General features: G+C 64.1%; 50 protein-coding genes, 1 other RNA gene and 2 pseudogenes (1 of these 53 only partly in view). 28 read left to right on the forward strand and 25 right to left on the reverse strand.

What is annotated here, in order from left to right:
* Nucleotides 1-145, forward strand: a pseudogene (locus tag ABS769_RS00005) (IS5-like element ISCARN85 family transposase); the annotation flags it as partial.
* 68 nt (nucleotides 146-213) lie between these two features.
* Here the strand turns inward: ABS769_RS00005 and ABS769_RS00010 are convergent.
* A complete protein-coding gene (locus ABS769_RS00010; protein ID WP_317059738.1) occupies nucleotides 214-2301 on the reverse strand; it encodes a bifunctional DedA family/phosphatase PAP2 family protein in 2088 nt (695 codons plus the stop codon).
* 162 nt (nucleotides 2302-2463) lie between these two features.
* Here ABS769_RS00010 and ABS769_RS00015 point away from each other — a divergent pair, with 162 nt between their 5' ends.
* The 4 genes from ABS769_RS00015 (at nucleotide 2464) to ABS769_RS00030 (ending at nucleotide 6394) form a co-directional block, all read left to right on the forward strand.
* Complete coding sequence (locus tag ABS769_RS00015) at nucleotides 2464-3123, forward strand: serine/threonine-protein kinase (protein WP_006448836.1); 660 nt, start codon at nucleotides 2464-2466, stop codon at nucleotides 3121-3123.
* A 206-nt stretch (nucleotides 3124-3329) separates the two neighbouring features.
* Nucleotides 3330-4145 (forward strand): SDR family oxidoreductase, encoded by an 816-nt coding sequence (locus tag ABS769_RS00020; RefSeq protein WP_317059739.1) that lies wholly within the window; start codon nucleotides 3330-3332, stop codon nucleotides 4143-4145.
* A 217-nt stretch (nucleotides 4146-4362) separates the two neighbouring features.
* Nucleotides 4363-5343, forward strand: coding sequence for a YiiG family protein (locus ABS769_RS00025; RefSeq protein WP_317059740.1), 981 nt, complete (start codon nucleotides 4363-4365; stop codon nucleotides 5341-5343).
* 109 nt (nucleotides 5344-5452) lie between these two features.
* Nucleotides 5453-6394: a YiiG family protein gene (locus ABS769_RS00030; RefSeq protein WP_317059741.1), complete on the forward strand. Its 942-nt coding sequence runs from the start codon at nucleotides 5453-5455 to the stop codon at nucleotides 6392-6394.
* A 578-nt stretch (nucleotides 6395-6972) separates the two neighbouring features.
* On the opposite strand, the gene ABS769_RS00035 is transcribed toward ABS769_RS00030, so the two are convergent.
* On the reverse strand, nucleotides 6973-7845 hold the full coding sequence (locus tag ABS769_RS00035) for an ion transporter (protein WP_317059742.1): 873 nt from the start codon (nucleotides 7843-7845) through the stop codon (nucleotides 6973-6975).
* Nucleotides 7846-7917: 72 nt separating this feature from the next.
* On the opposite strand from ABS769_RS00035, the gene ABS769_RS00040 reads away from it, so the two are divergent.
* Nucleotides 7918-9138, forward strand: a complete 1221-nt coding sequence (locus ABS769_RS00040; RefSeq protein WP_317059743.1) for an acetylornithine transaminase — start codon at nucleotides 7918-7920, stop codon at nucleotides 9136-9138.
* Nucleotides 9139-9203: 65 nt separating this feature from the next.
* Here the strand turns inward: ABS769_RS00040 and ABS769_RS00045 are convergent.
* A pseudogene (locus ABS769_RS00045) lies at nucleotides 9204-9612 on the reverse strand (hydrolase); the annotation flags it as partial.
* A 278-nt stretch (nucleotides 9613-9890) separates the two neighbouring features.
* Here ABS769_RS00045 and ABS769_RS00050 point away from each other — a divergent pair.
* Together ABS769_RS00050 and ABS769_RS00055 are read left to right on the forward strand one after the other, a co-directional pair.
* A complete protein-coding gene (locus ABS769_RS00050) occupies nucleotides 9891-11501 on the forward strand; it encodes a flavin monoamine oxidase family protein (protein ID WP_317059745.1) in 1611 nt (536 codons plus the stop codon).
* Nucleotides 11498-11926 (forward strand): c-type cytochrome, encoded by a 429-nt coding sequence (locus ABS769_RS00055; protein WP_317059747.1) that lies wholly within the window; start codon nucleotides 11498-11500, stop codon nucleotides 11924-11926. Before ABS769_RS00050 ends, ABS769_RS00055 begins: the two co-directional genes overlap by 4 nt.
* 116 nt (nucleotides 11927-12042) lie before the next feature.
* On the opposite strand, the gene ABS769_RS00060 is transcribed toward ABS769_RS00055, so the two are convergent.
* A complete protein-coding gene (locus ABS769_RS00060) occupies nucleotides 12043-12660 on the reverse strand; it encodes an HAD-IA family hydrolase (RefSeq protein WP_317059749.1) in 618 nt (205 codons plus the stop codon).
* 284 nt (nucleotides 12661-12944) lie between these two features.
* Between ABS769_RS00060 and ABS769_RS00065 the strand changes: the two genes are divergently transcribed.
* The 6 genes from ABS769_RS00065 (at nucleotide 12945) to azu (ending at nucleotide 19668) form a co-directional block, all read left to right on the forward strand.
* Entirely contained in the window at nucleotides 12945-15239 is a 2295-nt protein-coding gene (locus ABS769_RS00065) for a TonB-dependent receptor (protein WP_317059750.1), read from the forward strand.
* An 87-nt stretch (nucleotides 15240-15326) separates the two neighbouring features.
* A complete protein-coding gene (locus tag ABS769_RS00070; RefSeq protein WP_317059751.1) occupies nucleotides 15327-16934 on the forward strand; it encodes a flavin monoamine oxidase family protein in 1608 nt (535 codons plus the stop codon).
* Nucleotides 16931-17356 carry a c-type cytochrome gene (locus ABS769_RS00075; RefSeq protein ID WP_115040897.1) on the forward strand — a complete coding sequence of 142 codons (426 nt, stop codon included), beginning with the start codon at nucleotides 16931-16933 and terminating at the stop codon, nucleotides 17354-17356. Before ABS769_RS00070 ends, ABS769_RS00075 begins: the two co-directional genes overlap by 4 nt.
* A gap of 34 nt (nucleotides 17357-17390) precedes the next feature.
* Nucleotides 17391-17894 (forward strand): RidA family protein, encoded by a 504-nt coding sequence (locus ABS769_RS00080; protein WP_023904987.1) that lies wholly within the window; start codon nucleotides 17391-17393, stop codon nucleotides 17892-17894.
* A 30-nt stretch (nucleotides 17895-17924) separates the two neighbouring features.
* Entirely contained in the window at nucleotides 17925-19127 is a 1203-nt protein-coding gene (locus tag ABS769_RS00085) for a pyridoxal phosphate-dependent aminotransferase (RefSeq protein WP_317059752.1), read from the forward strand.
* Between the two features lie 91 nt (nucleotides 19128-19218).
* Nucleotides 19219-19668 (forward strand): azurin, encoded by a 450-nt coding sequence (azu, locus tag ABS769_RS00090; protein ID WP_317059753.1) that lies wholly within the window; start codon nucleotides 19219-19221, stop codon nucleotides 19666-19668.
* An 84-nt stretch (nucleotides 19669-19752) separates the two neighbouring features.
* On the opposite strand, the gene ABS769_RS00095 is transcribed toward azu, so the two are convergent.
* Together ABS769_RS00095 and hemL are read right to left on the reverse strand one after the other, a co-directional pair.
* On the reverse strand, nucleotides 19753-22524 hold the full coding sequence (locus ABS769_RS00095) for a LuxR C-terminal-related transcriptional regulator (RefSeq protein ID WP_350498039.1): 2772 nt from the start codon (nucleotides 22522-22524) through the stop codon (nucleotides 19753-19755).
* Between the two features lie 249 nt (nucleotides 22525-22773).
* Nucleotides 22774-24063: a glutamate-1-semialdehyde 2,1-aminomutase gene (gene hemL, locus ABS769_RS00100; RefSeq protein ID WP_317059756.1), complete on the reverse strand. Its 1290-nt coding sequence runs from the start codon at nucleotides 24061-24063 to the stop codon at nucleotides 22774-22776.
* 307 nt (nucleotides 24064-24370) lie between these two features.
* Between hemL and ABS769_RS00105 the strand changes: the two genes are divergently transcribed.
* On the forward strand, nucleotides 24371-27550 hold the full coding sequence (locus tag ABS769_RS00105; RefSeq protein ID WP_317059757.1) for a TonB-dependent receptor domain-containing protein: 3180 nt from the start codon (nucleotides 24371-24373) through the stop codon (nucleotides 27548-27550).
* 792 nt (nucleotides 27551-28342) lie between these two features.
* On the opposite strand, the gene thiE is transcribed toward ABS769_RS00105, so the two are convergent.
* On the reverse strand, nucleotides 28343-28966 hold the full coding sequence (thiE, locus tag ABS769_RS00110) for a thiamine phosphate synthase (protein WP_317059758.1): 624 nt from the start codon (nucleotides 28964-28966) through the stop codon (nucleotides 28343-28345).
* Nucleotides 28967-28989: 23 nt separating this feature from the next.
* Here thiE and ABS769_RS00115 point away from each other — a divergent pair, with 23 nt between their 5' ends.
* Together ABS769_RS00115 and ABS769_RS00120 are read left to right on the forward strand one after the other, a co-directional pair.
* Nucleotides 28990-29229 (forward strand): rubredoxin, encoded by a 240-nt coding sequence (locus tag ABS769_RS00115; protein ID WP_317059759.1) that lies wholly within the window; start codon nucleotides 28990-28992, stop codon nucleotides 29227-29229.
* 81 nt (nucleotides 29230-29310) lie between these two features.
* Nucleotides 29311-29901, forward strand: coding sequence for a hypothetical protein (locus ABS769_RS00120; protein ID WP_317059760.1), 591 nt, complete (start codon nucleotides 29311-29313; stop codon nucleotides 29899-29901).
* 28 nt (nucleotides 29902-29929) lie between these two features.
* Here ABS769_RS00120 and ABS769_RS00125 read toward each other — a convergent pair whose 3' ends face one another.
* The 8 genes from ABS769_RS00125 to ABS769_RS00160 all read right to left on the reverse strand — a co-directional run bounded on the left by ABS769_RS00125 (nucleotide 29930) and on the right by ABS769_RS00160 (nucleotide 34151).
* Nucleotides 29930-30811 (reverse strand): SirB1 family protein, encoded by an 882-nt coding sequence (locus ABS769_RS00125; protein ID WP_317059761.1) that lies wholly within the window; start codon nucleotides 30809-30811, stop codon nucleotides 29930-29932.
* Nucleotides 30812-30851: 40 nt separating this feature from the next.
* Entirely contained in the window at nucleotides 30852-31301 is a 450-nt protein-coding gene (locus ABS769_RS00130; protein WP_024938108.1) for a DUF192 domain-containing protein, read from the reverse strand.
* A gap of 163 nt (nucleotides 31302-31464) precedes the next feature.
* Nucleotides 31465-32112, reverse strand: a complete 648-nt coding sequence (gene rpiA, locus ABS769_RS00135; RefSeq protein WP_115040887.1) for a ribose-5-phosphate isomerase RpiA — start codon at nucleotides 32110-32112, stop codon at nucleotides 31465-31467.
* 101 nt (nucleotides 32113-32213) lie between these two features.
* The gene (locus tag ABS769_RS00140) at nucleotides 32214-32684 is read right to left on the reverse strand and encodes an EVE domain-containing protein (RefSeq protein ID WP_317059762.1); all 471 of its coding nucleotides are present in this window, start codon (nucleotides 32682-32684) and stop codon (nucleotides 32214-32216) included.
* Nucleotides 32681-33271: a 5-formyltetrahydrofolate cyclo-ligase gene (locus tag ABS769_RS00145; RefSeq protein WP_317059763.1), complete on the reverse strand. Its 591-nt coding sequence runs from the start codon at nucleotides 33269-33271 to the stop codon at nucleotides 32681-32683. The genes ABS769_RS00140 and ABS769_RS00145 overlap by 4 nt, the downstream gene beginning before the upstream one ends.
* Before the next feature lie 81 nt (nucleotides 33272-33352).
* Nucleotides 33353-33537, reverse strand: a non-coding RNA gene (ssrS, locus tag ABS769_RS00150) — 6S RNA.
* Between the two features lie 96 nt (nucleotides 33538-33633).
* Complete coding sequence (locus ABS769_RS00155; RefSeq protein ID WP_006451377.1) at nucleotides 33634-33933, reverse strand: cell division protein ZapA; 300 nt, start codon at nucleotides 33931-33933, stop codon at nucleotides 33634-33636.
* Complete coding sequence (locus tag ABS769_RS00160) at nucleotides 33930-34151, reverse strand: TIGR02449 family protein (protein WP_011038363.1); 222 nt, start codon at nucleotides 34149-34151, stop codon at nucleotides 33930-33932. Before ABS769_RS00160 ends, ABS769_RS00155 begins: the two co-directional genes overlap by 4 nt.
* 237 nt (nucleotides 34152-34388) lie before the next feature.
* Here ABS769_RS00160 and ABS769_RS00165 point away from each other — a divergent pair, with 237 nt between their 5' ends.
* Together ABS769_RS00165 and ABS769_RS00170 are read left to right on the forward strand one after the other, a co-directional pair.
* Nucleotides 34389-34931, forward strand: a complete 543-nt coding sequence (locus ABS769_RS00165; RefSeq protein ID WP_317059764.1) for a YecA family protein — start codon at nucleotides 34389-34391, stop codon at nucleotides 34929-34931.
* Nucleotides 34932-34944: 13 nt separating this feature from the next.
* Entirely contained in the window at nucleotides 34945-36264 is a 1320-nt protein-coding gene (locus ABS769_RS00170) for an aminopeptidase P N-terminal domain-containing protein (protein WP_317059765.1), read from the forward strand.
* 78 nt (nucleotides 36265-36342) lie between these two features.
* On the opposite strand, the gene ABS769_RS00175 is transcribed toward ABS769_RS00170, so the two are convergent.
* The 8 genes from ABS769_RS00175 to rph form a co-directional block, all read right to left on the reverse strand.
* Nucleotides 36343-37416: a serine hydrolase domain-containing protein gene (locus tag ABS769_RS00175; RefSeq protein WP_317059766.1), complete on the reverse strand. Its 1074-nt coding sequence runs from the start codon at nucleotides 37414-37416 to the stop codon at nucleotides 36343-36345.
* Between the two features lie 237 nt (nucleotides 37417-37653).
* The gene (gene pepQ / locus ABS769_RS00180) at nucleotides 37654-38985 is read right to left on the reverse strand and encodes a Xaa-Pro dipeptidase (RefSeq protein WP_317059767.1); all 1332 of its coding nucleotides are present in this window, start codon (nucleotides 38983-38985) and stop codon (nucleotides 37654-37656) included.
* 69 nt (nucleotides 38986-39054) lie between these two features.
* Nucleotides 39055-39402: a PilZ domain-containing protein gene (locus ABS769_RS00185; protein ID WP_317059769.1), complete on the reverse strand. Its 348-nt coding sequence runs from the start codon at nucleotides 39400-39402 to the stop codon at nucleotides 39055-39057.
* Nucleotides 39399-41831 carry a DUF1631 domain-containing protein gene (locus ABS769_RS00190; protein ID WP_317059931.1) on the reverse strand — a complete coding sequence of 811 codons (2433 nt, stop codon included), beginning with the start codon at nucleotides 41829-41831 and terminating at the stop codon, nucleotides 39399-39401. The genes ABS769_RS00185 and ABS769_RS00190 overlap by 4 nt, the downstream gene beginning before the upstream one ends.
* A gap of 179 nt (nucleotides 41832-42010) precedes the next feature.
* Nucleotides 42011-43168, reverse strand: a complete 1158-nt coding sequence (hemW, locus tag ABS769_RS00195) for a radical SAM family heme chaperone HemW (RefSeq protein WP_317059770.1) — start codon at nucleotides 43166-43168, stop codon at nucleotides 42011-42013.
* Nucleotides 43169-43184: 16 nt separating this feature from the next.
* A complete protein-coding gene (gene rdgB, locus ABS769_RS00200) occupies nucleotides 43185-43784 on the reverse strand; it encodes an RdgB/HAM1 family non-canonical purine NTP pyrophosphatase (protein ID WP_317059771.1) in 600 nt (199 codons plus the stop codon).
* On the reverse strand, nucleotides 43781-44173 hold the full coding sequence (locus ABS769_RS00205) for a VOC family protein (protein WP_317059772.1): 393 nt from the start codon (nucleotides 44171-44173) through the stop codon (nucleotides 43781-43783). Before ABS769_RS00205 ends, rdgB begins: the two co-directional genes overlap by 4 nt.
* Entirely contained in the window at nucleotides 44170-44895 is a 726-nt protein-coding gene (gene rph, locus ABS769_RS00210; protein ID WP_005996762.1) for a ribonuclease PH, read from the reverse strand. Before rph ends, ABS769_RS00205 begins: the two co-directional genes overlap by 4 nt.
* A gap of 109 nt (nucleotides 44896-45004) precedes the next feature.
* Between rph and ABS769_RS00215 the strand changes: the two genes are divergently transcribed.
* The 9 genes from ABS769_RS00215 to ABS769_RS00255 all read left to right on the forward strand — a co-directional run bounded on the left by ABS769_RS00215 (nucleotide 45005) and on the right by ABS769_RS00255 (nucleotide 55072).
* Nucleotides 45005-45865, forward strand: a complete 861-nt coding sequence (locus tag ABS769_RS00215) for a YicC/YloC family endoribonuclease (RefSeq protein WP_317059773.1) — start codon at nucleotides 45005-45007, stop codon at nucleotides 45863-45865.
* Nucleotides 45866-46016: 151 nt separating this feature from the next.
* Nucleotides 46017-46628: a guanylate kinase gene (gmk, locus tag ABS769_RS00220; protein WP_043888920.1), complete on the forward strand. Its 612-nt coding sequence runs from the start codon at nucleotides 46017-46019 to the stop codon at nucleotides 46626-46628.
* 292 nt (nucleotides 46629-46920) lie between these two features.
* Nucleotides 46921-47220, forward strand: coding sequence for a DNA-directed RNA polymerase subunit omega (rpoZ, locus tag ABS769_RS00225; protein WP_002812428.1), 300 nt, complete (start codon nucleotides 46921-46923; stop codon nucleotides 47218-47220).
* 136 nt (nucleotides 47221-47356) lie between these two features.
* Nucleotides 47357-49528: a RelA/SpoT family protein gene (locus tag ABS769_RS00230; protein ID WP_006451365.1), complete on the forward strand. Its 2172-nt coding sequence runs from the start codon at nucleotides 47357-47359 to the stop codon at nucleotides 49526-49528.
* A 72-nt stretch (nucleotides 49529-49600) separates the two neighbouring features.
* Entirely contained in the window at nucleotides 49601-49981 is a 381-nt protein-coding gene (locus tag ABS769_RS00235; RefSeq protein ID WP_006451364.1) for a RidA family protein, read from the forward strand.
* A gap of 30 nt (nucleotides 49982-50011) precedes the next feature.
* On the forward strand, nucleotides 50012-52156 hold the full coding sequence (recG, locus tag ABS769_RS00240; RefSeq protein WP_168958751.1) for an ATP-dependent DNA helicase RecG: 2145 nt from the start codon (nucleotides 50012-50014) through the stop codon (nucleotides 52154-52156).
* A 142-nt stretch (nucleotides 52157-52298) separates the two neighbouring features.
* Nucleotides 52299-53237, forward strand: a complete 939-nt coding sequence (locus ABS769_RS00245) for a nucleoside hydrolase (RefSeq protein ID WP_317059775.1) — start codon at nucleotides 52299-52301, stop codon at nucleotides 53235-53237.
* A gap of 72 nt (nucleotides 53238-53309) precedes the next feature.
* Entirely contained in the window at nucleotides 53310-53552 is a 243-nt protein-coding gene (locus tag ABS769_RS00250) for a type B 50S ribosomal protein L31 (protein WP_317059776.1), read from the forward strand.
* A 230-nt stretch (nucleotides 53553-53782) separates the two neighbouring features.
* On the forward strand, nucleotides 53783-55072 hold the full coding sequence (locus tag ABS769_RS00255; RefSeq protein WP_168958753.1) for a citrate synthase: 1290 nt from the start codon (nucleotides 53783-53785) through the stop codon (nucleotides 55070-55072).
* Nucleotides 55073-55175: 103 nt separating this feature from the next.
* Here the strand turns inward: ABS769_RS00255 and ABS769_RS00260 are convergent, their stop codons facing one another.
* Together ABS769_RS00260 and ABS769_RS00265 are read right to left on the reverse strand one after the other, a co-directional pair.
* Nucleotides 55176-55826, reverse strand: a complete 651-nt coding sequence (locus ABS769_RS00260) for a hypothetical protein (protein ID WP_268214283.1) — start codon at nucleotides 55824-55826, stop codon at nucleotides 55176-55178.
* A gap of 215 nt (nucleotides 55827-56041) precedes the next feature.
* Nucleotides 56042-57513, reverse strand: the 3' portion of a protein-coding gene (locus ABS769_RS00265) for a penicillin-binding protein 1A (RefSeq protein ID WP_317059777.1). It continues 955 nt past the right edge of the window; 1472 of the gene's 2427 nt are visible here — the last part of the coding sequence; its start codon lies beyond the right edge, outside the window — the gene reads right to left on this strand; it ends in the stop codon at nucleotides 56042-56044.

Below are 57513 nucleotides of genomic sequence, written 5' to 3' on the forward strand. Positions count from 1 at the left end.
GTACAAGCGGCGCAACGAAGTAGAGAGACTGTTCCGTCGCTTGAAAGGCTACCGCCGGATTTTCTCGCGCTTCGACAAGCTGGATGTCATGTTCCTTGGATTCCTCAGCTTCGTCCTAGTCGTTGATGGGCTTCGGATGTGTTAACAGGCCCTAGCAGCTCTTATCTACAGGACTGCGCGTTTTCCAGCCGATCGCTGCTGTTACCCGATCGATCAACGACGCTGTTGTGACGGATCCGATGCAGTCGAATCGGACCCTGTGGTTTCCGTCTGCGGTGCGGCATTGTCTTTGTCCTCTCGCCGCACCGCATTTCCGGAAGTGCTGTCGATCAAGATCACTGGTACCTGCGAGCGCCGACGCTGTTCGACGCGATGCGGCAATGGGCCGAGTGCTTCACGCAATGCGCTTAGCGCCGGGTCCACGCCACGCAGCGGATACCACAGCCCGATCAGGCTGAAATGGCGGCTGTAGCGCAGCGTCTGGGTGCTGCCCACCCACAGTGGTTGCGCGTCTGGTTGCAGGCGAGCCGCTGCAGGCCACAGGCGCAGCACATGCACATGGCCGGGCGCGGCATGACGCACCATCAGCAGCGCTTCGACCTGTGTATCCAGCGTGGCCGGCAGGATCGGCACCTCGTCCGGGCGGCCGCTGACATCGAGCAGATGCAGCGCTTGCTCCCAACCGGCCTGCGGTTGCACCCGCCAGCCGCGCGCTTCGAGTTGGCGCTGCAGCGGTGCGAGCGGGCCGGCCAGTTGCACGTCCAGCGGCCAGCGCTGGTCGTCGTCGAATTCGTTGCGGCGTGCCGGCAGCAGGCGCCACTGGCCGTCCCACCAGTCGCTGGCGGGCAACTCCATCAGCAGCGGCGGCGGCGGTTCGAACTTGGCCAGTTTGGTTTCCAGATTGCGCGGGGCAAACACGATCGCACAGGTCAGGAATACGCCGTAGAACATCCACGACACCGGCTTGACCCAGAACGCGCGCGTGGCGCGGCGTCGGTAAGCGATGCCCAGCACCAGCAGCCAGAAGATGCCGAACAACATGCCGCCGACCACGTCGCTCAGCCAATGCGCGCCCAGGTACAACCGTGCAAATCCAATGAGCGAGACGATTGCGCCGCTGACCAGATACGGCCACACCCGTCGCCGGCCCGGCAGCTCGCGCGCGATCAGCAATGCGAAGAAGCCGAAGCCAATCGTGGCCATGGTGACGGCCACCGACGGAAACCCGAATCCGCTGCTGGCTGCCGGCGGGCGCACCACCTGCACGGTGGCGCCCAGCAACTGGGTCAACGCCAGGCCAAAGGCCAGCGCGATCACCCAATGCGCCACCGCCATCCAGCGTTGGCGCCAGGCCAGGTAGCCCATCGCTGCGGCGATCGCCGGCAGCAGCACCTGCCAGTCGCCCAGCGAGGCCAGCGCCACCATCGGGTAGTCGGCCAGCGGGTTGCGCAACGCCAGCATCAGATCGTGCACGGCCAGGTCCACGCGCAGCGGCTCGCCATGCGCCAGCACCACCATCAGTAGCACGAACCAGCCCCAGCCCAGCAACAGCAGCATCAACGCCATCATCGCCAGCGGCACCGACTCGCGACGGCGCGGGTCGAACACGCCCACCGACCAGTTGCCCAGCACCGGATGCCGATGCGACCACTCCAGCAGCCGCGCAAGCAGCGCATCCAGATGGCCGGCCGACCAGCGATACGAGTACAGCACCACCGCCCAGGCCAGCCCGATCACCGCGACCAATAGCGTAACCACCACGAACAAACGCCCCGCCACCGCCGCCACGGCATCGTAGGCGGTGCCCAGCACCCAGCCCGGCACCAGAAACAGCAGCGCCCACGAGATGCAGGCCAGGCCGCTGGCAAACAGATAGCGCTTGAACGGCATGTGCGACATGCCGGCGATGGCCGGCACGAACGGCCGCACCGCGCCCACGTAGCGGGCGATCAGAATGCTCTTGAAGGCATTGCGCCGGAACAGCAGCTCGCCGCGTTCCAGCAATTGCGGATAGCGGCGAAACGGCCAATAGGTGTGCAGCTGGTGACCCCAGCGATGGCCTACCCAGAAGCTCAACGCATCGCCGACGAACGCGCCCAAGGCCGCGCACACCATTGCATACGGGCCGTTGATCTGGCCGAGCCCGATCAGCACGCCGATGGCAAACAGCAACGGCAGCGCCGGCACGATGGCGCCGAGCACGATCACCGCATCGCAAAATGCGATGGCAAAGATCACCACGCCAGCCAAGGTGGGGTGGTGTCCGATCCACTCCAGCGTGGCGTCGATCCATGAGTTCATTGCCGAATTATAGGTGGGCGTGGCGACGAGGGGACTTGCGCCGTCATCACATCGGCCTGCCTGCTTCACCTCAGGTTGCGAGCGGGCAACGTTGCACGCTTGTGTGACACGCAGGCAACGCGCGCTGTGTGGCGAGGCGGACGGCCCGCCTACAATGCAGGGATGAGTGACGATCCCGCCGGCCATCTGCCGCTGAAGTCCGATACCTTCGGGCGCATCCTGTTGATCCGCGAAGGCGATCGCGTGTTCGTGCGACGCGACCTGAGCGTAGCGCCGTGGTTGTTGCGCGGCGTGGCCTGGTGGTTGGCGCGACGCGAAGCCCTGGCCTTGCGTCAGCTGGATGGATTGCCGCGGACGCCACGGCTGCTGCGCTGGGATGGACGCCAGCTGGATCGCAGCTATCTGGCCGGCGATGCGATGTACCAGCGCCCGCCGCGCGGCGATCTTGCTTACTTCCGTACCGCACGCAAGTTGCTGCAGCAGCTGCACCGCTGCGGGGTGGCGCACAACGACCTGGCTAAAGAGGCCAACTGGCTGGTGCAGGACGACGGCAGCCCGGCGGTGATCGATTTCCAGCTCGCGGTGCGCGGCAATCCCCGCGCGCGCTGGATGCGTCTGCTTGCCCGCGAGGATCTGCGCCATCTGCTCAAGCACAAGCGCATGTATTGCCCGGCCGCCATCACCCCGGTGGAACGCCGCGTGCTCAAGCGCACCTCGTGGGTCCGCGAGCTGTGGTTCGCCACCGGCAAACCAGTCTATCGTTTCGTGACCCGCCGCGTGTTGCATTGGGAAGACAACGAGGGGCAGGGGCCGAAGCCTTGAAGTGCCGGGATTAGGGAGTTGGGATTGGGGATTCGTAACGGCGCATGGCTTGGTTTGTGGCGTTGGTCGAGCGGAGGGGCGAAGGCGATAAGCTTTTGCGAATCCCGAATCCCGAATCCCGAATCCCGAATCCCGAATCCCGTGCCGTTATTGCTCGAGCTGTAAGCTCACAAATCCCCAATCCCCAATCCCCAATCCCCAATCCCATGACCTTAAACGGCAAAACCCTGTTCATCACCGGTGCTTCGCGCGGGATTGGCCTGGCGATTGCGCTGCGGGCGGCGCGCGATGGCGCCAATGTGGCGATTGCGGCCAAATCGGCGGTGGCCAACCCCAAGTTGCCGGGCACCATCCATAGCGCGGCCGAGGCGGTGACTGCGGCCGGTGGGCAGGCGCTGGCGCTCAAGTGCGATATCCGCGAAGAAGAGCAGGTGCGTGCGGCGGTGGCCGCGACTGTCGAGGCGTTCGGCGGTATCGACATCCTGATAAATAACGCCAGCGCGATCTGGTTGCGCGGCACGCTGGACACGCCGATGAAGCGCTTCGATCTGATGCAGCAGGTCAATGCGCGGGGGAGCTTTTTGTGCGCACAAGCGTGCCTGCCGCATCTGTTGCAGGCGGCCAATCCGCACATCCTCACCCTGGCGCCGCCACCGTCCTTGAACCCGGCGTGGTGGGGCGCGCATACCGGTTACACCTTGGCCAAAATGGGCATGAGTCTGGTGACCCTGGGGCTGGCCGCCGAGTTCGGCCCGCAAGGGGTGGCGGTCAACGCGCTATGGCCACGCACCGTGATCGCCACCGATGCGATCAATATGATCGATGGCGTGGATGCCGCGGCGTGTCGCCGGCCGGAGATCATGGCCGACGCCGCACATGCAGTGCTCACGCGCGAGGCGGCAGGATTTCATGGCCAGTTCCTGATCGACGACGAGGTGCTGGCCCAGGCCGGCATCACCGACCTGAGCGGCTATGCGGTCGACCCGTCGCGTGCCTTGCTGCCGGATCTGTTTCTCGACTGAGTGCGGCGAACATCGCAGCGCGCTTGGCTGGATACGGAGGGCGGCCGGGAATCGGCGTGCGGGGGTTCCGCGATTCTGAGGATCGATGTGGCAGACCAGCGGTCGCGCTTTCGAGGTGCAGCTGTCTTACGCCCGTCCTGCAGTGAGCACAAAAAGTTCACAGTAGGGTTTGTTATCGTGCGCGGCTGAAAACGTTTCCAACAGGGATGTACCGCGCGTGTCTCCGAAGTTCCGTGTGCTTTTCCTGGTGGCCTGCGTGTCCGTGCTGGCGACCGCCTGTGGCGGCAAGTCTCAGCAGCCTGCAACAGGTGCCGATACCAAGACGAATGAAGAGCAGCTGGATTCCTTGCAGGGCATCAACGCCAAGCTCGGCGCCTACATCGACTGCTTCAACCGCGTCAACGCGAAAGTGCACGCCGGCGCCAGGTACTACACCGGCTGGATGCAGGACCCGTTCGTCGGCCCGACCGGTCGCGAATCCGGCATGACCGGTCCGTACGATATCGACCACGACGACATGAAGCAGTGCGATGCGCCGGTCAGTGCGGCCGCTGCGGCGAAACCATCGCTGTCTGCATTGGATAAGGCGGCACGCGACTACCGCGCGGCATTGAAGGCGCTGCAGCCGATCAGTCACGCGGTGGCCGATTACTACACGCGGCAGGACTACGAAGACGACCAGTTCGCCAAGGGCAAACAGCTGCATCCGGAGTTGATGGATGCGCTGGCGACCTACGCCGATGCCAGTACCACCTTCAGCGCCGAACTGGACATACAAAACGACGCGGCGCAACGCGAAAAACTCAAGATGCTGGAGCGGGGCGAGGGCCGCAAGCGCGAGTACTACCGGCTGGCGATGATGCTCGACGCCAAGAAGATCGCCGATGCGCTGGAAGAGGATCAGTTCGACGTGCCACGTGTCACCGCGCTGCTGGACGGCTTCAACCGTCTCTCCGATGAGGCGCATGCCAAGGTGGCCGACCAAGAGCCGGGCAAGCTGACCTGGAACAGCTTCGAAACCGCTGCAGAAACCTTCCGCAGACAAGCCAAGGCGCGGGTGAAACGCGTGGTCGAAAAAACGCCCTATAGCAAGCTGGAACAGGGCTGGTTGAATAGCCCCACGCTGGCGCCCGAAGGCTCGTCGCGCAAGTTGCTCAACACTTACAACGCACTGGTGTCCGAAAGCAATCGTGAGTAAGCACTGCTGTCCTCAGCCATCGTTCGTGTGCCGGGCGATCGGCTGCGCCAGATGTCATTCGGCCGCACGCTGCGGCGCCACCTTCTTCAACCCATCAATGGAACGCAAGATGACCCATCAACTTCGTTATGCGCCGCTCGCCGCGGCGATGGCTTTCGCTGCGCTGCTTGCCGGCTGCCAGAAAAACGCACCCGCCGCCGCGGTGGAAGGCGCCGACAAGATCAACGCCTACATCACCTGCTTCAACGGCGTCGAGCAGCCGATCCATGAGAGCTATCAGCAATATATCGGCTGGATGCAGGACCCCGAGGCTGGTCCGACCGGCAAGGAAAGCGGTATCCATGCACCGGGCACGGTGCTCTCGCATCACGTGGACGAATGTGGCGCGCCGATGACTGCGGCGTTGGCGCAAACGCCGGCCAACCCCGAGCTCGACCCGGTGGCCAAGACCTATCAGGAACGTTTCACCACGCTCAACGAACGTATCGGGGAAGCGGTGCGCTACTACGACCGCGAGGATTATCTACGCGACGACGGCAAGGGCATGAAGGCGCTGCACGCGCCGCTGATGCAGGCCTATCAGGCATTCTTCGAAGCTGGCGAAGCCATGAATACCGCGCTTGAACATAATGAAGACACGCGTCGCCAGGCGCAGATCGATGCGATCGAAAAGGAAGAAGGCCGCAGCGCTTCCTGGTATCACCTGAAGATCATCGGCGAAGGCAAGCAACTGGTGCAGGTGCTCGACAACGACACGCCGGACCTTGCCGCAGCGCAGTCCCAGCTCGCGCGTTACCAAGGCATTCTGGAAGAGGCGCAGAAAGCCAAGGTCGGCCAGGGCGATGCGATGTGGGGCCACATGGAACGCTCCGCCGACAAGCTGGCGCGCGAGTCCGGGCGACTGGTCGAGCGTATCCGCACCAAGACACCATTGAACAAGAGCGAGCAGATGCTGCTGGAAAGCGGCTCGATGCCGCCGGGTGGCACACGCCAGGCAGTGCTGGCCAGCTACAACGATCTGATCGACATGAGCAACCGCATGTCGCATTGATGCTGTGCACGCGTCTCTGTCGCGTTGTGGAAGCGCATCGAACAGGTGATTGTGCAAGTTCCGAAGGTACCGCTATTTCGAGTAGTAGCTGACTTTAGATGTAGTCAAAAGTCCAGTCGGTCGAGGGCGCGGTGTCCTCACCGCTCGCGGGACACGCCGCAAGTACCTCCATGTAGGCTCGGTGGCGGCATCCATGCCGCCACACGGTCCCGCAATCGGTGAGGAAACCGCACCAGGACATTGGTCGGTAGCTGCGTAAAAAGCTGGCCGTCTCGCGAGTTGCATTGGCCTGCTGATGCGGGTCGCAGAATTACATGTGAGCCAGCAAAGTAGAAGCACGCCATGCATTGCTTGCACCACACACACCGACCATCTCGACGGGTCCTTGCCCGCTCACCGGCGCGGGACCTTACGCGGCATGGATGCCGCGTAAGAGCCTACATGGACGTACTTGCGGCGTGTCCCGCGATGGTGAGCGGGCAAGGACCCTGCAGCCAACCTACAGATCAGCCGCTCCACACCTGATCCACCCGCACTGCCCAACCACTCCAAACCACTCCAAACCACTCCAAGACAATTTAGCCGTTGGAGAGTTCCGGCAGCGGCTCTGCACATTGCCGGCAATACCGCGCATCCGGCGCATGGCCTTCCAGCCCGCAACGCGGGCAATTGCGGACATCGCGCTTGCCGGCGTGGCCGCCTTCGCGCAGCGTGCTGGCCAGTTCGGCGGTGTAGATGCCGGTGGGCACCGCGATGATGCTGTAGCCGATCAGGATCAAGGCCGAAGTAACGAAGCGGCCCAGCGTGGTCTGCGGCACCAGATCGCCGAAGCCCACCGTGGCCATGGTCACGATGGCCCAGTACATGCTGGTTGGGATGCTGGTGAACCCATGTTGCGGGCCTTCGATCACGTACATCGTGGCGCCGGCGATCACGGTGATGGTGAGCACAGTGAACAGGAACACCAGCACCTTGCGCCGGCTGCGCCAGAGCGCATCCACCAGTTGCCCGCTTTCCTCGATGTAGCGGGTGAGCTTGAGGATGCGGAACAGCCGCAGGATGCGCAGCACGCGGACCACCAGCACCGTCTGCGCACCGGGCACGAAGAACGACAGATAGCTGGGCAGGATCGACAACAGATCGATCAGCCCCCACACGCTGAGCGCATAGCGCAGCGGGCGCCGCACCACCGCCAGCCGCAATGCGTATTCGACGGTGAAAAGCACGGTGAACGCCCATTCCAGCGGCACCAGCCAGTGCGCCGAATGCGAATGGATGCGCGGCACGCTGTCGATCATGATCACCACCACGCTGGTGAGGATCGCCACCATCAGCATCAGGTCGAAGTTGCGCGAGGGGCGGGTGTCGTGCCGGTAGATGATGTCGAACCATTGCCGGCGCCAGCCGTCGTCGGTGGCAGGGGTAAGCTGAGGATCGGAGAAAGGGCGCATGCGCGCATTGTGCCGCAGGCCGGCGAATGCGCGAGAATGCAGGTTCTCCCTCCGCTTCTGCGACCCACCATCATGAGCACCGCTGCCGATTCGCCCCTGTCTCTCGCGCATTACTACCTGCCGGTCTACCGCCCGCGCCAGGTGGTGCTGGAGCGTGGACAGGGCAGTCGCGTGTGGGACGACCAGGGCCGCGAATATGTCGATCTGTCCGCCGGCATCGCGGTCAGCGGGCTGGGCCATAACGATCCGGATCTGATGGCTGCGCTCACCGAGCAGGCCGGCAAGCTGTGGCACACCAGCAACGTGTTCTTCAGCGCACCGCCGCTGAAGCTGGCCGAGGAACTGGTCACTGCTTCGCGTTTTGCGCAGAAGGTGTTTCTCTGCAACTCGGGCACCGAGGCCAACGAGGCGGCGATCAAGCTGGTACGCAAGTGGGCCAGCAGTCAGGGCCGCCCGGTCGACAAGCGCGTCATCGTGACCTTCCGCGGCAGCTTCCATGGGCGCACCCTGGCCTCGGTCACTGCGACCGCACAGCCCAAGTATCAGGAAGGCTACGAGCCGCTGCCCGGCGGCTTTCGCTATGTGGATTTCAACGATGTGGCGGCACTGGAAACAGCCATGGCGGCGGGCGATGTCGCTGCGGTGATGCTGGAGCCGATTCAGGGCGAGGGCGGAGTGATGCCGGCCGCGCCGGGCTTTCTGAGCCGCGTGCGCGCGCTGTGCGATCAGCACGGTGCACTGCTGGTGCTGGACGAGATCCAGTGCGGCATGGGCCGCACCGGCACGCTGTTTGCGCACTGGCAGGAGCAGGTGACGCCGGACATCGTGACGCTGGCCAAGGCGCTGGGTGGCGGCTTCCCGATCGGCGCGATGCTGGCCGGCCCCAAGGTGGCCGAGACCATGCAGTTCGGCGCGCATGGCACCACCTTCGGCGGCAATCCGTTGGCCGCCGCGGTGGCGCGCGTGGCGCTGCGCAAGCTGGCCTCGCCGCAGATCGCCGAGAACGTGGCGCGGCAGTCGGCTGCGTTGCGCGCCGGTCTGGAGGCGCTCAACGCCGAGTTCGGCGTGTTCGCGCAGATTCGTGGGCGCGGCCTGATGCTGGGCGCAGTGCTGGCGCCTGCGCATGCCGGGCAGGCCGGTGCGATTCTGGATTTTGCGGCCACCCATGGCCTGCTGTTGCTGCAGGCGGGGCCGGATGTGTTGCGTATCGTGCCGGCGCTGAATCTGACCGATGCCGAGCTGGCCGATGGGTTGGCACGTTTGCGCTTGGCGATTGCCGACTACACGGCGTAGTAGGGATGGCGTCCTGCGTCTTCTGCGCCATCGTGGCCGGCACTGCGCCGGCCAGCGCGCCTCTCCAGCAGGTGCCCCTGTAATAGCGGGAACGACGCCGGCAAGATCCGTTCGATCGCCTCGGCCATTAACCGGTCATTGTTGGTGAGCACTGCCACTGCCGTCTTGGCCGACACCGCCAGCACCTGTGCCATTACTGCTGGGTCCGCGCGGCATGCCGCCACGCGCGTGTCGATCCAGGTGGCGCGATCGATCACGCAGCCAAGTCCCTCGCAGAGTTGCGCCAGATAGGCCGGCGTGTCGATGACGCCGGCATCTCAGGCGCTCCAGGCCCTGCTCTAGCAACACCTGGCGCACCCGTTGCGGCGTGCATGCCGCTGCCGCAGCAAGTGCGGCCACACGGCGCGGCTGCGAGTAGCTGGCCAGAACGCCATTGAAGTCGAGCATTAGCAGGGATAGTGGTGCGGGCGGTATGTGCGCGCTCGTGATGTGGTCCGGCAGCGTCGACTGAGAGGCTGGCTGGCAAGCGTCTTTGTGACTATGACCAATCGGCGCAGGATGAGGAAGATCTTGTCCGCTCGCTTCGTTTACGTGGATGAGATCTACCGTTTGAGCGACCCATGCCCTCCGCGCGACGCATAAGGTCTGGGAACACTAATTATGTTGGGTCGATACCGCACTCAGGTATCGAGACCGATTTTGGGCCGCCGCCCGTTGTTTGGCAGGCCAGACTCATTGCACGGATAGAATGTATGCATAATAACCATGTTGGCGCGATGACGCGGCGGCAATTGCTGGCACGTATCGGCATGACCGCCGGTAGCTCACTGATGTACCAGGCGATGAGTGGCCTTGGTATGGCAGCCGAATCCAAGTTCACCGGGCCAATGAAGCTGGACGGCGACCCGAAAGGCACCTCGGTATTGATCCTGGGGGCAGGGCTGGCTGGCATGACCGCCGCCTTCGAGCTCCGCAAGGCCGGATATCGCGTACAGCTGCTGGAATATAATGACCGCCCAGGGGGGCGCAACTGGACGCTGCGTGGTGGCGACCGCTACACCGAACTTGGCGGTGCCACTCAACACTGTAATTTCGATAAAGACGAGTATTTCGATCCTGGACCCTGGCGCATTCCCTCGCACCACAAGGCGGTATTGAGTTACTGCAAGCAGTTCGGGGTAAAGCTTGAGGCATTTAATCAGGTCAACTTCAGCGCCCTGCTGCACAGCGAAATAGCCTTCGGCGGCAAGCCACAGCGCTTTCGCGCCATTGATGCGGATTACAGGGGGCACGTTTCCGAGTTGCTGGCCAAGTGCACCCAGCAACAGGCATTGGACAAGACCGTCAGCCGCGAAGATCAGGAACTGCTGCTCGAATCGTTGCGTGAATGGGGGGCGCTCGATAAGAATTTTGGTTATCTCAAGGGCATGCCGAGCAGCGAGCGGCGCGGCTTCGCGCATGATCCTGGTGGCGGTTTAGGCGGAAAGCCGGATTTCTCTGAGCCTTTTAGTGTGGAAGACGTCCTGCGGTCTCGTCTGTGGACCACGCTGGCAGCCGGCAGCACCAACTACGAAATGCAGACCACCATGTTCCAGGTGGTGGGCGGCATGGATCATATCGGCAAGGCATTCGCACGCCAGCTTGGCGATGTCATTACCTATAACGCCAAGGTCACCAGGATCGATCAGAACGGCAGCGGCGTACGCGTGTCCTGGCAGGACGCCGCGCGCGGCGGCGAAGAACGCACGGGCAGCGCCGACTGGTGCATCTGCACGATTCCGTTGTCGGTGCTCAGCCGTATCCCGGTCACCGCCAGCGACGCGATGACCACGGCGATCAGCAGCGTGCCATACGGGGCATCGGTGAAAGTTGCGCTGCAATTCAAACGCCGCTTCTGGGAAGAAGACGAGGCGATCTATGGAGGCATCAGCTATACCGACCTACCGATCTCGATGATAGGTTACCCCAGCCACGGGTATCACCGGTCGGGTAAGGGCGTGTTACTGGGAGCATATATCTGGAATATCAATGCTTACGACTTTACCTCGATGACGCCAGATCAGCGCGTACGCAAGGCGCTGGAGTACGGGGCACAGCTGCATCCGCAGTATCCGCGCGAATTTGAAAACGGCCTCGCCGTCTGTTGGAACCGGGTGCCGTTTACACATGGTTGCTACGGTATGTGGAATGATCAAACGCGTGCCGAGCATTACATCCCACTGTGCCAGATCGATGGGCGCCTGGTTTTGGCCGGCGAGCACGTTTCGTATCTACCGGCTTGGCAAGAGGGCGCGATTCTGTCGGCCCTCGATGTCGTGGACCGTTTGCACCGTAAAGTAATTTCTGGAGCAACACACGCATGACACTATTTCCACGCTTGGTAGCTGGCGCGTGCATGATCGCCTGGGGCTCGCTGTTAATGCTGTCGGATCTACCTCATGCGCAGGCGCAGGGCCCGGCGGGCGCACTGCGTCGGTCGGCTGTGCAGGGTCTTGCCAAGGCGTCTGGCAAGGAGGTCTATCAAGTGATCTGTCAAGGCTGCCACATGCCGGCCGGGCAGGGCGCACGGGGAGCGGGCGAGTATCCCGCACTTGCCGGAAATTCCAAATTGGCCGCTGCTCCCTACGTGACCATGATGGTACTCAAAGGGCATGGCGGAATGCCCGGTTTCGGCAGTACGCTCAATGACCGCCAGGTGGCCGAAGTGGTGAGTTATGTGCGCACCCACTTCGGCAATGATTATGGCGAAGTCGTGACCATCGACGACGTCAAGTCGCTGCGTCACTGATTTTCTCTCACGCAAGAATGTGCCATGTTCCGTCCAGTCACTGCAGTGCCAACCGCCGCATCGCTGGATGGTGATCAGTGTTTCGCGATGCTCACCGATTCCCGATTCCCGGCCGCTCACGCCACGCCATACCGCTTCAACACCCGCCGCAATGCACGCGCATCGCGCACCGTATCGGCATGCAGGCCGGCAGCACGGGCGCCGCGCACGTTGACGAACAGGTCGTCGACAAACAGCGTCCGCTCCGCGCATTCGCCGAGTTGCGCAAGCGCGCGCTGATACGCCTGCAGGTCCGGTTTACGGCCGCCCAGCGCGCCGCTGCACAGCACGCGCCCCTGCAAGAGCGGGAACAACGCCGGCACGATCCGTTCGATCGCCTCGGCCATCAACGGGCCATTGTTGGTGAGCACTGCCACCGCCGTCTTGGCCGACACCGCCAGCACCTGTGCCACCACCGATGGATCCGCGCGGCAGGCGGCGGCGCGCGCGTCGATCCAGGCGGCGCGATCGATCGAGTGCCCGAGCCCCTCACTCAATTGCGCCAGATAGGTGCGTGTGTCGATGACTCCGGCATCGTAGGCGCGCTCCAGGCCCTGCTCGAACAACACCTGGTGCACCCGTTGCGGCGTGCATGCCGCTGCCGCAGCAAGTGCGGCCACACGGCGCGGCCGCGAGTAGCTGGCCAGCACGCCATCGAAATCGAGCAGTAACAGGGAGGGTGCTGCAGGCGGCATGCGCGTGCTCGTGCGGCGGCTGCGCAGCGTTGTCGATCTGCGACGTCATGGCAAGCATGCGAGAGCTGGTATGACCGGATGCATGCAGGTGGGTGGGGACATTACGTATTCAGATCGTTGAATTCGGCAGCAACCTACCCACCCGCGCTGCCCCTACCCTCCGCGCGCGGCTTGCGGCGGAACTGCGCTGGTTATGGTCGATGCATGCCGCATTTGCGGTGTCAGCCGGTCTGGGGGAGCGGCCCGGTCACTCAGCACGCTACACGCATCCAGGGGTCGATTGCATGCCTAAGCGCTTCAAAACCGATCAGCTGGCGGTCTCGGTCGCCGCCATTCTCACCACCGCCACGCGTCGCCACACGCTTGCCTCGATGACCTTGTTGCTGGCCGGCGCACACAGCCTGCCCGCACTGGCACAGGAAGCGCGCACGCTCGATGCGGTCAGCGTGGTCGGCACCGGCTCCACTCGCACGACCGCGTCGATCTCGGTGGCCGAAATCCAGGCCCAGGTGCCCGGCGTGGCGCCACAGCAGTTACTGGCGAGCCTGCCCGGGGTGAATGTGCAGACCACCGATCCGTTCGGGCTGTACGAGTTCGGCGACTCGATGACCATCCGCGGCTTCTCTGCCAACCAGATCGGCGTGACCCTGGACGGCATCCCGATCGAAACCTTCGACACCCGCGAAGGCGGGCCGATCACCCGTTACGTGTCCAGCGAGAACCTGCTCGACGTCACCGTGTCGGCAGGCTCCGGCGATGTCACCCAGCCCTCGTATCACGCACTCGGCGGTGCGATCCGCTACACCAGCCTGCCACCGAAGGGGGGCGACAGCTGGAGCGGCAATCTCACCCAGACCATTGGCTCGGACGATCTGGTGCGCAGCTTCGTGCGCCTGGATACGCCGGATTGGTGGGAAGGCGGCCCCAGCGCGTACCTCTCCGCATCGCGCACGCAGGGCGGGGTGTGGGACATGGAACCGGCCACGCAAAAAAGCGACCACTTCGAAGCCAAGATCCGGCAGGCCTGGGATGCGGGCAGCCTGACGCTGGGCTGGATCTACAACAACCGAAAGGACTACGACGTGCAGTCGTACAACTCCGACGGCTCGGTGTCGTGGGATCTGCACGAACGCATCACCGGCAATCCGGAAGTGGATGCAGAGCACTACAGCGAATGGCAGAACGGCCGACGCGATTCGCTGCTCAGCCTGCACGGCGATTTTCTGTTCAACGATGCGATCGGCTTCACTTTCACCGGTTACTACGAAAACAAGCATGGTTACGGCGTCGGCGGCACCCCGCCAAGCACCGCCACCGGTTTATACAACGATGCCATCGCCGGCACGCCGGGGCGTACCGATATCGCCATCAACGACCCCCAGATCGTGGATGCCAACGGCAACGTTACCAGCGTCGGTGCGATGACCCGGCGCGAAGAAATCATGGGCGGCGATCGTTATGGTGTGACCACCGCAGTGTCGTGGGAGACCGAGCACAACAAGCTCGAAGTTGGCGCCTGGTACGAGAATTACGACTTCGACCAGGTGCGCCCGCTGTACAACCTGGACCCTGCCACCGGCGCGCTGCTGAAGGGCTCGCTGCCGATCGTCATCTACTACGACAACCACTTCTCCACCGAGGTGAAGCAGCTCTACATCAAGGACACGCTGCGCCTGCTCGATGACCGGCTCACGATGGAATTCGGCGCCAAGGGCCTGGATGTCAAGCGCGATTACAACGGCATCGCCAATCTGGACGATTTCAATGTCGGCGTGCGCCGCGATGTCACCATCAAGAACAGCGACTGGTTCCAGCCGCAGGTCGGCGCCAGCTTCCAGCTTGCCGAAGGCGTGCAATTGTTCGCCAACTACGCAGAGAACTTCAGCTCCGCCCCGCGGCTGGCGTTGACCTCCGGTGCGTTCAATCCGGATATCGCACCGGAAGAATCCACCAACATCGACATCGGCATCCGTGCCGAATCCAGCCAGTGGAGCGGCTATATCGCCGCTTACAAGATCGATTACGAAAACCGCATCATCGCGCTGACCGATCCTGATCCATTGGTGGTGGCACCCACCGTCTACGCCAATGTCGGCGACGTGCAGACCTATGGTGCGGAGGTGTCCGGCATGTGGAAGCCGGCGCCGGGCTGGCGGCTGGGTGCCTCGTTGACCTGGAACAAATCCGAGTTCCAGGACAACTATTTCGGCCCGGTCAGCGGCAACCTGGTGCAGGTGGAAGGCAACGAAGTGCCGGATTCGCCCAAGGTGATGTTCAGCGTCAACGGCGGTTGGGAAGGCGAGCATTTCTTCGTCAACCTCGATACCAAATACACCGGCAAGCGCTACGGCGACACACTCAACACCGATCAGGTGGATGCCACCTTCATCGTCAACGGCAGCGTGGGTTATCAGGGCGAGGATGCAGGGTTTCTTGCCGGTGGGCGACTGCAGCTGTCGGTCTACAACCTGTTTGACAAGGACGATGCGATCGGTGCGGTGTTCCCGAACGAAAGCTCCGGCTCGTATCAGTTGATCGCACCACGCCAGCTGTTTGCCAGCCTGGCCTACAAGTTCTGAGCCAGTGATGCGGCCGGCGTCGCTGCCGGCCGCGCCATTGTTTTTGTCGGTCGTACTTGATCCATGACATGCAAGGACTACGCGTTGATGCAAGGCAACCACTCTGGGGCGATGACGCGGCGGCAATTGCTGGCGCGTATCGGCATGACCGCTGGCGGCGCGATGATGTATCAGGCGATGAGCAGCCTGGGCATGGCAGCCGAATCAAATTTCAAAGGGCCGCTGCAACTGGATGGCGACCCGAAGGGCGCCTCGGTGCTGATTCTGGGTGCAGGGCTGGCCGGCATGGCGGCGGCCTTCGAACTGCGCAAGGCCGGGTATCGCGTGCAGTTGCTGGAATACAACGACCGCCCCGGCGGCCGTAACTGGACGCTGCGTGGCGGCGACCGTTACACCGAACTGGGCGGGGCAACGCAGCACTGCCAGTTCGACCAGGGGCTGTATCTCAATCCCGGCCCGTGGCGCATTCCGCATCACCACAAGGCGGTGCTGAGTTACTGCAAGCAATTCGGCGTGGCGCTGGAAGCCTTTAATCAGGTCAATTACAACGCGCTGCTGCATAGCGAAAAGGGCTTCGGCGGCAAACCGCAGCGCTTTCGCGCCATCGATGCCGATTACAAGGGCCACGTGTCCGAGCTGCTGGCCAAGTGCACACAGCAGCACGCCCTGGACAAGAGCGTAAGCCGCGAAGACCAGGAAGTGTTGCTGGAGTCCTTGCGCACCTGGGGCGCGCTGGATCACAAGTTCGGCTATGTCAAAGGCAAGGACAGCAGCGAGCGCCGCGGCTTTGCGCGGTATCCCGGCGGCGGTCTGTCGGGCAAGCCGGAGTTCTCCGATCCCTTCAGCGTGCAGGACGTGTTGCGCTCGCGCTTGTGGACCACGCTGGCGGCCGGCAACAACTACGAAATGCAGACCACCATGTTCCAGCCGGTGGGTGGCATGGACCAGATCGGCAAGGCGTTCGCGAAGCAGCTTGGCGATGCCATCACCTACAACGCCAAGGTCACCAGGATCGATCAGGACGGCAACGGCGTGCGCGTCTGCTGGCAGGATGCCGCGCACGGCGGCGAAGAACGCATCGCCAGCGCCGATTGGTGCATCTGCACGATTCCGTTATCGGTGCTCAGCCGTATTCCGGTCACCGCCAGCGACGCGATGACCACTGCGATCGGCCAGGTGCCGTATGCGGCATCGGTGAAGGTGGGCCTGCAATTCAAGCGCCGTTTCTGGGAAGAGGACGAGGCCATCTACGGCGGCATCAGCTACACCGATCTGCCGATCACCTTGATCAGCTACCCCAGTACCAACTATCACAGCCCCGGCAAGGGCGTGCTGCTCGGCGCGTATGTGTGGGGATTGGACGCTTATCAGTTCACCTCGATGACCCCGGAGCAGCGCGTGCGCAAGGCGGTCGAATACGGCACGCAGCTGCATCCGCAATATCCACGCGAATTCGAGAACGGCATCTCGGTCGGCTGGCACCGCGTGCCGTTTACCCATGGCTGTTTCGGCATGTGGAGCGAGCAGGCGCGTGCCGAACATTACACGCCGCTGTGCCAGATCGATGGGCGCCTGGCGCTGGCCGGTGAGCACGTGTCCTATATCCCGGCCTGGCAGGAAGGCGCGATTTTGTCCGCGCACGATGTCGTCGGCCGTCTGCATCGCAAAGTGCTGGCCGGAGGAGATCGCGCATGAGTCTGTTGCCACGCTTGGCCGCTGCCACGTTCGTCGTTGCGATGGCTGCACTGCTGCTGCCGCCGGGCGCGTACAACGCGCAGGCGCAGAGTTCCGATGCCACGCAGTTGTTTCCGCAACAAGGGTTTGCCAAGGCCTCCGGCCAGGATGTCTATCAGGCGATCTGCCAGGGCTGCCACATGCCGGCCGGGCGCGGCGCACAAGGCGCAGGCGAATACCCCGCGCTTGCCGGCAATCCCAAGCTGGCCGCCGGACCCTACGTCACCATGATGGTGCTCGACGGCCACGCCGGCATGCCCGGCTTCGGCGAGATGCTCAACGACCGCCAGGTGGCCGAAGTGGTGAGTTATGTGCGCACGCACTTCGGCAACGACCACGCCGAGGTCGTCACCGCCGACGACGTCAAATTGCTGCGCCACTGATTTTCCCTTTGTCTCTCTCATGCAAGGAGTTGCCATGTTCCGTCCCGTGACTGCCGTTCTCACCGCCGCCATGCTGTGGTCCGCAGGTCTCACCGCCGCGCATGCTGCAGAGGTGATCCGCCACAAGATTCCCAATAGCGATTTCCCCATCGCTGCCGCAGTGGAAATTCCCGCCGGCAAGGCCACCGTCTACGTCAGCGGCAAGGTACCGGCCGTGGTGGACACCAGCGCGCCGAAAGATTCGGCCGCTGCGTATGGCGACACCAAGGCGCAGACGGTCAGCGTGTTGAACCAGATCAAACAGCAACTCGCAGCACTCGGCTTGGGCATGGGCGATGTGGTGAAGATGCAGGTGTTTCTGGTCGGCGATCCAGCGATGGGCGGCAAGATGGATTTCAACGGTTTCATGGAAGGCTACCGTCAGTTCTTCGGCACCAAGGAGCAGCCCAATCTGCCGGCGCGCTCTGCATTCCAGATTGCCGCGCTGGGCAATCCGCTGTATCGGGTGGAAATCGAAGTGGTCGCCGTTCGTCCTTGAATCCGCATTGCCATATTGTTGGAGGTTGTCATGAAAACTGCTCTTTCGCGCCGCACGTTTCTACGTGACTCCGCGCTGTTTGCCGGCGCTGCAGGGGCAAGTGCGCTGCCGCTGTTGGCCAGCGCCGCCGAACGCTCCGCCGCCATCGTGCCGACACCGGCAAGTGCGTTGTCGCCGGTGATGATCGGCTCCAATGAATTCCCGGATGGCCCATCGGCGGCAGCGGTGAGAGCCATCGCGCAGATCGCACCGCAAGGTGGGCGCTACCTGCGCGATGTGCAGATGGAACTGATGAATACCCTGGCCGCCGAGCTCAAGCTGCCGGTCGATCACCTGATGGCCTACGCCGGTTCCACCGAACCGCTGGACTACACGATGCTGGCGTTCACCTCGCCCAGCGCCGCGCTCGTCACCGCAGATCCCACCTACGAATCCGGTTGGCGCGCCGCCACCCGCAATGGCGCCAAACTGATCAAGGTGCCGTTGCGCAAGGACTTCTCGCACGACGTGCAGGCGATGTGCGCCGCCGACGCCAGCCCGGGCGTGATCTACATCTGCAATCCCAACAACCCCACCGGCTCGGTGACTGCGCGCAAGGATCTGGATTACGCACTGGCGCACAAGCCCAAGGGCAGCGTGCTGGTGGTGGACGAGGCCTACATCCACTTTGCGAACAGCACCAGCAGCGTGGTCGACATGGTCGCCGCAGGCGAGGACGTGGTGGTCTTGCGCACCTTCTCCAAACTTTACGGCATGGCCGGCATTCGCCTGGGCTATGCAGCTGCACGCCCGGACCTGCTGGCCAAGCTGATGTTCTACAGCGTCAACAGCCTGCCGGTGACTGCCGCTGCTGCAGGCCTGGCCAGCCTGCGGGATCCGGCATTGGTGCCGCAGCGCCGCGCACGCACGGCGGCCACGCGCAAGGATGTGATGGCGTTTCTCGCCAAGCAGGGCTACGCCTGCACCGCATCGGAGAGCAACTGCTTCATGGTCGATGTGAGGCGCCCGGCTGCCGGCTTCAAGGACGACATGGCCACCCATGGCGTGTTCATCGGCCGCAGCTGGCCGGTGTGGCCGACCTGGTCGCGGATCACGGTTGGCACCGAAGCGGAGATGGCACGCTTCAAGCAGGCGTTCGTGCAGGTGATGGCCGGCAAGCGCGGCCCATTGCCGCTGACGGAAGCCACCGCCGATGTGCAGGATCCGATGGATGCTTTTTTCCGGTACGCATGAGGCGTTACTCTGGTCACACCGGCGCATGCGAACGCGTTGGGGTGACCAGGCGCGCTGGGCGTCGCGCATCTTTTATCGCAGGAGTGTTCCTTTGAAGCTGTTTTCGACGATTGCGGTGCTTGGACTGGTGCTGCTGGCACCTTCGGCATGGGCGCGTACTTGCGCGGTGACCATCACTGGCAACGATCAGATGAAGTTCGACCAGAGCGCGATCAAGCTGGCGCCCGACTGCACGCAGGTGGACCTCACCCTCAAGCACTCCGGCAAGATGGCCGCCACGGTGATGGGCCACAACTGGGTGTTGACCAAGGCCGCCGATTTTCAAGCCGTCGCCAATGCCGGCGTACGCTCCAGCATCGCCGATAGCTATCTACCCAAAGCCGACCCCCGCGTGATCGCGCACACCAAGGTCATCGGCGGCGGCGAGAGCACCACGGTGAGCTTTACGACCAGCAGGTTGAGCAAGGGCGGCGACTACACCTTTTTCTGCTCATTCCCGGGCCATTGGGCAATGATGAAAGGCACGCTGAGTTTTGGCTGATGGGGTCTGCGACATCGCCTGACAGGCGATGTCGCAACGCATGCACATGCGCGTCAAGCGCAGGCTATGATACACGCGCTCGGATCAGTTCGGTGCCGCATCCGAGCCAGCATGCGGATCCACCGCCCGCAATAATCCGCGCTGCAAGGCCTGCGCCAAGGCGCTTTCGCGACTACGCGCGTCGAGCTTGCGGTAGAGATTCTTCAAATGAAACTTGACGGTGTTTTCCGACAGGTGCAAACAGCGTGCGATCTGTTTGTTGGAGTAACCACGTGCCAGTTGTGCCAGCACCTCCAATTCGCGTTCGCTGAAAATATCGCCGGCCGGGTCTTCGTCGCCACTGAGGCGTTCGAGCAAGGCTTGAATGGTAAGCGCACGCGTGGTGCCGCCCACGGTATGCGGGTCGTGTTGACGCAGCGAGCGCAGCATCGCCTTGGCCGGCAGGCCGAGTTCGACGATCGCCTGCCAGCTTTGCGTCAGCGCCACATGATCCAGCGCGCTGTACAGATGCGGCAGCGCAGCGACCAGTTCGCCGCGCTGCTGCAGCACCAGCGCGATGCGCGCACGGGTGCGGGCGAGATGGCACAGGTTGTCATTGGCCAGGCAGGCGTGTTCGATCTGGCCCAGGATGGTCAGCGCCGCGCTGCTGCGCCCTGCCAGGCGATGCCAGCGTGCCAGCGCAAAGCCCATCGCCGCGCGGTCGCGCCAACGGTGCGCCGAGCGCAGGGTATGCGCCAATCCGGATTCACCGCCGGTGCGCGCGATCAGGACATCGATGGCGGCATTGCCTGGATGCTCCAGCAACAGCATCAGGCGCCAGGCTGCGGCCAGTTCCGATAGCCGCATCAGCTTGCGCCCATGCGCGATCTGTTCGATGTGCTCAAGCAGCGCCAGGGCACTGCGCCCGCTGTGATCGCGCACGCGCTCCAATCCCAGTGCGGTGTCATAAGCGGCCGCCAGCACGTCCATGCCGCCGTCGTGTTGCTCCAGCAATTCCAGCGCCGGATGCAGCAGATCGGCCGCATCATCGTGATGCCCGCGTTCGTAATGCAGTTGCGCGAGCAGACAGTTGGCGGCCGCTTCCAGCACGCGATCCAGTTGCGGCGTGCGTGCGCAACCGCTCAGTGCCTGTTGGTAGCAGGCCTCGGCGTCGCTGAGGCGACCGCGATAGAAAAAACTCTGGCCCAACGACAACAGCGCCTGGCTCGCACCCAGTTCGCTGCCGCCACGCTGCATCGCATCGCGTGCGTTCAAGGCATAGCGTTCGGCTAGTACAAAGGCGCCTTGCGCAATGGCGGTGGTGGCACAGATGCACAGCAGCATGCCGCGTCCGAGATGGTCGTCTTCGTCCAGTGCGGAGGCTTGTGCGGCGATCTGGGTCAGGCCATGCGGGTTACCGCAGATCTCATCGAGGCGATCGCGCAGTGCCGCCACCACAACGGTGTAATCGCGCTGCAAGGGCTCACGCAGTGCAGCGGGAAAGTCGCGGAAACGTTCCAGCAACAACCGCGCGTGGCTGAATTCGCCAAGCTTCGCATGCAGATGCGCTTGAGTGAGATTCAGCGCCGGGGTGTCGCGGATGGTGCGGTGTTCGAAGTGACGCAGCAGCGCGCGCACTGCATGCGTGCCGTGGGTCAGCAGCAATTGCCAGGTACCGGCACGTGCGATGTAGCTGGCCGCTAGGTCGCCGCAATCGCCGCGAGATGCGTGCCGCACCGCTTCGGCCAGATACTGATGATCGCCGAACCAGCGCGCGGCACGTTGATGCAGTTGCATGGCCTGGCCAGGATGCTCGCGATCGAGCAGCTGCTGCAAAAAGTCGGCGAACAACGGGTGATAGCGAAACCACTCGCGCTCGCCATCCATGGGCACCAGCAGGCCGTGGAAATGTTCCAGCCGCGCCAGCAGTCGGCCGCTGTCATCGCGCTGGCGCACTGCATCGGCCAGCGCGGCGTTGATGCGTTCCAGCACACTGGTCCGCAGCAACAGATCGCGCGTGTCGGCATCCAGATCGTTGACCACTTGCTCGGCCAGATACGCGGCGATCTGCGCGCTGCGCCCGGAGAAACGCGCGGCCACTTCCTGCTGACGTTGCGCGCCGCCTTCCAGCCACAGCCGCGCCAGATGCAGCGCCACCGGCCAGCCTTCGGTGTAACGCAGCAATTCTTCCACGACCGGCGCGGGAACCTGCGACCCCAGCAATGCCTGCGCTTCGCGCTCGTCCAGCGCCAGTTGCGCGCTGCCCACGCGGCTGAGCAGCGCCTGCAGATCCAGGCGCGCCAATGGCAGCGCCGGTATGCGTCGGGTGGCCAGCAACAGGTGCAGACGTCCGCCGCTGTGTTCGACCAGGCGCAACACCAGCTCGTCGACGATGCCGCTGCCGAGCCGGTCGTAGTCGTCGAGAATCACGCTGATGCGCCGTGGTGCGGCGCGCAGCGCGCGGATCAGCACCGTCACCGCCTCGCGCGGGTCCTGATCGCGGTTATGCAGCACCGCTGCGCACAGTGCCTGATCCGCCCCTGCGCTCTGCAGCGCCAAGGCCAGATGGCCGAGGAAGCGCGCGGGGTCGGCGTCTTCTTCGTCCAGCGACAGCCACGCCACAGCGGCGTGATCGCGCCCGCACAGCTGCGCATGCCACTGCGTCAGCAGGGTGGTCTTGCCAAACCCTGGCGGTGCCAGCAACAGCGTGAGCGGGCGTGCATGTGCCTGATCCAGCGCAGCCAGCAACGCGCCACGTACCACCGCACCAGGGCGCGACAGCGGCGGCTCCAGCTTGCTGGCAAGCAGCCAATCGGGAAGAACGGAATCGCGCGACGGTGACGGGCGCGGAGTAAGCAACGCAACAGGCTTGAGCATGAGGCGAGGGCGGCCGTGGCAAGCGTCGGCAGCGCGTCGACTCGACGCACTGCAGATCGTGATGAAACAGCGGCGACGCACCAGGCGTCACCGTGACCGGCGACGACGACACATCCGCTGCTTCGAGGGTCCCCACCCATGCCCGTCCGTGGACACCTTTCAGAAAGGTATGACAGCCACAAGACAAAAGCAAAGTTTGCGGTGGTCACTGCGCAAATCGAATCCCGCAGCGACCCGCATGAATGCGCCTCAGCGCGCCACTTCCGCAAATGCCTCGCGTGCCGCTGCAAGCGTGGCTTCGATCACCGCAGCGTCGTGCGCGCTGGACATGAAGCCGGCTTCGTACGCCGATGGCGCCAGATACACGCCCCGCTGCAGCATCGCGTGGAAGAAACGGTTGAAGGTGGTGATATCGCAGGCGGTGGCTTGCGCGTAGCTCTCCACGATCTCGTCGGTGAAGAACAGACCGAACATGCCGCCGACATGGTTGGTGGTGACCGCGATGCCGGCCGCGTGGGCGGCATCTTCCAGGCCTTCGCACAGCGCGCTGGTCTGCGCGCTCAGGCGCGCGTGGAAGCCCGGCTCCTGCACCAGCTCCAGCATCGCCAGGCCCGCCGCCATCGCCACCGGATTGCCCGACAAGGTACCGGCCTGGTAGATCGGGCCGGAGGGTGCGATCTGCTCCATCAGGTCGCGCCGGCCGCCGTATGCGCCCACCGGCATGCCGCCGCCAATGATCTTGCCGAAGGTGCTGAGGTCCGGGGTCACCCCGTAATGCGCCTGCGCGCCACCGAGCGCAACGCGGAAGCCGGTCATCACTTCGTCGAAGATCAGCAGCGCGCCGTGCCGCGTGCACAGTGTGCGCAGGTGCTGCAGGTAGCCGGCCTGCGGCGGAATGCAGTTGGCGTTGCCGACCACCGGTTCGATGATCACCGCCGCCACATCAGCGCCGATCTCGTCGAACAGCGCCGTGGCGCCTTCGAAATCGTTGAAGGTGAGGGTGGCGGTCAGCTCGCTCAGGCCGGGCGGCACGCCGGGCGAGGTCGGCACGCCCAGAGTGAGCATGCCGCTGCCGGCCTTGACCAGAAACGAGTCGCCATGGCCGTGGTAACACCCTTCGAACTTGACGATGCGATTGCGCCCGGTGGCGCCGCGCGCCAGGCGCACCGCCGACAGCGTGGCTTCGGTGCCGGAATTGACCATGCGGACCATTTCGCAGGAGGGCACCAGCCGATTGATCGTCTCGGCCATGGTCACTTCGGCCGCACACGGCGCACCGAACGACAGCCCATCGCGGATCGCACGCTCCACCGCCTCGCGCACCGCCGGGTGATTGTGGCCGGCGATCATCGGCCCCCACGAGCCCACGTAGTCGATGTAGCGGTTGTCGTCCACGTCATACAGATACGGGCCATCGGCGCGCGCCACGAAGAACGGCTCGCCGCCCACCGACTTGAACGCCCGCACCGGTGAGTTGACGCCGCCGGGCAGCAGGGTCTGCGCCTGGGCGAACAGGGCGTGGGAGCGGGAGTGGTTCATGCGCGTAGATCCTTGAGTGATGCCGATGGGGCGGCGCTGCCCGACCACGGGCAGCGCACGCGCCATTGTCAGGCTTGCGGCCCCTATCCGCCTACCCACCGTGTGCCTGCCTACCCGTCGGAGCAGGCGGGTAGGGCAACGCAGCTGCCTATGATCGAACGGGACGGTATCGATGGTTTGGGGCATGAGCTGATGGCGGGTGGTCATTGGCGCTTCGATACGGATGTTCAGAAAGTGTGATTCCAGTAGCCACTGGCGCCGTTCATTTTTGTCGCGTTGCCGACAGTTCCAGACTTGGGGAGAAAGCATGAACCGTAGTATCCAGAAGCGTGCCTTGGCGTTGGCGCTGGTCGTGGCCATGGGGAGCGTCCACGCGCAGTCCACCAGCGGCAGCATCGTCGGCAGCGTGGGGCAGAGCAGCGGCACCAGCGTGCTGGTGGAAAACAACAGCGGTTTCACCCGCGAAGTGCCGGTGGATGCACGCGGCCGTTACACCGCCGGCAATCTGCCGCTGGGCACCTACAAGGTCACGGTCAAGCGCGATGGCGCGGTGGTGGAAACCCGCGAAAACGTCGCCATCACCGTTGGCGCCAACACCGATGTGTCGTTCGCCGCCGCCGCGGGGAGCGGTATGCAGACGCTGGATAGCGTCACCGTTACCGCCGCAGGCCTGACCACCATCGACGTCAGCAGCGTGGACACGCGCACCGTGGTCACCGCCGAGCAGCTGCAGCAACTACCGCTGGGCCGCACCGCCGAAGCCATCGCCTTGCTGGCGCCGGGCGTGGTGGTCAACAGCGGTGGCTTCGACAACGGCCCGCTCGGCGGTTCGCTGCCGAGCTTCGGCGGCTCGGCCGCCAGCGAAAACGCCTATTACCTCAACGGCTTCAACACCACCACCATCAGCAACAATCTTGGCGGTCTGACCCTGCCGTACGGCGCCATCGACCAGCAGGAAATCTTCACCGGCGGCTACGGCGCGCAATACGGCCGCGCCAACGGCGGCGTGATCAACCAGATCGGCAAGCGCGGTACCAACGAGTGGAAGTTCGGCGCAGCGGTCATCTGGGAGCCGAACGGCCTGCGCGCCAATCAGCGCGATATCTATTGGCGCCCGGACAGCCAAGGCAGCACCGTCAACAATGCCGCCTACCGGTATGCCCGCGCAGCCAACGGCCTGTACCAGCCGGCCAGCGAGGCCGAAGCCAACCAGACCACCTACAGCGCCTATGTCGGCGGGCCGATCATCCAGGACAAGCTGTTCTTCTTCCTGGCGGCCGAGCAGGTGGATTCGGACGGCGTGCGCGTCGGCACCAATCGCGACACCGACAACGGCCGTACCGGTGGCCTCACCGACTACGACTACAAGCAAAAGCGCTGGTACGCCAAGGTGGACTGGAACATCACCGACAATCATCTGATCGAGGTGACCGGCGCCAGCGACGAGGCCGAAACCAACGGCTCCATCTATCGCTACGATTACCTGGCACGTGAGCGTGGCAGCTATATCACTAACGACGCGACCTGGAAGACCGGCCCGACCCTGTTCACCGGCAAGTACACCGGCTATCTCAGCGACAACCTCACCGTGACCGCGCTGTACGGCAAGATGAAAACGCCTGACGAGCTGACTCAGTACAACTACAACGCTGAGGATGGCCCGTTCATCGACAGCACCGCATTGCAAAATCCTGCCTACACGGGCGGTACTCCCATAGAAGGACGGCAGCCGGTAAATACGGCGATCACGTCGCCTGACCGTGCCTACAAGAAGGACAATCAGCGTCTGAACCTTGAGTGGCGCATCGGTCACCACACGCTCAACTTCGGTATCGACAACCAGAAGTCCGAGGGTATCGATGTTGGTTCCCAATTACGTGGCCCTGGATACTCGTGGACCTACGGCCAGACCGATGATCCTAACGGTGTAGGGACGGGCGGACTGGTCAGCCAGTCTGCCAACGAAGCTGGGGGCATCGGTGCGCCGAGCCCGGGCCTGGTCGATCCGGTCAACGGATCGAGCGGTTATTACGTGGTGCGCAACATCAACACCAGCTTGTATTCGTACGAGGCCAAGCAACGCGCCTACTACATCGAAGACAAGTGGCAGGTCACCGATAATTTGCTGTTGAGCATCGGCCTGCGCAAGGACGAATTCACCAACTACACCCCGTCCGGCGACCCCTATATCGAAGTGGACAATGCTTGGGCGCCACGGTTGGGCTTCAGCTGGGACGTCAACGGCGATTCAAGCCTGAAGGTGTTCGGCAACATCGGTCGTTACTACCTTGGCCTGCCGCTGTCGGCAGTGAGCCTGTTCACCCCGGCCACCACCACCGATACCTACTTTACCTACAGCGGCATCAATGCCGATGGCACGCCGATCGTGGCGCAGCAGCTGGGTTCGGCGGTGTCGGCCAACTCGCGCTTCGGTCGCATCGCCGATGTACGTACCGCAGTGGTCAAGGACATCGAAGGCGAGAACCAGGACGAGATCATCCTTGGTTTCACCAAGCAGCTGGACACCGGCTGGGTGCTGGGCGTGCGCGGCACGCATCGCCGCCTCAATGCGGGTATCGACGATCAGAACTACGATGTCTCCAACACTGCGTTGATCGCCGCCGCCGCCGCGCAAGGCGTGACTATCGACTTCTCGCAGGTAGCCGGTGCGTCGCTGATCAATCCCGGCCAGACCAACACCTGGGGCGTGATCGGCACCGATGGTCAGTTCCATGAAGTGGCGGTGAGTCGCGAGGCGGCGGGCTTCCCGAAGTTCAAGCGTAATTACTCGGCGGTGGAGTTCAACCTGGAGCGCCCGTTCGACGGCCAGTGGTACGCCAAGGTCAACTACGTCTGGTCGCATAGCTACGGCACCACCGAAGGTCAGGTGCGTTCGGACCTGTGGCGCACCGGCGGCGCACTGGGCAGCTATCAGGGCCAGGCGTCGGTCTCCACCACGCAGAGCTGGGACCACGCGGCGCTGATGGAACACTTCAACGGTGATCAATCCAACGATCACCGCCATCAGCTCAAGTTGTTCGGTTTCTACCAGTTCAATCCGCAATGGGGTGCGTCGGCCAACTTCAGCCTGATTTCGGGTGCGCCGCATAACTGCCTGGGCAACTACTACGGCGACAACTACCCCGGCACGGATCCGGCCGGCTACGGTGGCAGCGCGATCACCGGCGGGCCGTACCACTACTGCTACAACCCGGAAACCGGCACCGGCGTGGCATCGCCTCCGGGCTCGCAGGGGCGTCTGGGCTGGATCGCGCAGCTCGACATGGGTGTGACCTACAAGCCGGCATTCGCCGCCGGCAAGCTGGCACTACGCTTCGACGTGTTCAACATCACCAACGAGCAGACCGCGACCAACATCTATCCGTTCTCGCAGCTGCCCGACAACACCACCAACCCGCTATGGGATCAGGTCGTCGCCTATCAGGCACCGCGCTCGGGCCGGGTGACGCTGAGCTACGACTTCTAATTGCGTTGGGCGACGGAGTCAAAACCAGCAGCGACGCGTGATGGCACGTGCCGCTGTTTTTTTAGCGATGGGGCTCTAACCAGCTTCAATCGTCTGAACAAGGCGCGCGACCCGCGCGACTTTTTACCGGGTCACGGCCAACGCTCTGGTGCGGCGAGGGCAGCGTGCCCTCGGCCCACTGAGCTTTTGTCTCCATCTATCCGACGCGACGACTCGATCATTCGGTTGTCTTGAGTGGGGTGGATGATGCGGATAGATCACTTGTAGAGCGGCTGATATGCGGGTTTGCTGCAGGGCCCTTGCCCGCCTACCATCGCGGGACACGCCGCAAGTACGTCCGTGTAGGCGCTTACGCGGCATCCATGCCGCGTAAGGTCCCGCGACGGTAGGCGGGCAAGGACCAGTCGAGGCGGTCGGTGTGCATGGCTCAAGCAATGCATCATGTGCTTCTAACTTGCTAGCGCACATGTAGTTCTGCAACCCGTACCAGCAAAGCAAGCCCACGCACTTGCGAGACGCTCAGCTTTTTACCAAGCGACCGACAAACATTCTGGTGCGGTGTCCTCGCCGATTGCGGGACCGTGTGGCGGCATGGATGCCGCCACCGAGCCTCCAGGGACGGATTCACGGCGTGTCCCGCGAGCGGTGAGGGCACCGCGCGCTTGACCAACCAAGCTTTGACCTGAGCTTCCGACTGCATCAAACATCGCTACGACTCGAAATCTTGATGGTCTTGCGTCTGGCGTCTTGGACAGCGCGTGTCGCTGGCAACTCTATCGTCTGCCAGCAGCGCTACTGCGCAAACCCGGCCCGATATGCCTGCACTGCCGCAACCGGATCCGGCGCGGCGTACACGCCACTAACCACCGCAATCAACTCGGCGCCTGCTGCTACCAACTCCGGCACCTGCGCAGCCGCGATGCCGCCGATCGCCACGCGTGGCACTCCCAGCGCAGCGGCCTGCTGCAACAGCGCAGGCGAGGCGCGACGTGTCGTCACCTTGGTCGTGGTCGGGAAGAACGCACCGAAGGCCACATAGCTGGCACCAGCCGCCACCGCCGCCTGCGCACGCGCGATCTCGTCGTAGCACGACACCCCGATGATGGCGCGCGCGCCCAACAGCGCGCGTGCCGCCGCCACCTCGCCATCGTCTTCGCCCAGATGCACGCCCTGCGCGCCCACCTGTCGTGCCAGCTGCGGATCGTCGTTGATGATCAACGGCACACCGTACGGGGCGCAGGCCTCGCGCAGCGCGCTGGCCTGTTCCAATCGCAGCGGTGTGGTGGCCTGCTTGTTGCGGTACTGCAGCCAGGTGACGGCAGGCAGCAGCGGTCGCGTACGCGCGAGCAGGCGCGCAGTGTCGGGCTCGTCTGGAGTGATCAGGTAGACGCCGCGGGCGTTGTGCAGGTCGGGCATGGCAGCGCTTCCGGAAGCGGTGGGTGGGATGGGACAATGCAGCCCCACCGTTGCGTGACCGCGATTATCCGATGAGCGAGACATCCACGACCACCTACCGCACCTGGATGTGCGTCGTCTGCGGGTTTCTCTACCACGAGGCCGACGGCATCCCCGAAGAAGGCATCGCCCCGGGCACCAGCTGGCAAGACGTCCCGGAGACCTGGACCTGCCCCGATTGCGGCGTGACCAAGGACGACTTCGAGATGATCGAGATCGGCTGACGGAAAGCCATTAAAGGATGTTATTGATTTTATGTCTTTATAGTAATGGATTTAATCTCCTTTGACTGAAGCGTCTTATTTTTGAAGTTGCAAGCCAAATTTAAGAAGCGTAGCCTCCAAGTGCGGCCGACGACGGCTGCCAGAAACGCCACCATTTTTGGTTGGTTAAGTCCAAGCGTAAGTCCCAAAATATTTTCAATACTAAAAGGAATTTTTATGTTGAAATTTTCGATGCGTGCAACGATATTGGGTTTATTGTTTGCGGTTTCATTTGGAGCAATTGGTTCCACGGGCGGTCAACAGTCTCTAATTCAGGGAATGGGAGAGCGTTTACCGACAGGTAAAGCGAATCTGAGCCTGTCGCCGCGATTTAAGGTCTATGTTTTCGAAAAAGCTGGACTTAAATTCGTTCAGATCAACGCTCTTAACAACGATGTGTTGGCAGTGCTATCCCTGGTGCCGGGCGCAGCATCTCAGCTGCCTATAGGAACCAATGCACAGGGCGCTATAGCGCAGCCAAGCGGAATGATAACAGCTCAGGCAAATTGCCCTTGCAGTGCACAAGTAGTCTACAGTGATGCAAATTATAATATTGTAGTTATATATGGTGCGAACGGTGAGTATATAACCTCTTATCAGGTGCCCAGGTCTCCTCAGGGTCAGCCTCGATAGGGGTATTGCGTCTTCTTGTTAGCAACAGTCAGTGCGCGCGCGCGCGCTGACTGTTCAGCTCGACCAGATGCTCATGCAAATTGGTCGCATCCTGCGCACTGGGGTTGAGCTGCAGATAGCGCGACAGATCGTGGCGTGCGCCGTTGCGGTGGCCCAGATGCAGATAGGCCATGCCGCGATCGCGTAGTGCCTCGGGCTGGTCCGGCACCAGCTTCAGGATGCGGTCGGCACTGCGCGCGGCGCGGTCCCAGTGCTCGGCATCGGCGTACACGCCGTGCAGATTGCGCAGGATGCGGATCAGGATCGCGCGGTGTGGCGCCGGGTCGAGAATCTGCGCCAGGGCGCGATCGTCGGGAACCTCGCCACCCAGATGCGGACGCGCGCGCTCGCGCAGCTCGTCCACGCCCAGCGGGCGGCCGCCATTGAACGGATCCATGACCAGCACGCCGTCGTCCACCGGCAGACGCACCAGGAAATGCCCGGGAAACGACACGCCCGCCAGCGGAATGCCCAGCCGGCGCGCGACTTCGATCTGCACCATCGCCAGCGAGATCGGGTTGCCCAGGCGGCGCTCGAAGACCTGGTTGAGGTAGCTGTTGCGCGGGTCGTAGTACTCGTCGTGATTGCCCGAGTAGCCCAACTCGTCGAACAGATAGCGATTCACCGCGGCCATCTTCAGCGGCCACAGATCGATCGCTTCTACTTCGCGGCGCAGATGCTCGACGTGGCTCTGCACCAGCGTGTCGTACAGCTCGGCATCCAACTGCGGATACTCGTCGCGCGCGATCAGCAGCGCGGTGGACATCAACGGCACCGCGTCGTCGTCCAGGCTGGCGAGCGCGGTCCAATGGGGAAGTGGGAGCATGTCAACCATGCTGCCAAGAGTGTCGGCAAGCGGCGCGTGGTTCAAGTCCGGTACTTCCTGACAGGAAGTACCTGTCGCGTGAGATTCACTTGAGCTTTGGGATATCCGGGCTCAGGGTCAGGCTGGCGCCGTCCTGCAGGTTGAGCCTGGCGGCCTGGCCGGCATTGAGTTCCAGCACGTAACGGGCCGGGCGCTTGCTGGGGTAGGGCGGGCAGGCGTCGCCGGCTGAACACGGCGGCACGTCGCGCTGTTGCGAGACCAGCCGACGCTCATTGTCGAAATACAGGATATCCAGCGCGATCTTGGTGTTCTTCATCCAGTACGCCAGCGGCTCCTGGCGGTCGTGGACGAACAGCATGCCGTGATCGTCCGCCATGGCATCGCGAAACATTAGGCCTTTGGCGCGGTCGGCATCGTTCTGCGCCAGCTCCACCTGGTAGCGCGTGCCGGCCAGTTCCACCCAGGTGCCGCCGCTGCTGGCGCAGCCGCTGAGCAGGATCAACAACGCAAGGGCGAGGAGGCAAAGACGGCGCATGCGGCATACCAGTGGGCGGGGATGCCGCACCATCTGCCAAGCGGCCGCGTGCGTCAAGCCGCTGTGGTGCGTCGTACCGTCATCGCAGGTGACAGGAGTCCGGCCCGCTGTCGCTTCGCAACGCGGGCCGCAACTGCGCGTGCGCGTGTTTGCACGCGATCGCTCAGATCACCCGCGGCGGTTCGCCACCGACGATCACCACATCGGCCGGGCGACGCGCGAACAGGCCCACGCAGACCACGCCAGGAATCTGGTTCAAACTACGCTCCAGCGCCACCGGGTCGGTGATCTGCAGGTTGTGCACGTCCAGCACCACATTGCCGTTGTCGGTGATCACGTTATCGCGCCACACCGGCTGGCCACCGGTGAGCGCCAGGATCTGGCGCGCGACCAGGCTGCGCGCCATCGGAATCACTTCCACCGGTAGCGGGAAGGTGCCCAGCACCGGCACCTGCTTGCTCGGGTCGATGATGCAGATGAAGCGCTCGCTGGCCTCGGCTATGATCTTCTCGCGCGTCAACGCCGCGCCGCCGCCCTTGATCAGGCAGCGGTTCGGGTCGCACTCGTCGGCGCCGTCCACATACAGCGACAGGTTGCCGGTGTGATTGAGATCCAGCACCTCGATACCGTGGCGCTTGAGCTGCGCGCTGCTCTGCTCGGAGCTGGACACCGCCCCCTTGATGCGATGGGCGATGCGGCCCAGTGCGTCGATGAAATAAGCCACCGTCGAACCGGTGCCCACGCCGACGATCATGCCGTCTTCCACGTAATCGATCGCTTTTTCGGCAGCCAGGCGTTTTGCTTCGGACATGGGTGAGAGCTCGGGATTGGGGAATCGGGATTGGGGAATCGCAAGAGCGGCTGGGCTGAGCCGGGATTTGCAAATCTCAAATCCCGAATCTCTACTCCCGGCTACTCCATCGCCAGCAACAATTTCCACTGCGCGGCGGTCACCGGCAGGATCGACAGGCGGTTACCGCGGGCGATCAGCGGGAAGCCTTCGCCCAGCGCATCGGCCTGCTGCTTGATTTCGTCTAGCGCAATCGTGCGTTTGAGTTTGCGCTCGAAGGCCACGTCCACCAGCATCCAGCGCGGATCTTCGCGGCTGGCCTTGGGGTCGTGGTAATCGGACTTGGGGTCGAACTGGGTGTCGTCCGGGTAGGCCGCGCTGGCGATCTTGGCGATGCCGACAATGCCCGGCACCTTGCAGTTGGAGTGGTAGAAAAACACCCCATCGCCCACATGCATGCCGTCGCGCATGAAGTTGCGCGCCTGGTAGTTGCGCACGCCGTTCCACGGCTCGGTGCCGACACGCTCCAGATCATCGATGGAAAACGTGTCCGGCTCGGACTTCATCAACCAGTAGCGCTTGCGGGCAGTCATACGGACACGGTGTCGTCTTTCAGGAAGGTGGCGCGTTCGGTGCAGATGGCATCCACCGCCACGTCCCAGGATTCGGCGGGCAAGGCGGGAACCTGTTGTGCAGCGAAGCCGACGCCGACCAACCAGGGCGGCGGCGCCTGGCGATGCCGGAACGCGAGGCTGCGATCATACCAGCCGCCTCCCATGCCTAGCCGCCGGCACTGCGCATCGAAGCCGGTCAGCGGCGTGATCACCAATGCCATTTCCTCGGGTGCAAGCAGCTCGGCGCGCTCCACGTCCGGCTCGGGGATGCCGTAGCGGTTGCTGACCAGGCCCTGGCCCGGCCGCCACGGCGCGAAGCGCAGCACGCGGCCGTCCAGCACCGGCAGGCAATAGCGCACGCCGGCCGGCAGGCTCAGTTGCCAGCGGTGCAATGCGATTTCGCCATCCATCGCCCAATACCCGGCCACCGCACCGGTCTGCGGCGCGAACGGCAGTGCCAGCAAGCGTTCGGCCAGCGCATCGGCGGCCGCAAATCGCTGCGTCGCCGGCAGGCTGCGGCGCTGCGCACGCAACTGCTGGCGCAATGCATCTCGGTCGTCGGTCATGGGTGTCTCATGGCGGAAGGGGTGACGCATTGTTTCAGACACACAAAAAGAAACGACGCCCGAAGGCGCCGTTTCAGATTTGCATTCTCCGCCATGAACGATGCGGGCGAAACGACCTTGAACCCGGGGTTCAAGTGGGGACGTTGTGAGGCCATCGGGCTTCCCGCTACAAGGCGGACTTGCACTCCCGGCTTCGTCGCGCCCCCGTGGTCGTAATTAAGGGACAAGGCGAATGTTTTGCACGCTGTCGTTTACAGCAGAGAACGCAGGTGAAGTATAGACCTCTGCTGCGCGATGGCTAGCCCATTCGTCGGCCGGCGCGATTGAAAATTCATATTTGCGACGACAGTGCGAATTGCACTTCAACGCGGTGTGTCGGCCACGCTGTCGAGACGACGATTCAAGTTGTCCAGCGTGTTCGCCAACTCACGCTCGTAGAGCGCTTGCTGTTCGCGCAGTTGCTGCAATTCGTGCGCCAGATTGAGCGCGGCCAGCACTGCAACGCGATCCACCGCCGCCATGCGATTGCTGCCACGGATCTCGCGCATGCGCAGATCCAGCAGACGTGCCGCAGCAGTGAGACTCTCGCGTTCGTCTGCGGTGACGCCAACCGTGTATTCACGATCCAGAATACGCACGCTGACCGGCTCGTTGTTGCTCACGTGTGTTGCTCCAGTGACTTTAAGCGCACGATCATCGCTTCCACGCGCGAGCGCGCCTGTTCGTTCTTGGTCAACAACTGCGCACGCTCGCCGATCAACTGCTCCTGCTGATGACGCAGGCTGCGGTTCTCGTCGGTCAACCGTTGGGTGCGCTCGACCAACGCCTCCACGCGGGCGGCAAGTGCGCGGAGTTGGGCGAGGGCGGCAGCGTTGTCCATGCGCTCACGATAGGGGCGCGTGCGCGCGGCGGTCAAGCGCGCGATCACGGCCCGCTCACCCGCCGTCAGGCCAATCCCGACAAGGGCTGTCGCTGACCTGAGCCGAGCCGGCGTCGTGCGCGTGGAACGCTGCATGGAACGCGGCAGTAGCAGCCGGGGCGGGGTGCCTTGATACACTGGGAAGTCTGATCGCCGGCCGGTGTGCCGGCTCCTTCTGTTCTTAGCCTGGATGACCTGATGGATCTGCCTGACGTAACCGCTGTGCAAAACGAGAGTCGCCAGTTGGCGCTGGCGTCTTCTGCGGCAGAGTTGCACGGCGGGCTGTGCGGGTGGCTCTCCGGTGGTGGCGCCGACAATGGCGACTGGCTGGGGCACGTGCTGGCCGACGTGGCGCAGGTACCGCCCAAGCAGGGCGGCGCCCTGGACCAGATGCGGCAGGCCACGGTGGCGCAGCTGGAAGATCGCGATTTCGCCTTCGAGCTCTTGTTGATCGACGACGGCGCACCGCTGGCGGCGCGTACCGATGCCTTGTTCGACTGGTGTCGTGCCTTCCTGGGCGGGTTCGGTCTGGCTGCAAAGCAGCGCCCGGCACTGACCGAAGAGGGCGAAGAAGCCCTGCAGGACCTGGCGCGGCTGGCGCAGGCCTCCAGCGACGATTTCGATGCCGCCGACGAAGACGACACCGCGCTGGCGGAGATCGAAGAGTTCGTGCGCGTGGCGGTGCTGTTGCTGCATGGCGACTGCGTGATGGGGCCGCGTTTCCGCCAACGTTTGAACTGACCGCGCGACCGACATGAAAAAGCTCACCGGGATCGGCGCGGCCGAATACGCGCGCCGGCGCAAGCAGTTGATGCAGATGGCCGGTGAGCAGGCGATTCTGATCCTGCCGGCCGCACCCGAGCGGGTGCGCAGCCACGACACCCATTACCCGTACCGGCAGGATTCGGACTTCTGGTATCTGAGCGGCTTTCCGGAGCCGGAAGCGGTGCTGGTGCTGGTGCCCGGCCGCAAGCATGGCGAGGCGATCCTGTTCTGCCGTGAGCGCAATGCCGAGCGTGAAGCCTGGGATGGCCCGCGCGAAGGTCAGGAAGGCGCGGTCGCGCATTACGGCATGGACGATGCGTATCCCATCGACGATGTCGACGAGATCCTGCCGGGGTTGCTGGAAGGCCGTAGCCGCGTCTACTACCACTTCGGGCGCGATGTCGATTTCGATCTCAAGTTGATCGGCTGGCTCAAGCGCGTGCGGGAGCAGGTGCGCCACGGCGCGCAGCCGCCGCACGAATTCCTTGAGCTCGGGCATCTGCTGCACGAGCAGCGGTTGTTCAAATCGCGCGATGAAATCGCGTTGATGCAGCAGGCCGCCGACATCAGCGTACGTGCGCATCGTGCCGCGATGCGGCTGGCGCGGCCGGGCTTGCATGAGTACGAATTTCAGGCCGAGGTCGAGCGCGAATTTCGCGCTGCCGATGCATGGCCGGCGTACGGCAGTATCGTCGGCACCGGCAGCAATGCCTGTGTGCTGCACTACCGCGCCAACAATGCGCGCAGCCGCGATGGCGAGCTGGTGCTGATCGATGCCGGCGCCGAATATCGCGGCTATGCAGCCGATATCACCCGCACCTTTCCGGTCAATGGCCGCTTCACGCCGGCACAGCGCGCGCTGCATGATCTGGTCGGCGCGTCGCAGGCTGCCGCACTCGCGCAAGCGCGCCCGGGCGTGGCGTACGAAGCAGGGCATCTGGCCGCAGTGGAAACCTTGACCGAAGGATTGCTGCGCCTGGGGCTGCTCAAGGGCACTCTGGAACGCAACATCGCCGATGGTCATTACAAGCGCTTTTATCGGCACAAGACCGGCCACTGGCTGGGCCTGGATGTGCACGACGTGGGCGACTACAGGCTGGCGGGCGACTCGCGCCTGCTCGAACCGGGCATGGTATTCACCATCGAACCGGGGCTGTACATCAGCGCCGACGACACCACGGTGGAGGCCAGGTGGCGCGGCATCGGCATCCGCACCGAAGACAACGTGCTGATCACCGCCGAAGGCCATCGCGTGTTGACCGATGCGCTGGCGCGCAGTGCCGACGAGATCGAAGCGGAGATGGCCTAGCGATAGCGTGATCTGAATCGGCGCCCGGCGTCGGCATTCTTGCGCAAGCAAACATGTGAACTACTGCCGATGCGGATGTCAGCGCAACGTTGGCAGCAACCGCGTCGCCACAATGCGGCGCAAGGCGCGTAACGGCAGGTTCGGGCCGATGTCGCCATTGCACAGAATGGCGCAGCTCATGCCAACGTCGATATACGTCTCCAGGCACGCGCTGAAACCGTTGATATAGCCGTAGTGCAGCACACTGCGCTGCGTGCCCGTAGCCGCCGGCAGCAATAGACCCATGCCGTACTGGACGTCTCCGTAGCTATCCTCTTCGCGCGAAAAACGTTGGGTTCCACTGAGGCGCCCGTCACGTAGGCGGCCGGGTTCGATCATCTGTCCTAGGAAATCGTTGCCGAACAATTGCTGTGCGAACAGTGCGTGATGCCACCGGCACAGATCGCTGGTGGTGGAGCGCATCGCGCCAGCGCCGCCGGTATCGGAGATTTCGATAAAGGCCGCGCGGCTGTAGGTGCCGGCCAGCCCATCGATTGGCGAATAGCCATCTACCCGACCTGGTACCAGCACTGTGGTGGTATCGAAGGCGGTGTGCTGCAAACCCAGTGGTTTGAACAGGTGTTCGCGTGCGGCATCCGCCAAGGCGAGCCCGGTGACCTGCTCGATGACCGCGCCCACCACGATATAGTTGGCATTGCTGTAGTGCCAGGCTGTGCCCGGATCGAAATCAAGCAAGCGGCCTTGCGCACTGATTTGGTGGGCCAGTGCGATCTGCGATTTCGCGCCCTCAGTGCCGGCTGGACAAGAAACGTCCTGTATATCGTCGTGAAGTCCGGCCGTGTGGTTGAGTAGCTCGCGCAGCGTGAAGGGCTTTGCTGCAGCGAAGAAATCCAGATAGCGCGAAACGGGAGCATCGAGTGCGAGTTGCGCTTGCGAGGCAAGTTTGAGCGTCAACGCTGCGGTGAATTGCTTGCTCAGCGAGCCGATGCGGAAAACGCTGTCTTCATCGACTGCACTGCTGGTTTCTAGATTGGCCTTGCCATAGTTTGCCGAGAGCAGTGTTGCGCCATTTATGGCAATGCGTAGCGCAATACCCGGGCATGCCCCGGCATCGATCGCTTGCTGCGCGGCCGCATCCAGAAGCGCACGCATATCCGGTGGGAGCGCAGTTTGCGCAAAGACGCGAGGTGCAACGCTGGCGGCCGCAATCAGCGTGCTGCCTGCCAGAAATCCACGTCTCGATAGGTGCATGCTGATCCCGTCTTGTCAGATCCGTTGTGTGCGGTGCGACCTGCGTGATGACGACTGCAGTCGCGCAGGTCCACAAGCGCACAGCGATGAGCCGATCGGTTTGGTCGTGGACGATACAGTCTGCCGTCTCTGCACGCATCAGGCGTCTAGGCTGGCAAATACCGGCCGGGTGAGATTTTCGGGAGCGCCATCAGTGCACACCACTTCGTCTTCGATGCGGATGCCGCCGTAGGATTTGAAGTGGTCGACGCGCTGCCAGTCGATGCTGGCGGCGTGGCCGTTCTTCTTCACTTCGTCCAGCAGCATGTCGATGAAGTACACGCCCGGCTCGATGGTGACCACCATGCCCGGTTCGAGCACGCGGGTCAGGCGTAGATACGGGTGACCGGCGGGGCGCTCGATGCGGCCGCCGCGGTCGCTGGCTGCGAAGCCGGCGACATCGTGCACCTGCAAGCCGATCAGATGGCCCAGCCCGTGCGGGAAGAACGCGGCGCTGACACCGGTGGCGAGCGCGGCTTCCGGCGACACGGTGAGAATGCCGAAGTCCTTGAGGATGCCCATCAACGCCAGATGCGCGTCCACATGCAGCTGCTTGTAATCCACGCCTGCGCGCACGTTCTGGCCCATGCGGATCTGTGCGGCATCGACCGCATCGATCAGTGCCTGGAATTCGCTGCCCGGGTCGGACGCATAGGTGCGGGTGATGTCGCTGGCGTAGCCGTAGGCCGAAGCGCCGGCATCGATCAAAAAGCTGCGCAGCGGTTGCGGCGGCTGCTGGCCGAGTTCGGTGTAGTGCAGCACTGCGCCGTGTTCGTTGAGCGCGATGATGTTGCCGTATGGCAGTTCATTGGCGTCCTGGCCCACGGCTGCGCAATACGCCATGTGGATGCCGAACTCGCTCTGGCCTGCACGGAATGCCGCTTCGGCGGCGCGATGGCCGCGCACTGCCAGCTGCTGGGCAATGCGCAGCAGTGCGAGTTCGTATGGGGTCTTGAAGGCGCGCTGGTAGTCCAGGTAATCGATCACCGGCTGCGGATTGTTCGGCACATAGGCGCCGAGCGCACTCTGTGCCTCGCCGAGAATCGCGCAGCGCTCGGGCTGCTTGGGCAGCAGCGCCAAGGCCGCGTCCGGGGTACGGATGATGTGGATGTCGCAGTGCTCCACCCACCAGCCGCTGGGGGCGTCGGGCACCACATGCCAGTAGTCGAACGGCTGGTAGAAAATCACCGTCGGGCGCTTGCCCGGGGTGTAGATCAGCCAGCTGTTGGGCACCCGCGTCAGCGGCACCCAGGCCTTGAATTGCGGGTTGACCGCGTATGGGTAATCGCGGTCGTCGAATACCTGGTAATGCAGGCTGCCGCTGGGCACGACCAGATGATCGAAGCCGCCGCGTTGCAGCGCCTGATCGGCGCGTGCGGTCAGCGTGCGCAGGTGGTCGGAATACAGGTGGCTCAAGGACGGCTGGGTCATGCGGGGCTCGATCGGCAATGCAAAGGCAATGCGCAATTTTGCCGCAATCCTGGCAGCGGCGCTGTGCCTTCAGTCGGCCATGTGTTCCTCTGCGATCCAGGCGCGCAGGCGTCGCCGATGCGGCTCCGACATGGTCAGAAAGCGAAAACCGGCCCAGGCCTGTCCGGGGGCATGCGCGGCTTCGGACCACAGCAGGTGCACGCCGACATCGATCTCGGTGGCGCGGCCCACGCGCTCGGGCAGGGTGAAGCGCAATTGATACAAGGCGTCGTCATGCAGCGGAACCGAAGCCAGCAGCAGCATGCCGGTTTCCGAGACATTACCGACCCGGCCGATCTGCGCCTCGCTGAGCATGTCGGTGACCGGCACCAGATCGGTTGGTTGACGGCGCGGTGCGCGACGGGTGTCCTGGATCATGGGGCGACCTCTGCAGCAGGCGACTGGCCGGCAAGGTGACGTAACGTGCGCACGGTGGCATGCCAGGCGCGGTCGATCAGACGCGATTTTTCTTCGATCAGCAGACGCGCCTGGCCGCCGGCCATCAGCCGCGCCAGGCCATCCAGCGATTGCTCGCCGATCTTTTGCCCACGCTGATTGACGAACAACGCGTTGTCGGTCATCGGGCTGTACCAGGACAGCCGTTGCCGACGCAGGTCGCCCTGCTGGTTGACCACGAATTCGAACCAGGTACCGAATGGCAGGCTGCGCAACTGCGTGTAGCACGCCTCTTCGGCCGACGAGCGCGGTGTGGCGATGTCCTTGCGCGGGGCGTTGTCACCCTGATCGCCCAGCCGCGTGCGCGCCCTGAGTTTGGCGGTGAGTTCGGTGCGCGAGGTCATCTCGTCCTCGCCACCGGGCGTGGACAGGCGCCGCGCGATCGCCGCCGCTTCGTCCTGGTGATAGCCGATCTGCAGCAGTGCGGTTTGGACATCGCCACCGAGCGCGGTGTCGGTGGGCTGACCCTTGCTCAGACAGGTGACCTCGGCGATACGCGCCGTCAGCGCCTGGCGCTCATCCCATTCGGGCGATTGCTCGCCTTGCCGCAGCAGCGTGAGCGTGAGTACGTCCGACCACGCCTGGCGCAGCAGCGATTGCACGAAACGCGGCGGCGCGCTCTGCTCGCACAGATCCTCGATGCGCTCGGCGGCCTGTTGTTTGGCCGATTCCAGCCGCTCCTTGCCGCGTGCGGCATCCACATGGCGCCGCTCGGCGACCTCGGCCTTGCGCGCCAGTGCGCGTAGATGCGTCTGGATCTCGTCGTTGGCCGCAGCGAAGACGCTTTCGTCGCCGTGATAGTCGTTGACGATCTTGTCGACCGCATTGCCCAGCTTGTGCAGCAACTGCGGGTCGACATCGTCCTCGCCCAGCCACACCGCACCGGATTCGGCCACGGTGTTGAGCAATTCGCGCACCGGGTGCTGATCGCGCACGAAAAAATGCGTGTCGGCCAGTGCCGCGCGCACGACCGGTACCTGCAACTTGGCAAGCAAGGTCTGCGCCGGGGTCTGCTCGCGCACTTCGCGTTGCATCTGCGCGTAGAGCAGGCCGAGCAGGTCGAAGGTGTCGGTGTCCTGCGGCGATAGCGCCGCGTCCGGGCCGTGCTGGGCGCGCAACAGTTCCAGCACCTGCCGCTGCACCGCATCGATGCCGGCCGCTGCAGTTGATTGCGCGGCTAACGCGCCTTGCAGGCTGGCCAGCGCGTCGCTGAGCGCGGCTTTGGGCACTGCCGTGGAAGCAAGCTGGGGAAATGCTCTTTCAGCTGTTGCCTGCGAGCCTGTTGCGAGCGCTGTGCCGCGATTGGCAGCGCCGTGATTCGATGCACTGTGAGGCGCAGATGGGCCTGCGTTGCCGGCCGCCTGCGATTGACGTGCCGACGACATCAGGCCGCCAAGTGCCTGCATTGCATCGCTTAATGCAGGAGTTGCCTGCTCACCGTATGTAGCCGCAGCCAGTGTCATCGGAAAATCTGACGGATCCAGCAAGGCGCTCTGCCACGGTGTCGGTGCGGACTGCCCGCTCCAGCCGGTCGCCGGTTGCCCGCCACGCGGCGGCATCGCGCGCGCGTTGGTGGGTGCAGCATCCTTCGATGCAGTGGCCGATGCAGGCAGCGCACGCCGCGTCTGCACCTGCGTGGGCTTGACCAGATACGGGTGATAGATCAGCCCCGGCAGGATGCCTTCCTGTGCGAGGACGCTGTTGACACGCTCGTACAGATCGTTCAAACGCTCGATCAGCTGACGCTCGAACACGCGGTACAGCGTGAGTTGCCCATCCAGGCTCAGCCCCAGCGTTTCGCCGCATTGGCGCAGCAGGCGGCACAGCGCATACGGACCGAGCGGGACTTCTTCGAGTTCGAATTCGGCAACCACGCCGATCACCGCCAACCGTTGCGCCAGCAATTGCAGCGCATCGGCACGGCGCGAGGTTTCGCGGCGTGCGATCTCGCTGAGCACGATGTCGCGGTCGATATCGGTGTCTTCCACCAGCGTGAGCATCTGCGGATGCGCCGGCGCATCGGCCGGCGGTGTCAGCGACGGGCGCTCGCGCAGGTTGGCCAGATCCTGCGCCAGTTGCTGCAGAAAGGCTTGCGGAAACCGATCGATATGATCGCGCAGGCCACGCGTCTGCGCGTAGGTTTCGGCCTGGATCTGGCTGTTGCGCGCATGTTCGGCCTGATGCAGCAACTCGCGTTCCAGCTCGACGATGGTCAGCCGCAGCGGCCCGCTGAGCGCCTGCACGCAGTGCGCATGCAGTGCCGCGAGCAGATGCCGGCCGCGCGCGGAAACCGGCGCATCGGCAATCGGGCCGCTGAGTGTGTGCTGCAGGGAAGAGGCGGGCGTGGACATCCGTGGAGGTGTGCTCGGTTCGAAGCGTGAGCTATGTAGCATGTTTTCCGCGTTGCCGCGCGACATTGGAGCGGCCAGGCGCAGCCGTTGCTCGGTGCGATGGACCACTCGAACACTCCAGACCTGCCGTGCCGGTCACGCGCGCACGACGGGCGCTCGCGAGGGTTTGCTGGCTAACGTCAGGTCAGGAATAACTCGACCACGTCGTTGGTGAAGCGGCGGCCCAGCTCGGTCGGTATCACGCGTCCGTCCTGCTCGGTCATCCAGCCCTGCGCGACCGCGCGCGCCAACGGCGCTGCGATCTCTGACGCCTCCAAACCGGTGGAGGCTTCGAAATCGCTCAGCCGGAAGCCTTCGTGCAGGCGCAATACATTGAGCATGTATTCGAATGGCAACCGCGCGCGCGGCACGACCTCATCGCCGCCGATCGACGCGGCAGTACCGGCGCTGGCCAGATAACTCTGCGGATGCTTGTGCTTCCACCGCCGCAGTACCTGCTGCTCGGCGCCGGAACTGATCTTGCCGTGCGCACCGGCGCCAATGCCCAGATAATCGCCAAAGCGCCAGTAATTGAGGTTGTGCGCGCATTGCCGCCCGGGCTTGGCGTAGGCGCTCACTTCGTACTGCGCGTAGCCGGCCTCGGCCAGCAGACGCTGGCAATGTTCCTGGATATCCCAGGCCGCGTCGTCATCGGGAATCCCCTTGGGCGGCCGCGCGAAGAACACCGTGTTCGGCTCCAGCGTGAGCTGGTAATGCGACATGTGCGTGGGCTGCAGCGCGAAGGCGCGCTCGAGATCGCGCTCGGCCTGCGCCAGGGTCTGCTCGGGCAGCGCGTACATCAGATCGATATTGAAATTGTCGTAACCGGCATCCTGCGCCAGCTTGATGGCGCGCTCTGCTTCGGCACTGTCGTGGATGCGACCGAGCCGCTGCAGCGCCACATCGTCGAAGGTCTGCACCCCGAAGCTCAGGCGGTTCACGCCAGCGGCGCGATAACCATCGAAGCGGCCATGCTCGGCGGTGCCTGGATTGGTTTCCAGGGTGATCTCCAGATTCGGTGCAAAGCGCAGCCGGGCGGCCGCCGCCTGCAGAAACCGGTCGATCGCCTGTGGCGGAAACAGGCTGGGCGTGCCACCGCCGAAGAACACCGAATGCACCACGCGGCCCCACACCAGCGGCAAATCGTTGTCCAGATCGCGGATCAACGCATCCACGTACTCCTCGAACGGCAGCACGCCCTTGGCCGCATGCGAGTTGAAATCGCAGTACGGGCATTTGCGCACGCACCAGGGCAGGTGCACGTACAGCGACAGCGGGGGCGGGATCAGGTCGGACACTGCATCAGGCCATCGTTCAAAGCGACAAGGCGTGCAGCTTGTGCTGCAACGTAGCCAGCGCCACCGCACGGTGACTCAGCCGATTCTTCAACGCAGTATCCATTTCCGCAGCGGTCAGGCCGTACACCGGGTCCAGAAACACCGGGTTGTAGCCGAAGCCGCCATCGCCGCGCGGTTCGGTGGTGATCACCCCTTCCCAGCGGCCTTCGGCGATCAGCGGTTGCGGATCTTCCGGATGACGCAGCAGCACGATCACCGCATAAAACCGCGCGCTGCGGCGCTCGGCCGGTACATCGCGCATGGCCTCGAGCAACTTGGCGTTGTTGGCCTGCGCATCGGTCGGGCTGCCGGCATAGCGCGCGCTGTACAAGCCGGGCGCGCCGCCGAGGGCATCGACGATCAGGCCGGAGTCGTCGGCCAGTGCCGGCAGGCCGGTGACCGCGCTGGCATGACGCGCCTTGATCAAGGCGTTCTCGACGAAGGTCAGGCCGGTTTCCGGCACGTCTTCGACACCCAGCTCGCCTTGCGCCACGATGCGCAGCGGCAGTTCTGCGAGCATGGCGCGCAGTTCTTCCAGCTTGCCGGCGTTGCCGCTGGCCAGGACCAGTTGTTTCATTGCTTGGGCTCCAGCAGATCCCACTTGGTGCCGTACAGGTCGCGGAATACAGCGACCGTGCCGTACGGTTCCTCGCGCGGGGTTTCCAGAAATTCCACGCCAAAGGCCTGCATGGCCGCGTGGTCGCGCCATAAGTCGTCGGTGTAGAGGAAATGATCCACCCGCCCACCGGTCTGGTCGCCGATGCGCGCCTGCTGCGCGGCATCGCCCGGCTGCGCGAGCAGTAGTGCGGCCTCCTGCGCGTCGCCCGGGCCGATCACCACCCAGCGCTTGCCACCGTCGAGCAGCCGGTCCTGCAGCACGTGGAAACCCAGCGCGCCGGTGTACCAGGCGATCGCCGCATCGTAGTCGGCGACCAGCAAGGTGGTCAGGGCGATGCGACGGCTCATCCGGCCAGTGCAGCGCGTTGCAGGGCGAACAATTCGCCCATGCCTTTTTCGGCCAGGGCGAGCAGCGCGTTGAGTTCGTCGCGGCGGAACGCGTGGCCTTCGGCGGTGCCCTGCAGCTCGATGAAACCGCCACCGTCATTCATCACCACATTCATGTCGGTGTCGCAGTCGCTGTCTTCGGGGTAATCCAGATCCAGCACCGGCTCGCCGCGATAGATGCCCACCGACACCGCGGCCACGGCACCGATCAGCGGATGCTTCTTGATGTCGCCGCGCTTGAGCAGCAGGTTCACCGCATCGGCCAGCGCCACGTAGGCGCCGGTGATCGCTGCGGTACGGGTGCCGCCGTCGGCCTGCAGCACGTCGCAGTCCAGGGTGATGGTGCGCTCGCCCAGTGCATTGCGATCCACACAGGCGCGCAATGCGCGGCCGATCAGGCGCTGGATTTCCAGCGTGCGCCCGCCTTGCTTGCCACGCGCGGCTTCGCGGTCGGAGCGGGTGTGGGTGGAGCGCGGCAGCATGCCGTATTCGGCGGTCACCCAGCCTTCGCCCTTGCCGCGGAGGAAACCCGGCACGCGGTTTTCCACGCTGGCGGTACACAGCACGCGCGTGTCGCCGAAGCTGACCAGCACCGAGCCTTCGGCGTGACGGGTGAAAGCGCGTTCGATGCGCACCGGGCGCAGCTGGTCGGCCGTGCGGCCGCTGGGACGGGAAAAGGTCATGCGATGAGTCCGGAAGTCGGGAGGTGGGTCTGGGTCAGCGCGTGGCGAGGCGGTCAGCCAGCGCGGGCGGCTAGGGTACCATTCGCGCTTTGAAGGCACGGGACTGACGATGATTCGAAGCATGACCGCGTTTGCTGGCGGCGAACGCATCACGCCCTGGGGCACGCTCGGTTGCGAGCTGCGCTCGGTCAACCACCGGTTTCTGGAAGTGGGCGTGCGTCTGCCCGAAGAACTGCGTGCGCTGGAGCCGATGCTGCGCGAACGCGTGGCCGCAAAAAACAGCCGCGGCAAGCTGGATCTGGCGCTGCGCTTGCGCGCGCCGGACAACGCGCAGACCCTGGCCGTCAACGAATCCCTGCTGCAGGAACTGGGCGCACTGGCCACGCGGCTCGACGGTGTGTTTCCCAAGTTACAGGTCGGCTTTACCGACCTGTTGCAGCTACCCGGCGTGCTGCAGGTGCAGGACGTGGACGCACCGGCGCTGCAGGCGCAGGCCCTGGCATTGCTCGATGAGGTGGTGGACAGTTTCGTCGCCGCCCGTGAGCGTGAAGGCGGCAAGCTGGCCGAGGCGATCAGCGAGCGGGTGGATGCGATCGAACGCATCGCCGCCGAAGTGCGCACGCTGATTCCGGCCATTCGCGAAGGCCAGCGCGCCAAGCTCGCCGCACGCCTGGCCGATCTGCCGCATCCGGTGGACCCGGGGCGCGCCGAGCAGGAACTGGTGCTGTGGCTGCAAAAGCTCGACGTGGACGAAGAACTCGACCGCCTGTCCAGCCATATTTCCGAGATCCGCCGCGTGCTCAAGCAGCGCGAACCGGTCGGCCGTCGATTGGACTTCCTGCTGCAGGAATTCAACCGCGAAGCCAATACGCTGGGCTCCAAGTCGGTGGACAGCCGCACCTCAAATGCCGCGGTGGATCTGAAGGTGCTGATCGACCAGATCCGCGAGCAGGTGCAGAACATCGAGTAGCCGGGATTTGGCATTGGGGATTCGTGATTGGTTGACGGCAACTGGCATGCGTCGGCGTGCTGCGGCCAATCCCGGTAGCATATCGACCCCGGTGGCACCGGCCCGCAACCCGTTTGCGAATCCCGACTCCCCAATCACGAATCCCCGACCTATGCGCGGCACCCTCTATATAGTTGCGGCCCCCTCCGGCGCCGGCAAGAGCAGTATCGTCAACGCCACCCTGGCGCGTGATCCCAAGATTGCCTTGTCGATCTCGTTCACCTCGCGCGCGCCGCGGCCCGGCGAGCGGCATGCCGAGCACTACCACTTCGTCTCCGCCGACGAGTTCCAGGGCATGATCGAAGCGGGCGACTTCTTCGAATATGCGCTGGTGCATGGCGATTGGAAGGGCACCGCGCGGCAGTCGGTGGAGCCGCAGCTGGCCGCCGGCCACGACGTGCTGCTGGAGATCGACTGGCAGGGCGCGCGCCAGGTGCGCCAGAAAGTCCCCGACGCGGTCAGTGTCTTCATCCTGCCGCCCTCGCGCCAGGCGCTGGACGAGCGCATGCGCAAGCGCGGGCAGGACAGCGAGGACGTGATGGCGCAGCGCCTGGCCGCCGCACGCGAAGAGATGCTGCACTTCGAAGAATTCGATTACGTCATCATCAACGAGACCTTCGAGACGGCGGTGTCGGAGATGTGCGCCATCTTCACCGCCAGCCGGCTGCGTCGGCAGGCGCAGCAGCAGCGGCATGCCGGCCTGATCCAGGCGCTACTTGACTGAGTTCCTGGTGTGGTATGTGGAGCGGCGATCCTCGGTGTCACGGCGCGATGACGCTGCAGCTGAACATCGGCACTCGGCCTGCGTGTCGCTGCGGCTTAGGGAAACGGCCGGGCCAGGCGTGCGGGGCTGTTCTGCGCACCAGGACGGCGCTGCGTCTTGATCGATTTGTTCCAAGTGGCTGATTCCAAAGCAAACTGAATGACAGCCGGTTGCCCGCCCAGCGGCCCCGGCGTACACTCCGCCCCCTTTCCCTCATTCGATGCGCGGCCGTTGCTGGTCGCCGGGAGCCCGCATGGCCCGCATTACCGTAGAAGATTGCCTGGAAGTCGTGAACAACCGTTTTGAGCTGGTCATGATGGCCTCCAAGCGCGCCCGTCAGCTCGCCAACGGCGTGCAGCCGCTGATCGAAAATGCCGACGCCAGCGACAAGCCCACCGTGATGGCACTGCGCGAAATCGCCGCACGCCGGATCGACAACGCGCTGATCGATGAAGTCGAGAAGGCCGAGCGCGAGCGCGCCGAGCGCGAAGCGCTGGAATGGGCCGCCGCCGAAGTGGTCGCCGACGAAGACATGTCCAAGAACGACGACTGATCGTCACCAGCCACCGCGGTGGCCGACGATGTCCGGACAGCCCGCCTTGTGCGGGCTGTTTGCGTTTGCGGGCCGCTTTCGCGCGCGTAGTGCGCAAACGTTTGCCGTGACTGCGCCGCTGGCATAGTCTTCCGCCATGAACCCAGGCCCCACTGCCCAGGCGACCGTCGTGACGTCCTCGTCTCCCGACCCGGCCATCCCCGATTACGTCCTGCACCTTGAACGCGCTGCCAGCTATCTTCCCAAGGAGCAGCTGCCGATCCTGCGCCGTGCCTGGGAAGTAGGGGCCACCGCGCATGCCGGCCAGACCCGCAAGTCGGGCGAGCCTTACATCACCCATCCGGTCGCCGTGGCCGGCGTACTCGCCGAGCTCGGCCTGGACATGGAATCGCTGATCGCCGCGATCCTGCACGACACCATCGAAGACACGCCGCTGACCCGCGAAGAGTTGGCATCGGAGTTCGGCGAAGCGGTGGCCGAGCTGGTCGATGGCGTCACCAAGCTGGACAAGCTCAAGTTCCGCGACCGCCAGGAAGCGGCGGCGGAAAGTTTCCGCAAGATGCTGTTGGCGATGTCGCGCGACTTGCGCGTGATCATGATCAAGCTGGCCGACCGCCTGCACAACATGCGCACGCTGGGCGCGCAGAGCAGCGAGGCGCGCAGCCGCATCGCGCGCGAAACGCTGGAAATCTATGCGCCCATCGCACAGCGCCTGGGCATGAGCCTGATCAAGTCCGAGTTGCAGAACCTGGGCTTTCGCGCGCTGTATCCGTGGCGTCACGCCATCATCGAAAAGCACATCCGCAGCCAGCCGGTGGTGCGGCGCGAATCGATGGCGCAGGTGGAAGTGCAGTTGTCGCAGCGGCTGGCCAAGGAAGGGCTTGAACATCGTCTGGTCAGTCGCATCAAGACGCCCTGGAGCATCTATTCCAAAATGCACGAAGAGAACAAATCCTTCGACCAGGTGATGGATGTGTTCGGCTTCCGACTGGTAGTGCGTTCGGTGGCCGATTGCTATCACGCACTCGGCGCGGTGCATGCCACATTCAAACCGCTGGACGGGCGCTTTCGCGATTTCATCGCGATCCCGAAGGCCAACGGCTACCAGTCGCTGCACACCGTGTTGTTCGGCCCGTACGGCTCGCCGATCGAAGTGCAGATCCGCACCGAAGAGATGGACCTGATCGCCGAACGCGGCGTGGCTGCGCACTGGACCTACAAGGTCGGCTCCACCTCGCCCAACAGCGCGCAGAGCCGCGCGCACGACTGGATCGTGGAGTTGATCGATTCGCAGCGCGCCGCCGGCTCGTCGCTGGAGTTTCTGGACAACGTCAAGGTCGACCTGTTTCCGGACGAGGTCTATCTGTTCACGCCCAAGGGCAAGATCCTGGCGTTGCCGCGCAATTCCACCGCGCTCGATTTTGCCTACGCGGTGCATACCGACGTGGGAAACCGCGCGGTCGCCTCGCGCGTGGACAAGAAGCTGGTGCCCTTGCGCACCAAGCTGGTCAGCGGGCAGGCGGTGGAAATCATCACCGCGCGCTCGGCCACGCCCAAGCCGCAGTGGCTGGAATTTGTGGTCAGCAGCAAGGCGCGCACCGCGATCCGCCACCAGCTCAAGCAACTCGAACACGAAGATGCCGTGCAGCTCGGTCACCGCATGCTCGACCGCGCGCTGGAAGCGATGGACAGCTCGCTGGAACGGCTGCCGAAGGGCCGCCTGGACGCCTTCCTCAGCGAACACCGCTATCCGCGCCTGGAAGCCTTGCTGGCCGACGTGGCGCTGGGCAACTGGATGCCCAACCAGGCCGCGCAGGCCTTGATGGCCTATGCCGAATTGCGCGGCGGCGGTCATTCCAAGCATTCGCACGAAAAGATCCTGATCGACGGCAGCGAGCGCGGCGTGATCAGCTTCGCCAACTGTTGTCAGCCGATTCCCGGCGACGAAATCATGGGCTACCACACCGCCGGCAAAGGCATCGTGGTGCACCGGCTGGATTGCACCAACCTGGCCGAACTGCGCAAATCGCCCGAACGCTGGGTGCCGATCGACTGGGATTCGGGCGTCACCGGCGATTACGACACCGCCTTGGTGGTCGAGGTGGAAAACCGCACCGGCGTGCTGGCCCAGCTTGCCGCGGCGATTGCGCAGAGCCAGTCCAACATCGAGCGTGTGGATTACCTGGACCGCGATTTCAATGCGGCGGTGCTGCGTTTCAACATCCAGGTCCGCGACCGCCGCCATCTGGCCGAAGTGATGCGCCGGCTGCGGCGCTTGCATGTGGTGCAAAGCGTCGGCCGTCAGTAAAAAGCGCGCAACAGTCGAGCAAATCCGCACAAACGCCTAAACTGCTGCACACACCTTTGCAGCGGAGTTTCCATGTCCCAGATCATCCATACCGACCAGGCGCCGGCCGCCATTGGCCCGTATTCGCAGGCCGTGCGTGCCGGCAACACGGTGTATTTCTCCGGGCAGATCCCGCTGGATCCGGCGACCGGCGAGATCGTGCCGGGCGACATCGGTGCGCAAGCGCGTCGCTGCTTTGACAACCTCAAGGCGGTGGCCGAAGCAGCCGGCGGCTCGCTCGACAAGATCGTGCGCCTAGGCCTGTACCTGACCGATCTCGGCCAGTTCGCCGCCGTCAACGCGGTGATGCAGGAGTATTTCCAGGCGCCGTTCCCCGCGCGTTCCACCATCGAAGTCTCCGGTCTGCCCAAGGGCGCCGGTTTCGAAGTCGATGCGGTGATGGTGCTCGAGTGATCCAGTTCGACTGATCCGATTCGATCTGCCGTGCCACGCGCGCTCACCGTCACGCCGAGCCTGGCCGTCGCAGGCCAGGCGTCGCTGTCCAGCCTGCCCGGGGTCGGCCCGAAAGTGGCCGAGAAGTTCGCTGCGCGTGGCATTTTTACCTTGCAGGATCTGTGGCTGCATCTGCCGCTGCGTTACGAAGACCGCACGCGGCTGACCACGATCGCGCAGTTGCAGGGCGGCGTGCCGGCCCAGATCGAAGGCCGCGTCGATGCGATGGAGCGCGGCTTCCGCTTCCGGCCGGTGCTGCGGGTAGCGGTGTCGGACGACTCGCACGGCACTTTGGTGCTGCGCTTTTTCCACTTCCGCGCGGCCCAGGTGGCGCAGTTCGCGCCGGGCACGCGGGTGCGGGTGTTCGGCACACCCAAGCCGGGGCAGAACGGTTGGGAAATCGTTCACCCCAGTTACCGTGTGCTGGCGGAGGGCGAAGACGCCGGGCTGGGCGATAGCCTGGATCCGGTCTATCCGGTATTGGAGGGCGTTGGGCCGGCCACGCTGCGCAAGCTCATCGGCCAGGCGCTGGAGCGGTTGCCGCCGGAGGCCGCGCTGGAATTGCTGCCCCCGCATTGGCTGCAGGACGAACAACTGCCCTCCTTGCGCGAGGCGCTGCTGACCATGCATCGCCCGCCTGTCAACACCGACCCGCAGCAACTGCTCGCGGGCGGCCATCCGGCCCAGCAACGCCTGGCGATCGAGGAACTGTTGGCGCATCAACTCAGCCTGCGCCGCCAACGCATCGCCTTGCAGCGCTTTCATGCGCCCAGGCTGCCTGGCAATGGCAACCTCGTGCAGCAACTGCGCGCGGCATTGCCGTTCCAGCTCACCGGCGCGCAGCAGCGCGTGTTCGAGCAGATTGCGCGCGATCTTGCCAAGCCATCGCCGATGCTACGGCTGGTGCAGGGCGATGTCGGCAGCGGTAAAACCGTGGTCGCCGCGTTGGCGGCGATGCTGGCGGTGGAGCAGGGCAAACAGGTGGCGCTGGCCGCGCCGACTGAATTGCTGGCCGAGCAGCACCTCACCAACCTGCGTGGCTGGCTGGAACCGCTGGGCGTGCGTATCGTCTGGCTGGCCGGCAAGGTCACCGGCAAGGCGCGTGCTGCGGCGATGGCCGAGGTGGCCTCCGGCCAGGCGCAGGTCGTTGTCGGCACGCATGCATTGATGCAGGAGGCGGTGGTCTTCCACGACCTCGCGCTGGCCATCATCGACGAGCAGCACCGCTTCGGTGTGCATCAGCGGCTTGCCCTGCGCGACAAGGGTGCGGCTGCCGGCAGCGTGCCGCATCAGTTGGTGATGACCGCTACGCCGATCCCGCGCACCTTGGCAATGTCGACCTACGCGGATCTGGATGTTTCCGCCATTGACGAACTGCCACCGGGGCGCACGCCGGTGCAGACGATTGTCTTGAGCGCAGAACGTCGCCCGGATCTGGTAGAGCGCATCCGCGCCGCCTGCGCCGAAGGGCGCCAGGCGTATTGGGTCTGCACCTTGATCGAAGAAAGCGAAGAGCCCGGCAAAGGCGCGCCGCCTGGCCCGCCAAAGATCGAAGCGCAGGCCGCAGAGGTCACCTTTGAAGCGCTATCGGCACAGTTGCCGGGCGTGCGCGTGGCGCTGGTGCACGGCCGCATGAAGCCGGCCGAAAAACAAAAAGCCATGCTGGATTTCAAGCAGGGCCACACCGATCTGCTGGTCGCCACCACCGTAATCGAAGTGGGCGTGGATGTGCCCAACGCCTCGCTGATGATCATCGAGAACGCCGAGCGCCTGGGTCTTGCCCAGTTGCATCAGCTGCGCGGACGGGTCGGCCGCGGCGCGGCTGCGTCCAGTTGCGTGCTGCTGTATCAGGCGCCGTTGTCGATGATGGCGCGGCAACGCCTGGAAACCATGCGCCAGACCAACGACGGCTTCGTGATCGCCGAAAAGGATCTGGAATTGCGTGGCCCTGGCGAATTGCTGGGCACCCGTCAGACCGGTCTGGCGAGTTTTCGCATTGCCGATCTGGCCCGCGATGCCGGGCTGCTGCCGCGCGTGCAGGTGCTTGCCGAACGCCTGCTGGCCGAAGCGCCGGAGATTGCCGATCGTGTGGTTGCGCGTTGGATCGGCAGTGCGGTGCGTTACGCAGCTGCGTGAGCGTGAAGCGGGGATTGGTAATTAGAGATTGGAGATTCGTAAAAGCCGGGTCGCTGCGATCTGGGTGTGTAACGGATTCGCGTGCCCGGCCGATCCTTGCGAAGATGCGGTAACGAATCCCGAATGACCAATCCCGAATCCCATGACAAAAAAGATACCGCTGCTGATCGACACCGACCCGGGTGTGGACGACGCGCTGGCGCTGCTGATGGCGTTCAACGACACCCGTCATGAGGTGGTCGGCTTGACCATCGCCGCCGGCAACGTGGGCCTGGAGCACACCGTGCGCAACGCCTTGAAGGTCTGCGAGGTGGCGGGTCGTGACGATGTGCCGGTCTACGCGGGCTGCCCGCAGCCGCTGCTGCATCCGTCGGTGGATGCGGCGCATGTGCATGGCATCGATGGCTTTGGCGATGTCGGCCTGGCGCCGGCCAGGCGCACCGCCGAGGCCGAGCACGCTGCGCTGGCCATCCTGCGCCTGTCGCACGAACACGCCGGCAAGCTGTTGCTGGTCGCGCTCGGTCCGCTGACCAATCTTGCCCTGGCACTTACCCTGGATCCGACCCTGCCGCAGCGCGTGGCGCGGCTGGTGGTAATGGGCGGGGCGCTGACCGGGCACGGCAATATCACCGTGGCGGCCGAATTCAATATCGGCTTCGACCCGGAGGCGGCGCATATCGTGTTCCGCGGTTTTCCACAGTTCGATGTCGCCGACTGGGAGGCCACCATCGCGCACGGCCTGCTGCATCGCGATGTCGAGCAATGGCTAGCGACGGACTCTGCACGCGCGACGTTCTACGAGGAAATCTCGCGCAAGACCCGGCTGTGGTCCGAAGACAGCCGTGGCGAGCACTGGTACGCCGCCGATGCGCTGGCGATGGCCTTCGCGCTGCATCCGGAGGGCGCGCAGCGGCTGGAGCGGCGGCCGGTCCACATCGAGCTGGCCGGCACCCACACCCGCGGCATGACCGTGGTGGACTGGAATCGCCGAGATGGCGCGCCCGACAACGCCAACCTGCTGCTGGACTACGACCGCCAGCGGTTCCATGGTCTGGTCGAGGCGGCGTTGGCAGCGGGTTAGGACGCAGCTTGCGCCGGGCAAAGGTAGGCCGCTATAATGACCGGCTTATCCAGGCAGCCCGGCGCCAAGTCCATGAAAGATAACGTTCATCCCAGCTACAACGACGTCGTCTTCCACGACGTGACGTCCGATTTCAAGATTCTGACCCGTTCCACCATGAGCTCGAAAGAGACCGTGAAGTGGGAAGACGGCCAGGACTATCCGCTGATCAAGGTGGATATCTCCTCGACATCGCACCCGTTCTATACCGGCAAGCACAAGGTGATCGACACCGGCGGCCGTATCGACAAGTTCCAGAAGCGCTACGCGCGCTGAACTTGCAGGACGGGCTGTACCGGCAACGGCCGCGCATTGCGCGGCCGTTGTTTTTTTGCGCGGTGACAACTTCGTTTTTACGCCCCGGACGGGTGCGTCTACGACTTCTGTCCAAGCGACGGCCAAAATGTTGCTGTGCGATAATGACGTGATCCGGGGCGATGCCCTGGACTTCCATCACGTGCCTGCCCATTTGGTGACAGGCGCCTTCCACTGAAGGAGCGTACACAGTGTCCGATCTTGATCAGGTCACGCTCAACGCCGGCGACAAGTCGGTTGTTCTGCCGGTACTCAAGCCCACGCTTGGCAATGATTGCGTCGATATTTCAAAGCTGACCAAAGAAACCGGTCTGTTCACTTACGACTCGGGCTTCACCGCCACCGCCAGTTGCAAGTCGGCCATCACCTACATCGATGGCGACAACGGCGTGTTGTTGTATCGCGGCTACCCGATCGAACAGTTGGCCGAGAAGTCCAGCTTCCTGGAAGTCTCGTATCTGCTGATGAACGGCGAACTGCCGACGGCGGATGAGTTCCAGAAGTTCGACCACGAAGTCACGCATCACACGATGATGCATGAGTCGCTGAAGAACTTCCTCGGTGGTTTCCGCCACGACGCGCACCCGATGGCCATGCTGGCCGGTTCGGTCGCCTCGCTGTCGGCGTTCTATCACGACACCCTGGACCTCAACGATCCGGAGCAGCGCCGTCAGGCTGCCATCCGTCTGATCGCCAAGGTGCCGACGTTGGCTGCTGCTGCGTATCGCTATTCGATCGGCTGGCCGATCCGCTACCCGCGCAACAACCTCAACTACGTCGACCGCTTCCTGCACATGATGTTCGAAGTGCCGAGCGAGCCGCTGGAGATCAATCCGGTGGTCGCCAAGGCGCTGGATCTGTTGTTCATCCTGCATGCCGATCACGAGCAGAACGCCTCGACCTCGACCGTGCGTCTGGTCGGTTCGACCGGTGCCAATCCGTATGCCTCGGTCGCTGCCGGTATCACCGCGCTGTGGGGCCCGGCACATGGTGGCGCCAACGAAGCCGTGCTGAAGATGCTGGAAGAGATCGGCACCGCCGACAACGTCGAGTCCGCCGTGGCCAAGGCCAAGGACAAGAACTCCTCGTTCCGTCTGATGGGCTTCGGTCACCGCGTCTACAAGAACTTCGACCCGCGCGCCAAGATCATCCGCGAGATGACCCACAAGGTGCTGGGCGAGCTGGGCGTCAACGACCCGCTGCTGGAAGTGGCGCTGAAGCTGGAAGAAGCCGCGTTGAAGGACGACTACTTCGTGCAGCGCAAGCTCTACCCGAACGTCGACTTCTACTCGGGCCTGATCTACAAGGCGCTGAATATCCCGGTGGAAATGTTCACCGTGATGTTCGCCATCGCACGCACCGCCGGCTGGGTGTCGCATTGGCTGGAACAGCAGGTCGACCCGGAAATGAAGATCGGCCGTCCGCGCCAGATCTACACCGGCTACGACCAGCGCGACTATAAGGACGCCGGCCAGCGCTAAGCGCTTGCGGTTGTCTGCTTGAACCAGCGCCCCGCATTGCGGGGCGTTTGCTTTGATGGGTGGGGCGTTGCGGTCGGTCGCCGATCGTTACGGCGAGCTGCGGTCAGCGCAGCTGTTGCAGAGAGTTGCGGCCGTCCTCGTCGGCCAGCAGCTGACGTACTTGCGCGGCCGATGCGCGCGGCATCGGTTTTTCGTCCAGCTGCGATAGCGGTGCCTGGCGCAGCGCGTCGTAGGGCAGCACGGTCAGGTCGAAGGTCAGATCCTCTGCACTGAACAGCCACACCGGGAACTCGCCATTGCGTTCGCGATCCAGGCGCAGCCGGCGCGTGCGTAATTCGGCCGGAATGCGGTGTTCTTCGAGAAACCGCTGCACTGCGTCTGCATCGTCGCTATGCAGCTGCAATTGCACCGGCGCGTTGGCGTCGGCGGTGCCATCGAGCACCGGGCCGGTCAGTCGCGGCTGGAACGGGCCGAGAAACTCCAGTGCACGCAATGCGGCCTCGCGTCGCTGGCGTAGTCGCACGCCATGCGCGGGGCCGGCAAACAGACGTTGATATTCGCGCAATGCGTCTTCGATCTCGCGGTTGCGTGGCAGCGATGCATCGTCATGGATGCCCAATCGGCTGGCCGCCTTGAGCTTGGCTTGATGAAAATCGCGGATGCCGCCTTCGGCCATCAGCCGGGCGGCTTCGTGCGCCAATCGGTGGCGACGCTCTCGGGTTCGCGTATCGGCGTGCTCGCGCGCGTGGTGCATGACCGGGCTCCCCTAATGAACCTGGTTCGACTCTACAACAGCCGCATGACGGCGTGGCGAATGCGGCCTGTTTTCCCTTGAAGGGCAATCACGCAAAGGTGATTGCCCAGTACCCTCTACTGCGACTGGAGACAGTCGATGCCGCTAAGCCGATCGGGGAACCGAACTGGCGATGCCGCCGCGATTCCCCAATCCCGAATCCCCAATCCCGGCTCTTAAAAAATATCGAATGCCTTCTCGTCCTGCTGTTCCTGCAGGCCGTAGTCGTAATCCTGCAGACGATCGAGATCTTCGTTCTTCACCCATTCCACCGCGCCGTTGATGGTGGCCTGGGTCATGCCGTCGGGCGGGTCGTTGGCGGCGATCGGCTTGTCCTTCAGCGCCACGCGCATGTAGTCGATCCAGATCGGCAGTGCGGCCTTGCCGCCGTACTCGCGATAGCCGAGCGAGCGGAAATCGTCGCGACCCACCCACACCGTAGTGGCGTAAGGGCCGCCGAAACCGGAGAACCAGGCGTCGCGGTGATCGTTGGTCGAGCCGGTCTTGCCGCCCACGTCCTCACGCCCCAGCACCTTGGCCGCGGTGCCGGTGCCGCGCTGGACCACGTCGCGCATCATCGACACCAACTGATACGCAGTGCGCTCGTCGATGGCGCGCGGCGCGATCTTGGTTTCGGCAACGGCTGCCGGGGTGGTCTCCGCTGGTGTGGCCGGCGCTGCGGTCGCTGGTTCGATCGACTTGGGCAACGCAGGCGCGCCGAAGTTGAAGCCGTCCACCACCTGGCTCACCGGTGCGGCGGTGCCGCCCTGCGTCGCGCAGGTGCGGCAGGCCACGGCCGGAACTTCCTTGAAGATGACGTTGCCGTCGCGGTCCTTGACCTCGTCCACGATCCAGGTCTCCACCCGTGAGCCGCCGTTGGCGAACACCGCATAGCCACGCGCGACCGACAATGGCGTCAGCGATGCGGTGCCCAGCGACATCGACAGGTTGGGCGGCAGCTCCGCTTCCTGGAAGCCGAACTGGCTGATGTATTTGCGTGCGAAATCGACGCTGATTGCATCCAGCAGCCGCACCGAGACCAAATTGCGCGATTGCACCAATGCCTCGCGCAGGCGCATCGGGCCGCGGAAACCGCCGCCGTCGTTCTGCGGCGACCAGGTCTTGCCGCGGCGGTCGCGGAACACCACCGGCGCATCGAGCACGATCGAGGCCGGATTGAAGCCCTTCTCGAACGCGGCCGCATACACGAACGGCTTGAAGCTCGAGCCCGGCTGGCGACGCGCCTGGGTGGCGCGATTGAACTTGTTGCCGGCAAAGCTGAAACCGCCGACCAGCGCGCGCAGGGCGCCGCTGTTGGCGTCCAGCGACACCAGCGCCGCCTGGCCGCGCGGCAACTGGTCGATGATCCACTCGCCGTCTTTTTCGCCGGCGCGGATGCGGGTCAGGTCACCGCGCGTCAGCAGCTTGGCCGGCGTCTTGTTGGTCCAGCGGCTGGCGCTGGCCGGTAGGGTCAACTCGGTCTTGTCGCTCTGCACCACGGTCACGCCGCCATCGGCATTGGTGCGCGCCACGATCACCGCGCGCAGGCCGCCCTGGGTGAACACGCCCGACAGATGCTTGGCCAGTGCCGGCGCATCGGCATCGGCGGCCACATCGAAATGCTGCTCCACGCCGTGCCAGCCATGCC

Origin of the sequence: Xanthomonas hortorum, assembly GCF_040279205.1 — a bacterium.
GTDB classification, from domain to species: Bacteria; Pseudomonadota; Gammaproteobacteria; order Xanthomonadales; family Xanthomonadaceae; genus Xanthomonas; species Xanthomonas hortorum_F.

What these genes read in the sequence shown, in the direction of transcription:
- ABS769_RS00160 (WP_011038363.1), bottom strand. Translation starts at nt 34,151, where the DNA reads ATGGACAACGCTGCCGCCCTCGCCCAACTCCGCGCACTTGCCGCCCGC.
- ABS769_RS00015 (WP_006448836.1), top strand. Translation starts at nt 2,464, where the DNA reads ATGAGTGACGATCCCGCCGGCCATCTGCCGCTGAAGTCCGATACCTTC.
- ABS769_RS00010 (WP_317059738.1), bottom strand. Translation starts at nt 2,301, where the DNA reads ATGAACTCATGGATCGACGCCACGCTGGAGTGGATCGGACACCACCCC.
- hemL (WP_317059756.1), bottom strand. Translation starts at nt 24,063, where the DNA reads ATGAACCACTCCCGCTCCCACGCCCTGTTCGCCCAGGCGCAGACCCTG.
- ABS769_RS00170 (WP_317059765.1), top strand. Translation starts at nt 34,945, where the DNA reads ATGAAAAAGCTCACCGGGATCGGCGCGGCCGAATACGCGCGCCGGCGC.
- rpiA (WP_115040887.1), bottom strand. Translation starts at nt 32,112, where the DNA reads ATGTCCGAAGCAAAACGCCTGGCTGCCGAAAAAGCGATCGATTACGTG.
- ABS769_RS00060 (WP_317059749.1), bottom strand. Translation starts at nt 12,660, where the DNA reads ATGCCGCCTGCAGCACCCTCCCTGTTACTGCTCGATTTCGATGGCGTG.
- ABS769_RS00050 (WP_317059745.1), top strand. Translation starts at nt 9,891, where the DNA reads ATGCATAATAACCATGTTGGCGCGATGACGCGGCGGCAATTGCTGGCA.
- ABS769_RS00185 (WP_317059769.1), bottom strand. Translation starts at nt 39,402, where the DNA reads ATGATCCAGGACACCCGTCGCGCACCGCGCCGTCAACCAACCGATCTG.
- ABS769_RS00230 (WP_006451365.1), top strand. Translation starts at nt 47,357, where the DNA reads ATGAACCCAGGCCCCACTGCCCAGGCGACCGTCGTGACGTCCTCGTCT.
- ABS769_RS00235 (WP_006451364.1), top strand. Translation starts at nt 49,601, where the DNA reads ATGTCCCAGATCATCCATACCGACCAGGCGCCGGCCGCCATTGGCCCG.
- ABS769_RS00245 (WP_317059775.1), top strand. Translation starts at nt 52,299, where the DNA reads ATGACAAAAAAGATACCGCTGCTGATCGACACCGACCCGGGTGTGGAC.
- ABS769_RS00215 (WP_317059773.1), top strand. Translation starts at nt 45,005, where the DNA reads ATGATTCGAAGCATGACCGCGTTTGCTGGCGGCGAACGCATCACGCCC.
- ABS769_RS00020 (WP_317059739.1), top strand. Translation starts at nt 3,330, where the DNA reads ATGACCTTAAACGGCAAAACCCTGTTCATCACCGGTGCTTCGCGCGGG.
- ABS769_RS00250 (WP_317059776.1), top strand. Translation starts at nt 53,310, where the DNA reads ATGAAAGATAACGTTCATCCCAGCTACAACGACGTCGTCTTCCACGAC.
- ABS769_RS00140 (WP_317059762.1), bottom strand. Translation starts at nt 32,684, where the DNA reads ATGACTGCCCGCAAGCGCTACTGGTTGATGAAGTCCGAGCCGGACACG.
- ABS769_RS00065 (WP_317059750.1), top strand. Translation starts at nt 12,945, where the DNA reads ATGCCTAAGCGCTTCAAAACCGATCAGCTGGCGGTCTCGGTCGCCGCC.
- ABS769_RS00030 (WP_317059741.1), top strand. Translation starts at nt 5,453, where the DNA reads ATGACCCATCAACTTCGTTATGCGCCGCTCGCCGCGGCGATGGCTTTC.
- ABS769_RS00130 (WP_024938108.1), bottom strand. Translation starts at nt 31,301, where the DNA reads ATGCGCCGTCTTTGCCTCCTCGCCCTTGCGTTGTTGATCCTGCTCAGC.
- ABS769_RS00095 (WP_350498039.1), bottom strand. Translation starts at nt 22,524, where the DNA reads ATGCTCAAGCCTGTTGCGTTGCTTACTCCGCGCCCGTCACCGTCGCGC.
- rpoZ (WP_002812428.1), top strand. Translation starts at nt 46,921, where the DNA reads ATGGCCCGCATTACCGTAGAAGATTGCCTGGAAGTCGTGAACAACCGT.
- ABS769_RS00105 (WP_317059757.1), top strand. Translation starts at nt 24,371, where the DNA reads ATGAACCGTAGTATCCAGAAGCGTGCCTTGGCGTTGGCGCTGGTCGTG.
- ABS769_RS00080 (WP_023904987.1), top strand. Translation starts at nt 17,391, where the DNA reads ATGTTCCGTCCCGTGACTGCCGTTCTCACCGCCGCCATGCTGTGGTCC.
- rdgB (WP_317059771.1), bottom strand. Translation starts at nt 43,784, where the DNA reads ATGAAACAACTGGTCCTGGCCAGCGGCAACGCCGGCAAGCTGGAAGAA.
- ABS769_RS00175 (WP_317059766.1), bottom strand. Translation starts at nt 37,416, where the DNA reads ATGCGTGCGCTTCTGGATGCGGCCGCGCAGCAAGCGATCGATGCCGGG.
- ABS769_RS00145 (WP_317059763.1), bottom strand. Translation starts at nt 33,271, where the DNA reads ATGACCGACGACCGAGATGCATTGCGCCAGCAGTTGCGTGCGCAGCGC.
- thiE (WP_317059758.1), bottom strand. Translation starts at nt 28,966, where the DNA reads ATGCCCGACCTGCACAACGCCCGCGGCGTCTACCTGATCACTCCAGAC.
- ABS769_RS00055 (WP_317059747.1), top strand. Translation starts at nt 11,498, where the DNA reads ATGACACTATTTCCACGCTTGGTAGCTGGCGCGTGCATGATCGCCTGG.
- gmk (WP_043888920.1), top strand. Translation starts at nt 46,017, where the DNA reads ATGCGCGGCACCCTCTATATAGTTGCGGCCCCCTCCGGCGCCGGCAAG.
- ABS769_RS00260 (WP_268214283.1), bottom strand. Translation starts at nt 55,826, where the DNA reads ATGCACCACGCGCGCGAGCACGCCGATACGCGAACCCGAGAGCGTCGC.
- ABS769_RS00035 (WP_317059742.1), bottom strand. Translation starts at nt 7,845, where the DNA reads ATGCGCCCTTTCTCCGATCCTCAGCTTACCCCTGCCACCGACGACGGC.
- rph (WP_005996762.1), bottom strand. Translation starts at nt 44,895, where the DNA reads ATGACCTTTTCCCGTCCCAGCGGCCGCACGGCCGACCAGCTGCGCCCG.
- ABS769_RS00075 (WP_115040897.1), top strand. Translation starts at nt 16,931, where the DNA reads ATGAGTCTGTTGCCACGCTTGGCCGCTGCCACGTTCGTCGTTGCGATG.
- ABS769_RS00205 (WP_317059772.1), bottom strand. Translation starts at nt 44,173, where the DNA reads ATGAGCCGTCGCATCGCCCTGACCACCTTGCTGGTCGCCGACTACGAT.
- ABS769_RS00085 (WP_317059752.1), top strand. Translation starts at nt 17,925, where the DNA reads ATGAAAACTGCTCTTTCGCGCCGCACGTTTCTACGTGACTCCGCGCTG.
- ABS769_RS00070 (WP_317059751.1), top strand. Translation starts at nt 15,327, where the DNA reads ATGCAAGGCAACCACTCTGGGGCGATGACGCGGCGGCAATTGCTGGCG.
- ABS769_RS00040 (WP_317059743.1), top strand. Translation starts at nt 7,918, where the DNA reads ATGAGCACCGCTGCCGATTCGCCCCTGTCTCTCGCGCATTACTACCTG.
- ABS769_RS00190 (WP_317059931.1), bottom strand. Translation starts at nt 41,831, where the DNA reads ATGTCCACGCCCGCCTCTTCCCTGCAGCACACACTCAGCGGCCCGATT.
- pepQ (WP_317059767.1), bottom strand. Translation starts at nt 38,985, where the DNA reads ATGACCCAGCCGTCCTTGAGCCACCTGTATTCCGACCACCTGCGCACG.
- ABS769_RS00165 (WP_317059764.1), top strand. Translation starts at nt 34,389, where the DNA reads ATGGATCTGCCTGACGTAACCGCTGTGCAAAACGAGAGTCGCCAGTTG.